Here is a 57,671-nt window from a genome sequence, read left to right as displayed (position 1 = left end):
CGCTGCTGTTTCCGCTACAGGGGCTGAGTGAAACCGTTGCCGAGTCGCACCAGGAGAGGCTGGAGTGCAACTGGCCCGGCAGCGAACGCCCCCAGCGTTGCGTCGTGATAGAGCGACTGCCGGCACGACAACTCTGGCAGCAACTGCTGCACGCCAGCTATGAAAACGCCGAGCCCGGCGTGCTCTTCATCGACCGGATGCAACAAGAGGACAATCTAGCCTGGTGCCAGCAGATTGTCGTTTGCAACCCCTGCGGTGAGATCCCCCTGCCCCATTACGGGGCCTGCAACCTGGGATCGATCAACCTCAGCCGCTGTGTCTTGCATCCCTTCAGCTCCGAGGCAGCGTTTGATTTTGAGGGGATTCAGCGCCTGAGCACCACTGCTGTCCGGCTACTCGACAACGTGATCGATCTGTCAGCCTACCCCCTGCCGCAACAACGTCAGCAGGCCCGCGCCAGCCGCCGCATCGGCCTTGGCATCACCGGCCTGGCTAATGCCCTGATCATGCTCGGGCTCGACTATCGCAGCGAGGCGGCCCGGGCGATGGCCAGCCGCGTTATGCAGACCATCTGTCACAGCGCCTATCTTGCCTCGACCGAACTGGCGGCAGAGCGGGGTGCATTCCCTCTGTTCGAGCGCGACGCCTATCTCGCCTCCCCCTTTATCCGCCGCCTGCCGGCAGAGATCCGCGACGCCATCGCCCGCCAGGGGATCCGCAACAGCCACCTTACGGCCATCGCCCCAGCCGGCAGTATTAGTCTGCTAGCGGGTAACACATCCAGCGGCATCGAACCGATTTTTGCGCTGACCCAAAGGCGTTTGATCCGCGGTGCGGATGGCCGGCAAGCGTGGCACGAATTGCCGGATTATGCGGCTCAGCAATGGCAAAAACAGCAAGGTGGCCAGCCCTTGCCATGTCAGTTTGCCACTGCCGATGAGATCACCCCTAACGCACAGCTGGCGATGCAGGCTGCCCTGCAGCCCTATGTGGATCAAGCGATTTCAAAAACGATCAATCTGCCGGAGAGGCTCAATTTCGATGATTTTGCCTCGATCTATGAAGAGGCATGGCGATCGGGGCTAAAGGGCTGCACCTGTTATCGTCCAAACCGCCTGCGAGGGCAGATCCTGAAGCCACAACACACTACCCTGCCCCGCTGCTGCAATGAAGGCGGCACAGCTGCCAGCTAGTCTCTCTCTCCCCCATCCCACCTCTGGTCTTTCCAACAGGATACGGCTGCGTGGTGGCCGATCGCTGTTATAATCGCCGCCCAAACTGGCTAACAGGAGAGGCCCGTGCCCAAGGCAAGCGAATTAAAAAAAGGTGCCATTGTAGAGATCAACGGTGCACCCCATGCGGTGCGTCAGGTGGAGGCGAAGAGCCCTTCTTCCCGTGGTGCCTCAACCCTCTATAAGATCCGCTTCACCAACCTGCAGACAGGACAGAAGCTGGATGAGTCATTGAGAGGGGACAATTTCTTCAAGGAGGCGGACTGCATCCGCAAACCGGTGCAGTTCTCCTACAAGGATGGTGAGACCTTCATCTTCATGGATCTGGAGGACTACAGTCAGCACGGTCTCAATCCCGAAGAGCTGGAGGGACAGGCTGGCTATCTCTACGAGGGTCTGGAGGATATCACCGCGCTGCTGGTGGATGGCAAGCTGCTTGGTATCGAGCTGCCCCAGTCGGTGACCCTGGAGATCGTCGACACCGCTCCCGGCATCAAGGGCGCCACCGCCACCGGCCGTACCAAACCGGCGACCCTCTCCACCGGGCTGGAGGTCCAGGTGCCCGAGTACCTAGAGCCAGGCGAGCGGATCAAGGTCAACACCACCGCCGGAAAGTTCATCTCCCGAGCTTGATTGGAAGTAACACGATCCGCCGCGGAATGACTTCAACGCGGCGAGAGCCGATAGACCCGTTCCAACAGATGTTGCAGCCCCTTCTGGCGGAACCTCGGACTCTCATCGATAGTGTCGATCATATATAGAGTTTCAACAGCAAACCGCTCCCCGTAGAGTGCTTCCACCTCCTCTGGATGCACCGCGAACGGCGGCCCGTCCATGAGGGACTGGTCATACTCCAGAGCCACCAACAGGGTCTCCATGCCTTGAGGCATCAACGCGTTGAGATGGGCAGCATAGACCGACCGCATCTCCGCCGGCAACGCGACTAGCGAGGCCCGGTCGAAGACCGCCACACACCCCTCCAGCATCGCCGCCGACAGCGCAAAAAAGTCACCGCAGAGGATGGTGATGCCATCGCACTCCCATCGTTCAAAGGGAGCCTGTTGCGAGACTTCCGGGGTCAGCCCGTTCTCCTCAAAAAATGCCGCGACGGCGAGATGGCTGATCTCTACCCCCAATACCGAATGTCCCTGGGCCCGCAACCAGAGCAGATCACGACTCTTGCCGCAGAGCGGCACAAACACCTGCGCCCCCTGCTCTAGTCCAAGCTGCGGCCAGAACGCCTGCAAATGGCTGTTGATCTCGGTCTGGTGAAAACCGATCTGCTGCTGCTCCCAGCGGGCGAGCCAGAATGCTGCATCCATTGATGCCTCCAAAATATGTGGTGTGAGTGGGTCAGCCCTCGCGAGTCCCCTGTTGCAGGACCACCCCGTCAGGAATATGCAGCGTCGAAGTGGGAAAGGCCGCTTCCGCCCCCTGGGATTCGATGATATCCAGTACCTTGAGCAGCACATCCTCTTTTACCTCATGGAAATGGACCCAATCGGTGGTTTTGGTAAAGGTGTAGATAAAAAAGTCGAGGGATGAGGGGGCAAATTCGTTGAAGTTGACGATCAGGGTCTGGTCGCTGGCGATCTCCGGATGGGCGCGCAGCATCGCCTTTATCTCCTGGATAATCACTCGCATCTTGCCCGCATCGGCGTAGCGGATACCGACAGTCTCATAGATCCGCCGGTAGCTCATGCGGGAGGGGTTTTCCACTGCGATCGAGGCGAACACTGAGTTGGGCACGTAGAGCGGGCGCTTGTCGAAGGTGCGGATCTGGGTCAGACGCCAACCGATCTTCTCCACTGTGCCCTCGATTTTCCGATCGGGGGAGCGGATCCAGTCACCGCGGCTGAAGGGGCGATCCAGATAGATCATCATACCGCCGAAGAAATTGGCGAGCAGATCCTTGGCGGCGAAACCCACCGCGATGCCGCCGATGCCGCCGAAGGCGAGCACCCCGGAGACGGAGAAACCGAGAGTCTGCAGCATGACCAGTGCGGCGGTGATCCATACCGAAGCGCGCAGCAGGCGCACAACCGCCTCTATCACCGTGTGGTCCACCTCCCTGCCCTCAGCTTCGCGGTGCTCTACATAGCGCAGCTCCACCTGCTGCAGAAAGTTCACCAAAAACCAGGCTAGGCAGAAGATTACACCGATGTTGCGCAGGGGCTCGGCAAGCTCGAACAGAGCGGCACCGGTCTCCTCCCGCACCACATAGGCGGCGAAGGTGATGCCGAGGGTCCAGATCAACATTCCCAGCGGCTTGCGCATGGCATGCAGCAGGGCGTCATCCCAGGGGTTACGGGTCCGCTCCAGGGTTCTGGCCATGCGGTTCAACAGACGGCGTTGAACCAGGTCTAGCACCAAGGCAGCGAAGATCACCAGAAAGACCTGGACCACCCAGCCCTTCTGGCTGCTCCAAGCGGCGATTTCCGTCAACGATTCCATCAGTTTACCTCGGTAGCGGTTTCAACGATGCCTGAGATTGTTATGATCGAATCATCCCAGTCAACCGTTTCGTTCACATAGGATCCAGCGAAAAATGTTCATTGAGTTGATATCGATCCATGCAATGACTGCTGCTTGCCAGTAGCATCCAGCATATCGGACTGGGAACCTTCTTGAGAACCGGAAGTTGAGCCACTCGATCAACAACCGTCACTTTCTACTGCGCCGTCTGCACTCGCTGTTTGGCGTGGCGCCGCTCGGTTTTTTCCTGATGTTCCATCTGTGGGAGAACTCCCAGTCGCGCTTCGGCGCGGAACACTACAACGAGAAAGTAGTGGGGTTCCTGCAGGGGATGAACTACCTGCCGTTTATCGAGATCGGACTGATCACCCTGCCCCTGCTGTTTCACTCTCTCTACGGCCTGTTGATCACCAGCGAGATGCGACCCCAGCCACAGCGTTATCCGCTGCTGCACAACCGGCTCTATCTGCTGCAGCGCATCTCCGGCATCGGCATCCTGCTGTTTCTGCTGCTGCATCTGGGCGGCACCCGCTTTCAGACCCTTGCGAACCCGAGCCTGAGCGCCGATCTGTTCGGGCATCTGCAGACGCTGCTGCTACAGCCTTGGATTTTATGGCTCTATATTATCGGCCTGCTGCTTTCGGTGTTTCATCTGGCCAACGGCCTCTGGGGGTTCTGCATTACCTGGGGTATCACCACCTCACCAGCGGCCCAACGGCGCGCCTTTATCCTCTTCATGGGAGTTGGCCTGCTGCTTGCCGCTATCGGCCTGCACGGCATCTGGGGGTTTATCCATCCGGCGGTTAGCCTATGAGAGCGCAGCGCAGGGTGATCGTCGTGGGCGGTGGCCTGGGTGGACTCTGGGCGGCCCTGACCTTGGCGGAGCACGGCGTGCAGGTCGATCTCTTCTCCCTGTTCGAGGTAAAGCGCTCCCACTCCGCCTGTGCCCAGGGGGGGATCAACGCGGTGCTCGACAGCAAGGGCGAACATGATTCAATCGAGCAACACATCCTCGACACCATCAAGGGCGGTGCCTATCTGGCCAATCAGCCGCCTATCAAGAGCCTCTGCGAGGCGGCCCCCGGCCTGATCCGCACCTTCGAGCGCATGGGGGTGACCTTCTCCCGTACCCCGGAGGGGCTGATGGATCTGCGCCTGTTTGGCGGAGTGAAGAAACGCCGCACCTGCTTCGCCGGCGCCAGCACCGGTCAGCAGCTACTCTACGGGGTCGACGAGCAGGTACGCGCTCAGGAAGTAGCCGGCCGCATCCGCAAGCATGAGTGGTGGGAGTTTCTCTCCCTGGTGAAAGACCCTGATGACAACTGCCGCGGCATCGTCGCCATGGACCTACGCAGCCTGGATGTGGTCAGCTTCCGTGCCGATGCGGTGATCCTTGCCACCGGCGGGCTGGGGCTGATCTATGGCCGCTCCACCAACTCCACCAACTCCACCGGGGCGGCAGCGAGCCGTGTCTATCAGCAGGGGGCGCACTTCGCCAACGGCGAGTTCATCCAGTTCCACCCCACTACCATGCTGGGCGAGGACAAGACCCGTCTGATGAGTGAGGCGGCCCGCGGCGAAGGAGGACGGATTTGGGTACCCAAAGATCTGCACGATAAGCGCATGCCAAACGACATCCCCGAGTCAGCCCGCTGGTATTTTCTGGAGGAGTGGTACCCAAGCTACGGCAACACCGTGCCGCGGGATGTGGCCTCCCGGGCGATCTGGAAGCTGGTGCGAGAACTAGGCTACGGCATCGGCGGTGAGGACGCAGTCTATCTCGACCTGACCCATCTTGACCCCGACTTCATCGAGACCCGGCTCGGCGCAATTCTCGACATCTACCGCAAGTTCCAGGGAGTCGATCCGGTCAAAGAGCCGATGAAGATCTTCCCCGGTATTCACTACTCGATGGGCGGTCTCTGGATCGATTTCGAAACAGATGCAACCAGCGGCGGCATACGCTGGGACAGCCCGCGCAACCACGCCACCAACATCCCCGGCCTCTACGCCTGTGGCGAGTGCGACTACGGCTACCATGGTGCCAACCGACTCGGCGCCAACTCGCTGCTCTCCGCCTCCTACAGTGGCCAGGTGGCTGGTGAGGCGGTAGCCAGCTATCTGCAGGGAATTGAATCGGGATGCGATACCGTCGATGAGGCCCACTACAGCGCAGAGCAACAGCGGCAGACTGAGATCAACCAGCAACTGATGCGGGCCAACGGCCCAGAAAACCCCTACGCCCTACACCGGGAGCTAGGCATGATCATGGCCACCCATGTCAACGTGGTGCGCGACAATCCCGGCCTCGACCAGGCAGCCGAGGCGCTACAGAAACTTGAGGCGCGTTTCTGGAAGCTCTGTCTCGGTGAGCGCAGCGGCTGGGCCAACCAGAGCCTGGTCTACGCTCGCCAGGTGCACGACATGATCGTACTCGGGCGGGTCATCACTGCCGGCGCCCGGGCTCGTGACGAGTCCCGCGGCTCCCACTACAAGCCGGCCTTCAACCTTGAGATTCCGCAGGGCAAGTTCCCCGGCGACCCGGAGTTTGAAGCCTATCGCAAGGCCTGGAAAGAGAACAACGACAACTGGCTCAAGACCACCATTGCCGAGCACAACAGTGCGGGGCCGCGCATCAGCTATGAGGCGGTGGATCTCAGCATCATCGCCCCAGAAGAGCCGAGGGACTATCGATGAAAGCCCCCATTCGGTTGCAGATCGAACGTCGCGACAACCCACAGTCGGCGCCCTACTGGCAGGGATTTGAGATCCCCTGGCGGCCGGGGCACAACCTGGTCTCAGTGCTGATGGTGATCCGCGAAAACCCGGTCACCACCGATGGCCAACTGGTGGAGCCGGTAGTCTGGGAGCACAACTGCATGGAGGAGGTGTGCGGTGCCTGCAGCATGCTGATCAACGGCACGCCGCGCCAGGCCTGTTCCGCCTTGGTGGATGAGCTGGAACAGCCGATCCGGCTACAGCCATTGAGCAAGTTTCCTGTGGTGCGGGATCTGTTGGTGGATCGCAGCCGCATCTTCGACAGCCTCAAACAGGTCAAGGCCTGGGTGCCCCTGGATGGCCCCTACGACATCCACGAACGGGCACCGCGCATCTCGCCCCAGCAGTGGCTCAACAGCTACGCCTACAGTCGCTGCATGAGCTGCGGCTGCTGCCTGGAGGCCTGCCCCCAGTATGGCGAACAGAGTGCCTTCCTCGGCCCTGCCGCACTGGTTCAAGTCCAGCACAAAAACCGACACCCCACCGGGCGCTACAGCAAGACCGAACGGCTGCATGTAATCATGGGAGACGGGGGCCTGAGCGACTGTGGCAACGCCCAGGTCTGTCTCTCAGTTTGCCCCAAGCGGATACCTATCACCACCGCCATCGGCGAGCTGGGACGGGATCTCTCAAGGCAATTGCTGATCGACCTGTTGGGGAAAGGCTGAGCTGCGCCATCCCGATCCCTTAGGCTGCCAGCCTGAAAAATCAGCCCCTCCGCCGCCGGGGTTGCACTGCCGGTAGCAATAGCAGCAGCAACCCAAACAGCGGGCCGATGCTGCCACCACCACCGCTCTCGCCACCACTGCTAGTCGATTGCGTACTGGTGCCTTCCTCAGCCACTGCCAGCCCCACCGGGTCGCGGATCACACCTACGGCTGGATCCCGGTCCCAGCCATCGTTGTCAGTTAGCTCGAGGGTGAGGGTGTGTGCGGCGTGGTCGATGGTGGCGTATGGGTAGTCCTGCCACTGATTATTGGTGTCGAGCTTTCGCACCACCGCATCAGCGGGCAGGTCGACCTCTTCAGGAAAGCTGAACACCACCCTGGCGCTGCCATTGGGGGCCTCGACGCTGAAGTCGAAGATGCCCAGCGGGAAGCGATGCCGGTTATCTTCGACGCCCTGTTCCTCATTGAGGATCGGCAGGCCAGTTTCCCCACTGCTGTGCGCGATCAGGCGCTGCCCGTCACTCGATGCGATTGTGATCGCCTGCCCCTGCAACGCTGGCAGGCCCAGCCTCTCAGCCGTCGGTGCGGGGATCCGAAAAGCGAGGCTGGTCGAATCCTGGGAGGCCTCCAAGCCTACCTCCAAAGCATCGATGATGCCGTCGCCGTCTCGGTCACTGGGATGTTCAGGATCGCCCAACTCCTGGGCATCTGGCACCCCATCCGCGTCGGAATCAGCATTCTCAGCGGCAGGATCGAGCCCCTGCTGCTGCGCCTGCTCATCACTCAGGCCATCACCGTTGGCATCCGCTATCTCTGCCGAATTGACGGTAATCTTTAGATCCAGCGTGTTGCTAGCGCCAGCAGTGTCGCTCACCCTGACCTGCAGGGTCTCGCTGCCGACCTGACTGGCAGTGAAGCTCATCTGATTGGCATCGAGTTCGACCTTACCAAGACGACTCTCGGTGATGGTGAAGCTGTGTTCATCATCCAGATCAGCATCCCGCACTACAAAGCGGATCCGGCGGCTCTCACCCTGTTTCAGTACCAGGCCGTTGATGCCTCGTTGCAGCAGCGGCCTGTCATTCACGGCCTTGATGCTGATTTTGACCGTAGCCACAGCACTCTCCAGCCTGCCATCGCTGACCTTGAAGCTGAAGCTGTCGCGGCCATTCAGATTAGCCTTCGGCGTGTAGCTGAACTCACCGCTGCTGCTATCGAGTCGCAGACTGCCCTTGGTGGGGTGACTCATCAGCCTGTAGCTGAGTGCATCCCCATCGGCATCGCTGGCTACCAAGGTGCCCTGAATCGCACCATCTTCATCTATTTCAAGCGATGCGGCTGAGGCAAGCGGGGCATCGTTGACCGAGTTGATATGAATCTCAACCTGGGCGATCTCGGAATCGAGCTGCCCATCATTAACCTTGAAGCTGAAACTATCATCACCATTGGCATGCGCTGCCGGGGTATAGCTGAACTTGCCGGTGGCGCCATTGAGGCTCAGCACCCCTTTGGCAGGCTCAGCGACAAGAGTGTAGAGGAGCCTGTCTCCATCGGCGTCGCTGGCCTGCAGTCTGCCACTGGCCACACCATCCTCAACGAGATTCAACCTGGCGCCGCTCACTGTCGGGCGGTCGTTGATCGATCGGATATCGATACGGACAGTCGCGGGGCTGGAGTCCAGCATGCCGTCATTCACCTTGAAGCTAAAGCTGTCCGAAGCATGCAGGTTAGGCGACGGTGTGAAGGTGAATGCACCGCTCTGCTCATCCAGCGCAAGGTTGCCCGTGCTGGGTGGCGTCAGGATGATAAAGCGCAGTGGATCTCCATCGGGATCACTGGCAATCAGCGTGCCCACTAGCGGTCTGTCCTCATCGGTAGTCAGGCTGGCGCTAGTGGCACTCGGCATATCGTTTTCGATACCGATCAGGATCCGGAAGGTGATGCTGTCGACTGCCCCATTGGGGTCGATCACGCGCACCTGAAGCTCATCCGTGCCATTCACATCCGGATCAGGCGTATAGCGCACCAGGCCACTCGCATCGATAGTAGCGCTTCCCTGCCCCGGCGGGGTCTGAATCGACCAGCTCAGCGCGTCACCATCCACGTCGCTGGCGCTCAAAGCCAAGCTCAGCGGAGTATCTTCAGCGGTTGCAATGGTGGTCTGTTCACCCAGAGTGATCTGCGGCGCATCGTTCACCGGGCTGATGGTGATGGCAATCTCGGCAGGCTCAGACTCCACCTCGCCATCGCTCACCACAAACGCGAAGCTGTCACTGCCATGGGCATCAGCTGTCGGGGTGTAGGTGAAGGCGCCGGTTTCGGCAACCAAAGTCACACTACCCAGGGTGGGCTGGCGGCTGATGCGGTAGCTCAGGGCCTCGCTGTCGATGTCCGTCCCGCTCAGGGTGCCACTGGCCGGCTGGTCTTCATCGGTGGTGAGGCTCGCGCCGCTGACAGTGGGCGCATCGTTGACCGCGGTAATGGTGACATCGATGGTGATGCGGTCGCTCAAGCTGCCGTCACTCACCTCGACCACGAACTGGGCGGTCCCACTGGCATCAGCGGCGGGGGTATAGCTCACCAGACCATCAGCATCGACACTGGCGTTGCCCTGCTCAGGCGGGATTGGGAGCGACCAGCTCAGCGCATCACCGTCCACATCAGTGGCACTCAGATTCAGGCTTGCTGGGGTATCCTCACTGGCGGGCATATTGAGCTGCTCACCCTGAACGATCTGCGGCGCATCGTTTACCGGGTTGATGGTGATGGCAATCTCGGCAGGCTCAGACTCCACCTCGCCATCGCTCACCACAAACGCAAAGCTGTCACTGCCATGAGCATCAGCTGTCGGGGTGTAGGTGAAGGCCCCGGTTTCGGCAACCAAAGTCACACTACCCAGGGTGGGCTGGCGGCTAATGCGGTAGCTCAGGGCCTCGCTGTCGATGTCCGTCCCGCTCAGGGTGCCACTGGCCGGCTGGTCTTCGTCGGTGGTGAGGCTCGCGCCGCTGACAGTGGGCGCATCGTTGACCGCGGTAATGGTGACATCGATGGTGATGCGGTCGCTCAAGCTGCCGTCACTCACCTCGACCACGAACTGGGCGGTCCCACTGGCATCAGCGGCGGGGGTATAGCTCACCAGACCATCAGCATCGACACTGGCGTTGCCCTGCTCAGGCGGGATTGGGAGCGACCAGCTCAGCGCATCACCGTCCACATCAGTGGCGCTCAGATTCAGGCTTGCTGGGGTATCCTCACTGGCGGGCATATTGAGCTGCTCACCCTGAACGATCTGCGGCGCATCGTTTACCGGGTTGATGGTGATGGCAATCTCGGCAGGCTCAGACTCCACCTCGCCATCGCTCACCACAAACGCAAAGCTGTCACTGCCATGAGCATCAGCTGTCGGGGTGTAGGTGAAGGCCCCGGTTTCGGCAACCAAAGTCACACTACCCAGGGTGGGCTGGCGGCTAATGCGGTAGCTCAGGGCCTCGCTGTCGATGTCCGTCCCGCTCAGGGTGCCACTGGCCGGCTGGTCTTCGTCGGTGGTGAGGCTCGCGCCGCTGACAGTGGGCGCATCGTTGACCGCGGTAATGGTGACATCGATGGTGATGCGGTCGCTCAAGCTGCCGTCACTCACCTCGACCACGAACTGGGCGGTCCCACTGGCATCAGCGGCGGGGGTATAGCTCACCAGACCATCAGCATCGACACTGGCGTTGCCCTGCTCAGGCGGGATTGGGAGCGACCAGCTCAGCGCATCACCGTCCACATCAGTGGCGCTCAGGTTCAGGCTTGCTGGGGTATCCTCGCTGGCGGGCATATCGAGCTGCTCGCCCTGAACGATCTGCGGCGCATCGTTTACCGGGTTGATGGTGATGGCAATCTCGGCAGGCTCAGATTCCACCTCGCCATTGCTCACCACAAACGCAAAGCTGTCACTGCCATGAGCATCGGCTGTCGGGGTGTAGGTGAAGGCCCCGGTTTCGGCAACCAAAGTCACACTACCCAGGGTGGGCTGTCGGCTGATACGGTAGCTCAGTGCCTCGCTGTCGATATCCGTCCCGCTCAGGGTGCCACTGGCCGGCTGGTCTTCATCGGTGGTGAGGCTAGCGCCGCTGACAGTGGGTGCATCATTGACCGCGGTAATGGTGACATCGATGGTGATGCGGTCGCTCAAGCTGCCGTCACTCACCTCGACCACGAACTGGGCGGTCCCACTGGCATCAGCGGCGGGGGTATAGCTCACCAGACCATCAGCATCGACACTGGCGTTGCCCTGCTCAGGCGGGATTGGGAGCGACCAGCTCAGCGCATCACCGTCCACATCAGTGGCGCTCAGATTCAGGCTTGCTGGGGTATCCTCACTGGCGGGCATATTGAGCTGCTCACCCTGAACGATCTGCGGCGCATCGTTTACCGAGGTGATGGTGAGGCTGACAGTGGCGATGCCGGACTCCTTCTCGCCGTCGTCGGCCTTGAAGGTGAAGCTGTCGCTGCCGTGCTCATTGAGCGCCGGGGTGTAGATGAAGGCGCCAGTGCTGGGATTCAGCTCCAGGGTTCCCATGCTCGGTGCAGTGAGCAGATGGTAGTTGAGCTGCTCATTGTCGACATCTTCCACATCGAGGCTGGCGCTGACAGGCTGGTCCTCATCGGTAGTCACGCTGCTGTTGCGCGCCACCGGGGGATCGTTGAACGGGATGATGGTGAGCGCGGCGCTGGCGCTGACGCCCCCTGAAGCTGCCGTCAGGGTGAACTCACCGACCGTTTCAGCTTGAAAGTAGCCGCTTTGGTTGAGCGTGCCGCCTCCGGTCAATGACCAGCTATAGGTCTCCATGATCGGGTCACCATACTGATCTGTGCCTTGGGCATCGAACTGACGGGTGCCCCCCACCTCAACCAGCAGTGTGGTCGGGGTTAGGCTCAGAGTGGCCAGTGCCGGCGCATCACCAGTGGTGACCGCCAACATGGCTTCCGTGCTCTCATTGCCCCAAGCGTCGTAGGCGATAACCCAGTAGTCGTAGAGCGTAGCCGGGCTGAGTACCTGGTCCAGATAGCTGGTCTCCTGAATATCCGCAATCTCTATCGCGTCGCGAAAGATACGGTAGCCGGCCACCCCGGTGTTGTCCGTGGAGGCATCCCAGCTCAGCTGGATGCGATCCGACTTGATCGGGGTCGCACTGAGATTCGTCGGTTCACTGGGCGGATCGACATCCTCCTCCGCCGCCACCTCGATGGTAAGGGTTGCACTGTCAGTGGCGCCCTGGTCATCGGTAACGGTGAGGGTCGCGTTGTAGAGGCCGGGGCTCTCGAAGATGTGGAGCGGATCTGCATCACTGGAGCTGTTGCCATCACCGAAGTTCCACAGATAGCTCTCGATGGTGCCATCGGTGTCGATGGAGCCGCTGCTGCTGAAGCCCACATCCATCGGGATGGCACCAAGCGTGCGGCTGGCTGAGATTTGCGCCTGCGGGCGTCGGTTGGCGTAGACCAGCATCAGGTCGTCGAAGCGCAGCGCGCTGGTCTGGTTCAGGTCGGATTTCCTGTCGCTGTAGGCACCGACGATCAGGCTGTGCTCGCCCATCGCCAGGTTACCTAGGTTGATCTCAACGCTGTGCCACTGATCGGTCTGCGCATTGTCACCCGCCTGCTGTTGGGCGAGAAAATCATCACTGCCCAGACCGACCAGTTCGCCGTCGAGGTTCAGCATCAGCTGAACCAGCTCATTCCCCGCATAGAAGGTGCTCTGACTCAGCTTGTAGCGGAATGAGAGGATCAGCTCGGTGGGTACATCCACTGGTGCCGCCGGCAGGCTGCCAGATGCCGGCAGCATAGACTGGCTGGCTGGTGCCTCGGAAGCTGTCGTCCTGATAGACGAAGCCGTCGTTACCGCTATCGAAGCGCGCCTCCAACAGGGTCGATTCCGGGTCACTGAGCTTGATCGAGAGATCGCGTCTGGCACTGTTACCATTGGCATCCACCACCTCGATGGTAAAGAGGTAGAGGCCATCGTCGATGGGCAGGCCGCTGATGACACCATCGGCCAGCAGCAAACCGGGCGGCAGCGCACCATCCACCAGATGCCAGCTGTAGGGCTTGGCGCCACCATAGGCGCTCAGGCTAGCACTGTAGTTCTCCAGCACGTTGCCGTCTGGCAGGCTGCTGCTGGTGAGCAGGACCGCGGCGGGGATGATCGGCAGCCGCTCGACGATGCGTCGCTGAATCTCGCGGATGTCACCCATCACCGCGCCATCCGGCGCCATGATCAGATCCTCGATCTCAGCAATCTCCTCATGCGTATAGGGATTGCTGATAATCGAGCTTTCGTAGCTACTGTCTTTGAAGGCTTCATGGATGTAGGGATCATCGATGCTGAACGGGATAAACGGCCCATAGTTGCTCGGGCCGGCGGTGATCCAGATCAGGCGATGGTTCGGCACTGTCATGCTGCCCCAGATCGAGGTCGGATTGTGCATGTGCCAGATGTGAGCGAGATCGCGCACCTCAAACAGATTCGGATCACCTCGACTCCAGTTATCCATGTTGTTGACTTCGCTCCAGAAGCCGATCTCCTTAAAACCCACCAGGTAGAAGGGGTCATCCGGACCCAACTCATTGATACCGTTGCTGCGAATGTAGGCGGTGCGCATCCCGCCATTACGGGAAGGCCCGGTCTGCAATACCGTGTTGGGGATCGCCTCCGGTGCGATCAGCTCCGCCATTTCCTCGAAGTCGGAACCCAGGGCAGCGGCATGCTCACGCACCTCACGGTCGTCCGGGCCGCCGGTGCCACCGGCATTTTGGGTGTTCCAGGTGAGGCCTGCATCGTTCAGGCAGGAGTGGAATTGCCTCGGCCCGTCATCGGGAGGCCCGATACAGATGAAGCCGTGTTCGTAAGTGTAGGGTCCAAACTGGCTGCCACGCGCCGGGCTGCCCGGCGGCATGTAGACAATGGTGTTGGGCTGTCCTCCCTGGGCGGCCTTGACGATGACCGGGGTGGAACTGTCGGTATAGGTCACTCCAGGTCCCAGAGGGCCTGTCATCGCCGCCATGGTGGTTGCATGACTCTCAATAGAAATACTCAAGAGAACCGCTGCGAAAAGAATCGGGGCAAAAATCTGCCGCTGAAAAGTGCTCCATGCCATGCTCGATCACCCGGTTAATCGTTGATTTTTTCTTCCTTTTTTCTGCGAATTAAAATTACTTTTTCCGACAAACTGATCAACTAGGATGATTTGGCGCCGTGATAAGGCTCACGCTTAGCAGATAAATGGCATATTTGTTGCTGAAATCTTCCGGCGTCCTCTGGCATACTGTATGCCCGTTTAGAAAAACACAGACCTTTTTTCGCCCCACCTGCCACGTCTCCATCTGCGCAGCGAGCTGCTGAAGAGGCCCCTGAGCACTACACAGCAGGGTCGGGCCGGTTGCCCTCCCAGGGGACGACGCGTCCCACACTCCTGCAGCCCAGCAAAAGAGCCTGTTGCAAAACGTCTTCTATGGTGTGAGCGATACCATTTCGACTATCATCAGTGACAGAAAACGCTCCCAGAGAACGGCCGGGGCGGAAGTCGAACAGGTGAGACCAGTCAGTGACGCATCTTGGCTCAGGAGCCACCATCGATAACAGCAAACCACTCTACCTCTGTCTGATTAGTGTGCATGGCTTGATCCGGGGCGAGGATCTGGAACTGGGCCGTGATGCCGATACCGGCGGTCAGACCAAATATGTGGTTGAACTGGCCAAGGCGCTGGCCAATCAACCTGCTGTCGGCAGGGTCGACCTGCTCACACGCCTGGTCGACGATCCAGACGTGCACCAGGATTATGCGCAACCACTGGAGGATCTGGGCAACGGCGCACGCATCGTTCGCATCGAGGCAGGGCCTCGGGGTTATCTCCCAAAAGAGGCGCTGTGGGAACATCTCGACAGCTTCATCGACAACACCACCAGGCTGTTCGATGAACAACAGCAGCTGCCCGACCTGCTGCACAGCCACTATGCGGATGCAGGCTATATCGGCTGTCGCCTCTCACACATCCTCGGCCTGCCGCTGATCCACACCGGCCACTCACTGGGCCGGGTCAAGCGCCGCCGCCTGCTCGCCAGCGGCATCAGCGCCACCGAGGTGGAGGAGCGCTACCGGATGTCGCGGCGCATCGAAGCGGAGGAGATGACCCTGGCCTCCGCCGAGCGGGTCATCACTAGCACCCATCAGGAGATCGAAGAGCAGTACGAGCTCTACGACCACTACCAACCCGAACAGATGGTGGTGATCCCCCCTGGCACCGACCTGACCCGTTTTCACCCCCCCCAGGGTGGTGAGTGGCAGACCCATATCGCCGACGAACTGGGGCGCTTTCTCCGCGAGCCTGAACGCCCCATCATCCTCGCCCTATCACGCCCCGACCCACGCAAAAACATCGCCGCACTACTCACCGCCTACGGCCAAGACCCAGAGCTACAGGCGATGGCCAATCTGGTGGTGGTGCTCGGCAATCGGGATGATATCGCCGAGCTGGACAACGGCGCCCAAGAGGTGCTGGGGGAGCTGCTGCAACTGATCGATCGCTACGACCTGTATGGCAAGGTTGCCTACCCCAAACACCACACAGCGGATGACGTGCCGCTGATCTACCGGTTGGCAGCGCTCTCCAACGGCGTGTTCGTCAATCCGGCACTGACCGAGCCCTTCGGTCTGACCCTGATCGAGGCGGCGGCCAGCGGTCTGCCGATCGTCGCCACTGAGGATGGCGGCCCCCGCGACATCACCGCCAACTGTCAGAATGGCCTGCTGATTGACCCCCTCGACCCGGAAGATATCGCCCTCGCCCTGAAGAGCGTGCTGCTCGACTGGGAGCAGTGGCAGCAGCGTTCGGTTCTCGGCCTGCAGGGGGTGCGTGAACACTACGTCTGGAATGCCCATGCGCAGCGCTATCTGGAGATGGTACTGCCGGTCGTGGCGAAGACTGCCCCACCGCTGGTGCGCACTGCACGCGGTCGGCGTCCCATGCTTTATCACGACCGGGCGATCTTTACCGACCTCGATCAAAATCTGCTGGGTGATAAGGGATCACTGGCGGAGCTGGTCAGCCTGCTACGAAAAAATCGTAAGTGCGTCTCCTTCGGCATCGCCACCGGCCGCCGCCTCGACTCGGCCCTGAAGGTGATGAAAAAGTACCACATCCCGGAGCCAGACGTGCTGATCACCAGCGGCGGCAGCGCCATCCACTATGCGCCGAAACTGACCGAGGACACGGCTTGGACCCGCCACATCGAAAAACAGTGGACCCCGCAACTGGTACGCCGGGTGTTAAACGCGCTGCCCGGTCTGCAGCCGCAGCCGCGAGTCGAACAGAGCCACTTCAAGATCAGCTACTACATCGATCCGGAGAAGGCGCCCTGTCTCGACGAGATCAACCAGCTGCTGCACCAGGAGGAGCTCTCGGTCAACGTGGTGCTCTCGTTCGGCCAGTTCCTCGATGTGTTGCCGATCCGCGCCTCCAAGGGGCTGGCGCTACGCTTCATGGCGACGCACTGGGGCATCCCGCTGGAACGCATCCTGGTGGCCGGCGGCTCCGGCGCCGACGAGGATATGATGCGTGGCAATACCCTGGCGGTGGTGGTGGGCAACCGCCACCATGAGGAGCTGTCGCAGCTGGAAGACGCCGAACGCATCTATTTCGCCCATGCCCCCTACGCCGCGGGCATCCTCGAAGCGCTGCAGCACTACGACTTCTTCCGCAGCTGTCAGCTGGCGGAGCCCGAGGGGAGCACCAGATGACGACTCCGCTGCTGCTTTGTACCGACCTCGACCGCACTCTGCTGCCCAACGGGGTCGAGCCTGAATCACCGGATGCACGCTGGCGCTTCACCCATTTGGTCGAGCAGCCAGAAGTGATCCTGGTGTTTGTCAGCGGACGCGATCGTCGTCTGGTGCAGGAAGCGATCAAGAACTATCTGCTGCCACGTCCCGACTTTGTCATCAGCAATGTCGGCAGCACGATCTACGACCTTCGACAGGGAGCTTGGCAGCTCTGGTCCCACTGGCAGGAGGAGATCGCTCCCGACTGGAACGGTCTCGATCACCAGGCACTACGCCTGCTGCTGAGTGATCTCGACAACCTGCGGTTGCAAGAGCACAGCAAACAGAACCGCTACAAGCTCAGCTACTATCTACCACTGCACCTGGAGCAGCAGTCGTTGGTGAAAAAGATAGAGGCACGCTTTCAGCAGTATGGTGTCGCCGCCAACCTGATTCTCAGCGTCGATGAGCCGGCTGGCGTTGGCCTGCTCGATATCCTTCCGCGCCGAGCCAGCAAGCTGCATGCAGTAGAGTTCCTGCAAGATTATCTCGGCATCCCGCGCCATCAGACCCTGTTTGCCGGTGATAGCGGTAACGATCTGCCGGTGCTGGCGAGCCCGATCCCCTCGGTGCTGGTCGCCAACGCCATGCCCTCAGTGGTAGAGGATGCGATCGCCGCCAGTCGCATCAACGGTACCCTCCCTGCACTCTACCTGGCCAGCGGCGGGCTTTTCGGCATGAATGGCAACTATAGCGCCGGCATTCTGGAGGGCGTCGCCCACTTCCACCCCGAGTTGCAGCCACTGATCGAGGGGGTTGAGAGTCATCTCTAGATCCGGCTCCAGTCAGATAGGGCCGTGCAAGCAGGCGCGATGTTTGATTGCCGAGTTATCAGACAAACCACCCAATAAGCTGAGGCAGAAATGGAATCACACCCGATCATCTTTGGCGAAGTGCTGTTCGACTGCTTTGAAGATGGCAGCCGTGTGTTGGGCGGTGCCCCCTTCAATGTCGCCTGGCATCTGCAGGCATTGGGCGCAGCCCCCCTCTTCATCAGCCGCGTGGGGGACGACTCGCTGGGGCGGCGGATCCGCGACACCATGCAGCAGTGGGGGTTGAGCAGCGCCGCGCTGCAGCTCGACTCTGCCCACCCCACCGGCAGCGTCGAGGTGACCATCCAGGATGGCGAGCCACACTTCGAGATTGTCGCCGAGCGCGCCTATGACTTCATTCAGGCCAATGCGCTACCACCGCTCGAGGCCACCCTGATCTACCATGGCAGTCTGGCGCTACGCCAGCCCCACTCGGCCAGCGCCCTCGCCAGTCTGAAACAGAGCCATCCAGCCCCGATCTTCCTGGACGTCAACCTGCGCCCCCCTTGGTGGAATGCGGAATCGATCAACCAGATGCTGGATGACGCTACCTGGGCCAAGCTCAATGATGACGAGGTGAATACCCTGCTGCCGGGCAGCAAGAACCTGCAGAACAAAGCGGAGCACCTGCTGCAGTGCCATCAACTCGAGCTGATCATCGTCACCCGCGGTAGCCAGGGCGCGTTTGCACTGAACAGCCAGCAGCACCACGCCGAGATCGTTCCCACCAGCGACACCAGGGTGGTCGACACAGTGGGTGCCGGTGACGCCTTCGCCAGCATCTGCATCCTGGGGCTGCTCAGGGACTGGGATCTTGCCAGCATGCTGAGCCGCGCCCAGGTGTTTGCCTCGCTGATCGTCGGCATGCGTGGCGCAACCGTGCGGGATACCGCCCTCTACCAGAGACTGAAACAGCAGTGGGGACTCTGATACCCTGCCCCACCCCAACATAAAAGAAGCCAAGCATGTACGAACAGGTCGCCCACTCCCTACTGAACGAGATCCTCGACCGCCTCAAGCCGGAGATCCGGCGCCAGGATCTGCGCCACTTCTACACTCGTCTCGGCGCCAACTTCTACGCCATCCACAGCCTGTTCCACTTGCTCTACGGCAAGCGTAGCGACTTCACCGAACAGATGATCAATCTGGTGGAAGTAATGGCCAACCAATACATCACCCGCAGCAAGCAGCTGGAACAGAGCGATATAGCACGGGAGAAGGAGCACAACTGGTTTCTCAGCCAGCAATGGGTTGGCATGGCGCTCTATGCCGACGGCTTCGCCGACGACCTGCGGGGGGTCCGCTCACGGCTCCCCTATCTGCAGGAGCTGGGGATCAACATGGTTCACCTGATGCCGGTGCTGAAGTGCCCCGAGAGCGCCAGCGATGGCGGCTATGCGGTGAGTGATTTCCGCCAGCTCGACAGCCGCGTCGGCAACCTCGACGACCTGCGCGAGCTGGCCGAGTCCATGCACAAACGGGAGATGCTGCTGGTGTTCGACGTGGTGGTCAACCACACCTCCGACGAACACGCTTGGGCGCAGATGGCCCGCAGCGGCAAGCAAAAATATCAGGACTACTACTACATCTTCGGCAACCGCGACGTGCCCGACATGTTTGAGGAGACCATGCCTGAGATCTTCCCCGAGACCTCGCCCGGCAACTTCACCTGGGACGAGACGATGGGCAAGTGGGTGATGAGCGTGTTTCACGACTACCAGTGGGATCTGAACTACAGCAATCCGGCGGTGTTCATCGAGATGATCGACATCATCCTATTCTGGGCCAACCAGGGGGCCGACATCGTACGCCTCGATGCAGTGGCCTTCCTCTGGAAGAAGATTGGCACCAGCTGCCAGAATGAGCGCGAGGCCCACCTGATCCTGCAGTTGATGAAGGACTGCTGCCAAGTCACCGCCCCCGGCGTATTGTTTATCGCCGAGGCGATCGTCGCGCCGGTAGAGATCATCAAATATTTCGGCGAGGATGCGGTGATCGCCAAGGAGTGTGAGATCGCCTACAACGCCACCTTCATGGCGCTACTCTGGGATGCGGTCGCCACCCGCAATGCCAAGCTGCTCAACCAGGGCATCCGCAACCTGCCAGACAAACTCGACCGCGCCACCTGGCTCAACTATATCCGCTGCCACGACGACATCGGCCTCGGCTTCGATGACCGGGACATCCGCCTTGCCGGTTACGAACCCCTCGCCCACCGACGCTTTCTGGTGGACTACTTCACCGGCACCTACGACGACTCTGAGGCCAAGGGACAACCCTTCGGCGTCAATGAGAAGACCGGTGACGCCCGTATCTCCGGCTCGCTGGCCTCGCTGGTGGGGCTGGAGTGGGCACTGGAACAGGACGATCCGGAGGCAATCGAGCGCGCTGTCAAACTGATCCTACTACTGCACGGCATGATCCTCTCCTTCGGCGGCATCCCACTGCTCTACTACGGCGACGAGATCGGTACTCTCAACGACTGCAGTTTTCTGCAGGATGAGAGCAAGGCCGGCGATAACCGCTGGATGCATCGTCCGCAGCTCGACTGGCAGAAAGCCGAGCTGCGGCTACGCCACGGCACTGTCGAACAGCAAATCTTTGACGGCCTGAAGAAGATAATCGCGGTGCGCAAGAGCATTCCCGCCTTCGCCGACTTCAACAACCGCGAATTGCTAGAACTCGACAACCCACACCTGTTCGCCTTCTGGCGCAGCCACCCCAACCAGAGCGGCGACCGGGTGCTGGTAGTCGCCAACTTCGACGCCTCACCCCAATACATCAACCTGAACGAACTCGGCAACCGCGGCATGTTCTGCTACGGCCAGGTCAAAGACCTCTGCAGCGGCGAGTCACCAGCCCTGTTCAAAGAGCAATTGGTGATACCGCCCTACCGCTTCTACTGGCTGACAGACCAGCAGCCGGAAGTGGAACTGTGAGGACTACGCTGATATTACCTTCAGCTCCACGCATCACAGGCAGCGAATTCCGGGGACAGAATTCTGGCATAGTGGTTTGTGCTGCCGGTGCTGTATGGGGTGTTTTCCCGCGCCGCGTACTATTCGAAAGATAAGGAGGATTAGCGCTACTCTATAAGTAATATGGGAGTATTAATGCATTCAGCAAAGAGCCACCGGTGGATCACGATCACCAGCATCATGATGTAGAGACAATGGGCGACCGTCGTTTGGCAATTGCCATCGCCTTTAATATGCTACTGACGCTGGCACAGGTGATCGGCGGCGTGATCTCAGGCAGCCTGGCGCTGATCGCTGACGCATTGCACAATTTCAGCGACGCCAGCTCACTGTTCATTGCCTGGGTGGCGCGTAAAATTGGTCGGCAACCCGCTGACCATTTCAAGACCTTTGGTTACAAACGGGCCGAGGTTATCGCCGCACTCATCAATCTGGTAACACTGGTGCTGATCGGTTTCTATCTCATCTATGAAGCGATATGGCGTATTTTCGAACCGCAGGTGATCGAAGGCTGGACGGTGGTCATCGTTGCCGGAATTGCACTGGTGGTGGATATAGCCACGGCGATACTCACCTACCATATGTCCAAAACCAGCATGAACATCCGCGCCGCCTTCCTGCATAACGTCTCGGACGCCCTGGCCTCGGTCGGGGTCATCATCGCCGGCGCCCTGATTCTGCTCTATGGCTGGTACTGGAGTGACACGCTGCTGACGCTGCTCATCGCCACCTACGTACTCTATCAGGCCGCCACGATGTTGCCACAAACCCTGCACATCCTCATGCAGGGCACGCCGAAAGATATTGTTATCGATGATGTCATCCATGCCATGCAGCAGGTGGCCGGCGTAAGCAACGTCCATCACGTCCATATCTGGCAGCTTGATGAATACCGCAACGCGCTGGAAGCGCATGTGGTGACCTCAGATGTTAGTCAAATGGAACCAACCAAGGCAGCCCTCAAAGAGGTATTAACGCAGCGGTTCTCCATCTCCCACTCCACACTGGAGTTCGAGATAACCCATTGTGCAGAAGGTCGAGAAGCGTGTTGATCCTCCTGGATCTCCAGTCAGACGAGTTCAAGGGATAGGAATTTGCTTTCTCGACGCAATGCCGATTTAACAGCTCCGCTCCTCTCGCAGGCAACGGCTCATGTGTTAACTCATAGCTCAGAGGGATCCTGGCTACCCCCCGGCCAATCGTCCTCCCACGGCGGAGCCCGCAGAGGTGGTAGTGGGTCCCGTAGAAGTTGCAATTTGACAATGCCTATAGCATGAAACCTTGTCCATATGATTGTATATTCCCTGTATTGCTCATTCCGACCTGCAAATAGTCGGCGCCAGATTATTGGGCTTGTATAACGATTTAACGCTTCCAGCTAACACGAAGCATAATATCGCCCTCCGTATACTGATAATCCAGTTTGCCCTTATAGGCATGATGCAAGGCTTCCCCCGCTCCTCTCGCCAGATGCGCATCAGTAAAGCTATAAATCATTTCACCATCCTCCGTCTCCGTTCCCATGATACGTTTAAGCGGATGTTCGCTTTTTTCCCGTTTTTCTACTTTAAGAATCAGCGCCTGGATTTCATCTTTATGTTGCACATAAAAATCGCCGCTGATTGTAAGAAAACCGGCCGGCACCTTGTCATGAATTCGATGGCATGCCGGACACATCGTTTCATGTGCATCCGCCGGTATCGTACCCCATTGCCAATGTCCTTTATGGTATACCGCACTGCAAACTGGACAGACTGTCGGTTCTTTCAATTTGGTTTTGGAATGATAAGGATCATGTTCCAGTTCTCGTAGCAAACGATGATCACCTTGCCGAATAAAATCCGTTTTTTTACCCGTACTGGTCATAACATGCTCCTTGTATCTATTATTACACATTTGTTAACAGGTTTTATTCAAGTATATGACCGAATCATTTATTAATCTATGCCGTTAGATCATTAACAGAAATATGGATTAAAAAACCTCATAAACTCAGTCTATATTTTAATGAGCATGGAAATAAAGACAGTATTATTAGGAATATAAGGTAAACTTGATTTATCTTCATTCTGGAACAATACAATGAAAAATAGTATTAACTTTGATATCAAGACCCCTGCCCTGGTCGAGCAAGGCAAACGGCGCATCGAATGGGCCTGGCAGGAAATGCCTGTATTACACATACTTACCAAACGTTTCATACATCAACGACCATTGAAAAACATTCGCATCAGTGGCTGTCTGCACATTACCACCGAAACGGCAAATCTAGCCCGAACTCTCAAGGCTGCCGGTGCAGAGATTGTACTCTGTGCCAGCAACCCTCTCAGCACGCAGGATGATGTCGCCGCCGCACTTGTCAAACATTATAAAATTCCTGTATACGCCATTCGCAGTGAAACGACTGAGCAGTATTATCAACATATCAATGTCGCGCTTGATCATCAGCCGGTTATTACCATGGATGATGGCGCGGATCTGGTCAGTGAGATCCACAAATCTAGACCTGAACTGATTCCAGAAATGATCGGTGGAACCGAAGAAACCACCACCGGTGTTATTCGCTTACGGGCCATGGCAACGGAAGGCGCATTGCAGTTCCCGATTATTGCTGTCAACGATGCCATGACCAAACATCTGTTTGATAATCGCTACGGCACCGGCCAAAGCACTCTGGATGGCATAATACGTGCCACTAATGTCTTGCTCGCAGGCAAGACGTTCACTGTTGTTGGTTATGGCTGGTGTGGACGAGGTATCGCCATGCGTGCCAAAGGGCATGGTGCCAAAGTAGTGGTTACTGAAGTTGACCCCTTAAAAGCACTAGAAGCCAGCATGGATGGCTATCAGGTCATGCCACTGATTGAAGCCTCCAAAATATCAGACTTTATTATTACCGCTACTGGCGACAAGCATGTGGTGGATAAACACCATATGCAAGTGATGAAAGATGGTTGCATCCTGGCAAACTCCGGTCATTTTAATGTCGAGATCAATATTCCTGCCCTTGAGTCACTTTCAATGAATCAACATCGTCCCCGCCCTTCAGTTGATGAATACATCCTCACTGATGGCAGAAAACTTCGTCTGCTAGCAGAAGGCCGGCTGGTCAATCTTGCCGCCGCCGAAGGCCATCCTTCTGCAGTCATGGATATGAGTTTTGCCAATCAGGTATTGTGTGCTGTTTACCTGGCTAACCTGAAAAGCAAAGGCAAACCAAAACTGGAAAACACGGTACATAATGTGCCATCTGAACTTGATCGGGAAGTGGCCAGATTAAAACTAGCCGCGATGGCTATTGATATCGATACGCTGACCCCGGAACAACAACATTATCTGTCATCCTGGCAGGAAGGCACATTATAAATTAACCAACAATGTCGGCTATATATGATGGAATGGCTCTGGAAATTATTACCCCTTGGCATTGCAGGCTATGTCGCATTCAGTGCTTTAGTCTATTTCATGCAGCCCGGAATGATTTTCTATCCCAATATACCCGGACGAGGGCTTGTCACCACACCAAAAAGTATCGGCCTAGATTATGAGGATGTAGAACTGATTACCGATGACGGCACCAGGATACATGGCTGGTTCATTCCAAATAGCAAGGCATCTGATACGCAAAAACAGGCAACCCTGTTATTTTTACATGGTAACGCCGGCAATATTTCTCACCGTCTGGATTCCATCAAACTATTTAATAACCTTGGCCTGGACATATTGATTATTGATTACCGTGGCTATGGACAAAGCACAGGCAAACCAACCGAGGCCGGAACCTATCAGGATGCAGAAGCCGCCTGGCATTATTTAACGGCAACTCGTGGTATTAAAGAAAATAAAATTATTCTCTTTGGCCGTTCGCTGGGTGGTTCAATCTCCGCCTGGCTGGCCAGTCAGCATACACCGGCTGCACTGATTGTTGAATCCAGCTTTAGTTCCGCCCATTCCATGGGGCAGCGCATCTATCCTTTTCTACCGGTGCGTTTGCTCAGTCGTTTCCAGTACAACACTAAAGAATATGTCAAAGCAATACACTGTCCTGTGCTGGTGGCGCATAGTCGTGATGATGACATTATTCCCTACGAAGAAGGCCGGGATATTTTTAATTCCGCCCACGAACCCAGATATTTTCTGAAAATGCGTGGCGGCCATAATGACGGATTTATCATTAGTGGCTCAAGTTATGTCGATGCACTGGAATCATTTATTAACACTAGCGTCAATCAACAAAACATGAATACACAATAGTTTATTGTCGGCATCCGTTTCACTTTAGCGGATTGTACCTGTAATTTCATGTGACAATATGATGTTTACCAATCACATGCACCCTACTTGCCTGGGGACCCTCATCACCGGCCTCTTCCGTAAAGCGGACTTCATTGCCGATTTCCAGCACATCATAATCACCGTTAACAATGCTGTTACGGTGAAAATATATTTCACGTCCATCATCAGCCTGGATCATGCCATAGCCTTCATCAGCAACCAGTTTTGATATCGCACCATGAGGTGGAACTTCATGAAGTTTGACCTTTTGTCGCTGTTTCCTGGCAAAGTCCTGTAATTGCCGACGCGCGGCATTAAATGCATCCCGCACCGTTACATAGGCATCTTCATGGGCATGATGTTGATCAGGTGAACGACTAACAACAATTTCATCACCCGGCACAGTTATATCCACCCTGACGTGATACAAATTTCCTTTATGATGATGTCCATGTGGGGATTCAATCATAATCCGGCAACTCATAATCTGATCATAGTATTCTTCCAGCTTGGCAGCTTTTTCACGAATATCCGCTTCCAGCGCATCGGAATGGGGAATATCACGAAATGTAACCTGTAATGGTATTTTCATAACTACTGCCTCCATTAGTCATTTCAAGTACTCTTAAACTCAACGATCTATGCAACCTGATTTATTCAACCTTTTTAATCAGGCCTTCAATAAGCTCCATTGGCAAAGGAAATACAATCGTATTGGAACGCTCACCTGCAATTTCAGTCAGCGTTTGCAAATAACGTAATTGCAAAGCCTGGGATTGTTGCGAAAGGGTCCTTGCTGCTTCCAGTAACTTATCGGCCGCCTGCATTTCACCTTCTGCATGGATAACCTTGGCACGTCGGGTACGCTCGGCTTCAGCTTGTTTGGCAATGGCACGCACCATACTTTCATTCAGATCAACATGTTTAATTTCAACATTGCTGACCTTGATGCCCCAGGCATCAGTTTGCTGGTCCAGAATACTTTGCACATCCGCATTGAGTCGCTCACGTTCCGACAGCATTTCATCCAACTCATGTTGCCCCAATACAGATCGCAAGGTGGTCTGGGCAAGCTGACTGGTCGCCACATAAAAGTCCTCTACCTGGATAATCGCCTTGTCAGGTTCAATCACCCGGAAATAAACCACCGCGTTAACCTTTACTGAGACATTGTCACGTGAAATGACATCCTGACTCGGCACATCCATAACGATAGTACGCAAATCAACCCGAACCATTTGCTGGATAAGCGGAACAACAATAATGAAGCCGGGGCCTTTGACTTTCCAGAAACGACCCAGCAGGAAAATCACACCACGTTCATATTCACGTAGTATCCTGATTGCACTGAACAGAAGCAGTACAACAAAAGAAATTAAAATATAAAAGGTATACGCTGTCATAGTCATGGTTCTGACTCCTCTGTTGTCTTATCCAAAGGTTCAACCTCCAGAGTTAAACCCTTGACTCCGATCACCTTGACCCGCTGGCCTTCGTGTAAGGGGACATTGCTGATAGCATTCCAGTTCTCACTATGAATAGACACAGTGCCCTTGCGCTCAAAGTCAACCACCACAATGGCAGTGCCACCGGTCAATTCTTCCAGTCCACTCACCACCGGTCGCCGCCGCACCTTGACCGCCATGCCAATAATAAAAATAAATATCAGGGCACTGGTTGCCGCAAAGGTTATGATCACTGAAATATCAATACCAAAGCCGGGTGTCTCTGTATCCATCAGGATGATCGAGCCAAACACAAACGAAATAACACCGCCGATACCCAGCACACCGAAACTAGGTTCAAAGGCTTCCCCTATCATTAAGGCAACACCCAGTAATATGAGTGCCATCCCGGCATAGTTGATGGGTAACATCTGGAATGAATACAATGCCAGTAACAGGGAGATGGCGCCGATAGTTCCTGGCACAATGGCACCGGGATTGGACAATTCGAAGATCAGGCCGTAAATCCCGATCAGCATCAGAATATAAGCAATATTCGGATTGGTTATCACGCTCAGCAAACGGCTACGCCAGTCAGGCTCAATTTGCTGAACAACCCGTCCGGTTGTATGCAAGGTGCGTTTCTCACCTTGCACTTTAACTTCTCTACCCTCCACCTGCTTCAGGAGATCAGCCATGCTGGTAGCGATAATATCAATAACGTTCAGTTTCAAGGCATCACTTGCCGGCAGGCTGGCCGCTTCCCGTACTGCTTTTTCCGCCCAGTCCTGATTCCGGCCATGGAGTTCGGCCAACCCACGGATATAGGTCACCGCATCATTAATTGCCTTGTTCTTCATCGCATCATCACTGGCTATGGTTTCTGGTTTATCATCCCTGTCTTTTTCCTTATCCTGATTATTTTCCCTGTTCTTAACCCCCTTCTTATCGGGAGCCGTGGGTTGCGGAAACCCACCTATTTGCACCGGTGTCGCAGCGCCCAGGTTGGTACCCGGCGCCATAGCCGCAATATGGCTAGCATAAAGGATAAAGGTACCCGCACTGGCGGCACGGGCACCCGTTGGTGCAACATAACTGACAACAGGCACAGAAGAATTGGTAATATTTTTAACAATCCCGCGCATGGCTGTATCAAGCCCACCGGGGGTGTCTATACGAATCACCACCAGTTCAGCCTTTTGCTCATTTGCTAATTCAAGTGCCCGTTCAATATAATCATCCGTTGCCGGGCCAATGGCATCTTCGATGGTAAGTTGAATAATATGCCCATCCAGCCTGTCGGCACAAACCGCAGGCCCCATAAAAGCAGCCACTATCAATAGCGGTATGACGAAAAATATTCTTGTCAGTCTCGCCATGCTTACAATTTCCTGTTATTAATCTAAGTACGCATTCTAAATACCAGTCCACCATGAATGTATGTGCTATTAACCAAGTGATCTGGCATTTGGAACTTTAATCTACTTTAAGCATAGCTGTTGTACGACTGCTTTGCGACACAGAAACAGTATTAAGTATAGACAAAGTAAACTGCATGGTTATGAAGCAGCATTTAAAAAATTCGATACTGGTGACTATTGGCTTTATTCTTTCACCTTTGTCCTGGTGGAATGACCTTGTAGTCAATGTACCGCTGGGATATGCGTTTGCCTGGCCGTTTTCACTCATCAATGAGCAACTATTTTTGCCTGCTTTTATCCTGGGTTACTGGTTAACCAACCTGCTTGGTTTTTTGTTGCTACATTGGGGCAGCGAAGGATTGCTTTATCAAAGCCGATCAACCATCAGCATAAGAAGAAGTCTTGTTGTTTCAGTAATATATTCAGTTATTGTGATGCTAATGGTTCTATTCGGCTGGATTGCATCACCAACAGAATATCTGGACTAGAATTGCATTATGCAGCAACTTAATACTACAGCTATCAATACCATTCCGTATGCCAAACAACCGGTGGAAATCGTGGAACGCAAGGGTATGAGCCACCCCGATACCATCTGTGATGCGCTGGCTGAAGAGCTGAGCCGGTCCCTGTGCCAGTTCTATCTCGAACATTTTGGACTGGTGTTACATCATAATGTCGATAAAGCCCTTTTATGGGGCGGCACATCACAACCGCTCTTTGGCGGTGGCAAGATACTGGCTCCAATGGAAATCTTTCTGGCTGGACGAGCGACTTGTGAATACAAAGGCATCAGGGTTCCGGTTAAAGAACTGATGCACGATAGTGCTTCAAACTGGCTTGAATCGAATTTTCACGTCTTTGATCCCGCACAACACATCAAACTGCATTGCTTAATCCGACCCGGTTCAATGGATCTAGTTGAACTTTATCTTCGTCAGAAAGAAACTGGCATTGCGCTGGCCAATGACACCTCATGTGGTGTGGGCTATGCACCATTGAGTGAACTGGAACGTGTTGTTCTGCAGATAGAAAAGAAACTCAACAGTAACGAAATCAAATCATTACATCCAGAAATCGGTGAAGACATCAAGGTCATGGGCACACGCCGGGGTGATACAGTTGAACTGACCATCGCCTGTGCCTTTATAGATCGCTATATTTCAAGCCTGCACGACTATTTCGATAAAAAATTACATCTTGCCTCTCTGGTTGAACATGAAACGAAACTGACCACGCACAAGCAGGTAATGGTTACCATCAATGCTGCCGATGATATTGCCGCAGAAAGCATCTATTTAACGATAACCGGTACTTCCGCCGAATCCGGCGATGATGGTGAAGTGGGCCGTGGCAATCGGGTCAATGGTTTGATCACGCCCTATCGCTCGATGAACATGGAAGCTGCGGCGGGGAAAACCCGGTGACCCACGTTGGCAAACTCTACAATATTGTGGCACAGCAGATCACCGATAGTCTGGTGCAGGAGCTTGATGAAATAGAGGAAGCTTATTGTTATCTGGTCAGCCAGATTGGCAGTCCGATCAATGAACCAAAAATCGTGGATCTTCGCCTGCAACACAGCACAAGTTGGAATTTTCTATCTAAACCCAGACAAGACCTTTACTCTTGTCAGTGGTCCTTACCATCTTAAATTTCTTGATGGTTATTATCCGCTGCATGTCAGTTTTGCTGTCACCTATCCTGGAGATCGACTACGCTTTACTGAAATGAAACCGGTACATCCTCTGGACATGCACCCCATGTTACAGGCGGGAAAAGTAAGTATCGATACCTTTTTTGAAGGTCGTTTGATAATAAAAATGAATTTTCAGGCTATTGAATAATCGTCAATCCTTATGGCTAAGGAGCCTCTGATTAAGTCTGGACGAAGTGGATTATGACTCAGAATATTCAGATTCAATGCACAAATCGCACGTAAAGCTATCGCTCCTCCCCTACATCCCTGTAGGGGGATAGCTGGCCATTGCGAACGACTGCATGAATGCAGGAGGTAAAGCAACGAATGGAGCAGTTGCCGAGATTTCCCAGGCAGAAGCTAGATATTCTGAACACAAGATACGAGTTCATGGCTTGATCAGAGGCTCCCTAAAATACACTTGGCGCGCACCTCTCAACAAAGCCTGATGCGGATCATTGACGAGCAGTATCTGAGAACCCCGTTTTTTGGTTCCAGGCAGATGACCGACTGGCTGCGCCTGAATGGGCATCAGGTCAAGCGCAAGCGGATCCAGCGGCTCATGTGTATCATGGGCCTGGAAGGCACAGTACCAGGGCCACACACGTCGAAGCCCCACCCGAAAAACAAGGTCTATCCGTACCTGCTGAGAGGACTGGTACTCCGCCATTCCAATCTCGTGTGGTCTGCCGACATCACCGTCATCCCGATGCCGGTTGGCTTCATGTATCTGGTGGCAATCATCGACTGGTACAGCCGCTACGCACTTACTTGGCGATTATCCAACACCATCGATACGCCGTTCTGTCTGGAGGCACTCGATCATGCACTGTCACATGCCCATCCGTGTATCTTCAACAGCGACCAAGGGCGCCAGTTCACCAGCGTTGACTTCACCGGCCGGCTGCTGGAAAACCAGATCCTGATCAGCATGGACGGCCGCAGCCGGGCATTGGATAATGTTTTATTGAACGACTCTGGCGCAGCGTCAAGTACGAGGATATCTATCTGCGTGAATATGGCTCTGTACCAGCACTCGAACAGGGGCTGACGGCGTATTTCCGGTTCTACAACCAGGAACGCCCGCACAGCTCGTTGGATGGCCGGACCCCGGCCTAGGTTCATGTATCAGTCCTGCCCAGGCAGGACTGATCATGCTTTTTCAGGCGCCAGATCTTTACTTATTTTCACCCTGATGCTGTCCAACGATTGGGAGCCACTTCAGTCAGGCTGTCGTCATCACCTGTCAGACCTGTACGTTGACGCATCAAATCCGAGAAATCACTTGCGGTTCCCTTGCCCAACACAAACCCTGAATCATTTACCGCCTTCATACTCTTTTTGGCATAGTTTGTACATCAACCCCCTGCTCCGTAGCCAGTTTCACAAAACCATTATGAAATCCTTCTTCTGCAAGCATACCGCCAAAATCAAACAGTACAGCACATATAATTGTATCAGTCACAATAGTTACGAGGTTTAATGAAAAATAAACAATTTTTCGCATTATTCATCTCATGCCCCCCAGTTCCATGACTTTACGATAGATTTATCTGGCAGAGAAAGAAATTCAACCTTCATTTCAGGCAGACTTAGTATTCCGCAAGCATTGTTAAAACAGGTACTACCCGGGTTAATGAGTAATACATCACCAAGTTGTTCCGCATAAACCTGGTGAGAATGGCCAACAATCAGAATATCATATTCAAATCCCGCCAAAGCTTGAGTCCAGATTTCCTTTTGTTCAGAAACCACCCCCCCTTTTTCATCCAGCAACTTGATTCCATGCCTATCATGAGTCGGTGGGCGGGAATGAACCATATACAGGCTTTTACCTTCAATTGTAAATTCTAGCGCAGCCGGTAATTGCGCAATCCATGACTCAGCAGGCGTTCTATCGTCCTGATTTATACCCTGTAAATGCCAGTTATCATGATTACCAATAACCGTTTTACATTCATTACTGATTAATAATTCAGCGGTTCCATCCAGATCATTACCATATCCGGCAATATCCCCCGCACATAAAATCATCTCCACTCCAATCTTTTTCAGAAGCGACAGCGCCTCACCCAAAGGTTCAGGATAGGAATGAACATCACCAATTAAACCGATTTTTGTTGCCATAATTTCTCCGTTACTGATCTGTAGAAAACATAGCCAAAGAAATATATGTTTTATCGATGAAAACATATTTGCATATAATCCATTTCGTGCATATGCTTATGAATATCAGCACATCAATTTAATGCCGAATACAAACCCAACAAAATCACATCAATGTAATAAAACAGATCTGCACCCAGGAAAGCCTCTAAATGACTCTTCCAAACAGGAGGAACAGGCCATGCCAGCAAAGCTCACTAACAGACAGATTGCCGAATTTCACCAACAACTCAGAGACCGTTATTACGAACTGCGGGAAGAAGTTCGACAAGAATTATTAAAATCAGATAATGAACAGTATATTGATCTGGCAACACGTGTTCATGATATAGCCGAAGAGTCGGTTGCCGATTTTCTGGTCGATCTGAATCTAGCCAATATCGACAGACACATTAATGAAATTCGTGAGATCGACGCTAGCCTGATCCGACTCGCTCAAGGCAACTACGGCAAGTGCTCTGACTGTGGCGAAGCCATTTCTGAACAACGCTTAAAAGTCAATCCAACATCCTGTCGTTGCTATAATTGTCAGGAAATACATGATAAGAAGTTCGTCCAACCAGGACATGCAAGTCTTTAATTTGACAGAAAACAGGTTCCATAAAGCAATATAATCATGTAGTACCTGGCGCGTAATACGAAGCAGATTAGGTCGTATATTTTTCCTCTAAATGGAGGGATACCGATCCACATTTTATCATGAATCACTTATTATCCCTTTCTACCTTATCTCTCAGGTTTCGCAAGATCATAACCTTTGCTTGATTTTAATTTAACGTCGTCAGCGTGTATTGGCTTTCAATCAAATCAGCCCGCACTGCCCATCCTGCTCGGGCGTAAGAGCACTTTGCCCTGACTTCATGCTATATATAATTTTTTTATTACCACAATGACATTCTTAGGCGTATATGTTCGCTCTATGTAAATAATAGATGTTTGAAATCAACCAGAAAACAACAAATTATCTGGACATATTGTTTTAACCAGGAGCATCTGCAGTGATGATGTCTATAATCCATATGAGCAAGTCCGGTTTCGGTTTTGCAAATCATGTCAGTGATCAGCAGTGTGCTGATATTTTCTATTAGTTGGCCTATTTATTTCTGGACCAAAACTGTAGAGTGATGCTATCAATGGTAAAAGTACAGCGAATCGTGCTAGATGTCCTCAAACCGCATTCACCCAATGGGCTTGAGTTTTCCACGCAACTGGCAAAAAAATGCCCCGACTGCTGGTTTAACTTTAAAGTGGTCGAAGTGGATGAAAAAACGGAGACCGTAATTCTTGTTGTCGAGTCAGAAAATATCCCCTATGACGATGTGTCTGATGCGATTACATCAATGGGTGGATCCATTCACAGTATCGATGAAGTAGAAGTCATCAGCATGGGTGATTCAGCGGATTCATCAACGCAGACCGATGTTTAAACGATTTCAGCTGCTATTTAGCATTTCACAATCTAATCTTATCGTGCGACGCTACTTTGTAGTGAATGGTTTCGATGGTGCACTCACCATGCTGGGTTTATTGATGGGGTTTCATGTCAGCAATAATGTAATTCTATCCGTGGTTATTACTGCCTGCATGGGTACGGCAATTGCGCTGGCGGTAAGTGGAATCAGTAGCGCCTATATCAGCGAATCAGCGGAGAAGAGACAGGAACTAAGGGAACTTGAAGATGCCATGATTGCGGACTTGCAGCAATCGGCCCATGGTCAGGCAGCCCGTCTCATGCCCTTTATTGTTGCCGTGGTCAACGGCATGTCACCTTTCATTTTTGCATTGATAATTATGACCCCGCTGGGAGTGGCGCATCGGTATCCGTGGCTTATCAGTTACCCTCTTGAAACTGCCGCCACGGTTGCTTTTATATTGATTTTCTTTCTGGGAGTATTCATAGGAAAAATTAGTGGTGGCTTCTGGCTATGGGCTGGCTTGCGAGCCTTGTTGATTGCATTGATTACTAGTTTATTGATCTATATTGTAGGTCTTGTATAAGGAGCCTTCGTTAATTTCGTTTCAAAGGATAGAAATGTGCTTTTGCTACGCTAAGCCAATTTAACAGCGTCGCTCACTGCTCACCCCTGATTCCTTGTCATTGCTCTTCTCCTCGCCGCTCCCGCAGATGCTTCAGGTTTATTATTCCCACCCCAAAACCCCAGCGCCAACCGCCAACCCAGCCGTTTACAGCCATTTATGGCCGAATTCATAGATTCAAAAAAACGGCAACACTTCGCCCCACCCTTCTCAGGCAATAGGCGGTAGCGGCTCATGTGTTAACTCATAGCTCAGAGAGATCTGACAACCGGCTTTCATCAGGCAGTTACAGACCGCCCCGGTACTGCGAGTTGAAATCGACAAGGGGATGGAGGGGGGCAGGCCGTTGGGCATACCGACGGTTGCAGGCCGCATAGCCCAAATGGTCGTCAAACAGCGAATAGAACCGGAACTGGAGAAGCACTTTCACCCAAGCTCTATGGATACAGTCCGGACAGATCCGCCATGGAGGCGCTCGAACGGGCGCGTCAGCGGTGCAGGAAACGGTTCTGGGTCCTGGGTCCTGGGTCCTGGGTCCTGGGTCCTGGGTCCTGGGTCCTGGGTCCTGGGTCCTGGGTCCTGGGTCCTGGGTCCTGGGTCCTGGGTCCTGGGTCCTGGGTCCTGGGTCCTGGGTCCTGGGTCCTGGGTCCTGGGTCCTGGGTCCTGGATATGGACATCAAAGGGCTCTTTAATGACATCGACCACGATCTTCTCATGCGTGCAGTTCGCAAACATGTGAAGAACAAGTGGGAGATACTCTATATTGAACGCTGGCTGAAAGCACCGTATTCTATACATGGGTAGAATGGCACTGTAGTGGCATTCAGTTCGAGCGCTGTGCGAGTAAAAAGGAAGCCACGCGAGGGCTGGATTGTATATTATGGAAGATATGGGTGTACCGAATTACGGCGCGTTCTGTTCTATCTCATTGAAGAGATCGCCCACCGGGCGAAGCGGAAATAGAAACGGCTTAGGCGCAAACACAAGGCGGTGCGCTGGTTTATGAGGTGCGCCAACGTTAACCAAGTCTGTTTGTTCACTGGATCTTTACTTAGATGATATGGCTGGACGATAGGAGTCGCATGAGGCGAGAGTCTCACGTGAAGGCCTTTGGGAAAAATTCCCGTGGCTACTCGACCCTCAAGATCCCTGCTACCCCTCTCTTCCTCCATACCCAGGGTACTTCCTGTCCGATTCCAGCACTTGATGGATTCCTCGATGCTGGGATGCTTGGGCAAGAACAGTTGGATTTCCCATCCTTCACCTAACAATAAGAGTGTTATTAATATGAAAACACATGTTCATAAAAAAATCTCTCGATACTCAGTTAATCTTTTGCCGACAGGGTTACAATATTTTTTTGCGCAACAAATCAATGGCAGTTCGGCTATAGATTTGGTTGTTAATGGCTCCTACCTTGAAGATACAAGCATAGGTCCCTTGGGTATTCCAAAAAATCATGGCCCGAATGCAGCATCGACTCTCCTTAGCTATGTTAGAAGTGGAGTAATCCCTTGGGTAGAACATTTCTGGAATCACGATTTTGATGATTACGGATTAGAGTTCGATGGCATGAAATTCTATTCAGCGCCTCACAGAGCAGATCGCTATTGGGATGAGCATGTAATCAATAAGTGGATATCGGGCGATAAAGAGCAAGCGATGGAGAATCTGGGGCGTGTCGTGCACTTGCTGGCTGATATGGGAGTACCCGCTCATGTGCATAATGACCCCCACATGGGTCTGCTTGATTATTTTGATGATGATGACTTTGAGGACTATGTGGGGGAAACATTCAAGAAAGGCCACCTCCCTGAACAATGGAATATCAACTTAAACCGAGACAAGATTGCCTTTAATTCAAGCTGGGACCTCCTTGATTACTTTAAGAATTTTGCGGAGACCACTCAACTTTACGATAGTGATGATGTCGATGGTTTTGGCACGGGACAGCCATTTCGGTGGTACAGTTTTCTTGAGAGCACGGATCCACATAGGGATGAACTTTTTGATCTGACTGATTATGCCTGCAACGCAATTGCAATGAATCTATTGCCAATCAACTACTCATTTACCGCAGGCCTCTATCTCAAGTTCCTATACGATATTAAGTTTGATCCCGATAAAGATATCCCACCAGTTAAAACAGAGCCAGTCCCTCACTACTTGGTTGACTTAAAACTTTATAAAATCACCGTGCATAATGATAAAGACAATTGGGGCAGCGGCGAGATATTTATTAAAACTAAATATGGCTCTAGTCTTGAAACATATGGCCAGTATAATGTGGATAGTGGTGATTCAAAAAATATAAACATCCAATTGCCAAACCGGATATTTAAAGCTGGGGACACGCTGACTGGTGCTTTTGAAATCTATGATGATGACACAACGACCACTGAAAGTATGGGCGCGGTTACGCTTCATGAGCCAGAGACATTTTGGCTTAGTGGGATTGGAGAAGAGTTCACGTTTTCTAGGAAATCAGATAACGGCGCCTGTACACTCCATTTTAAAATAAAATTATTTGAGATCCCTGAAGAAGAGAACAGAAGATATTCAGAAATAGAGAACAGTCTTTTTGAAGTTAGTGCCTATTTAAAAAAGATCAAGATCCATGATGATGAAGATTGGGCGGCTGATGGAGAGATTAACATTGAGGTAGACTTTGAAAATCATAAAAAACAGTTTGGCACCTATTCATTAGGTGATGGAGATAGCAAGACTATTAACGAGCTTATTACTAGCAAAATACTGCCTGGGACAGAAGATATAAACCTGAAAATTACAGTGTTTGATGAAGATGTTACTGAAAATGAAAGCTTAGGTAAAATTGATCTCGACATTGCCAGTACAGAATGGATCGACTTTAATGGCTCTAAAACTATTACCAAAAAATCCACAAATGGCGACTGCACTGTTACAGTAGAGATTAATGTCAATAAAATTGAATTTTCCTATGAGAAAGAAAACTTTCAAGAATTTATAGAACAAACACAATTGGATTCAGACTCACTAAAAAAAGCGATGTTTCCAATTGAGGTTATCGAAGAGATATTTCCACCATTGGTATTTAGTGGTAAGCGCTACACCAAACTCCACCACAAACACTGCCACCACGTAAAACGGATTAAAAAAGGCAACAAACAGAAAGTTTACATGTTCATGGAAGAACTGCCCAGGCGAACTGAGCAATTACGTGAAGATATCAGAGCGAACAACTCACTCCCCCACCTGAATCTGCTAAGGAAATTTGAAAATCATAGGATATGTAAAACTTGTGAAAAACTACAACAAAAAGAGAAAAAATATTAAGTATGACTCACGCAGGGTCATTCTCTACGGGATAGCGGGGCTATTGGAGCATCAGATACAGGCCCACTATATAAAAAAACTGGCGCCCTACCCGTATAATGAGATCGGAATGTTCATCTCATTTGTTGATGCCATTGACATTACCGGCAAGACGACTACTGCCGATGCTTTGCTCACCCAGCGTACTCTGGTCAGTTAACTGCCCAAACAGCGTTCTGATCACTGTCTGTTCATCTTTAGAAGCAACCAGCCGTCACTGCTGACCGGTATCCGTCTAGGGAAACTAAGGTTTATGCCATGAATATCTTCAAAACGAAACCTGTGGATAAGGATTCCGGCCAGTAGGTTAGCGTGCTGGATTCTTGACCAGTGCAGGTGTTACTGCTGTTTGAACACTTCCCCAAAAACTGGATGATCGTTGCTCAATCAACGATGTGATGCTTGCCAATGATGTATACGGTAGAGGCCTGAGGACCTTCATCCCCGGCCTCTTCCACATACCTCACATCATTGCCAATCGCCAGGGAATCAAAATCTGCATCCACAACGCTGTTGCGATGAAAATAGATCTCTTTTCCATCTGATGACTCGATCTTGCCAAAATCTTCCAGCGGTACCAGTTTGGATATCCTGCCATGTAGCGGAGGCTCGTGTCTTTTGACCTTATTGCGCTGTTTTCTGGCATAGTCCTGAAGTTGTCGTCGAGCGGCATCGAAGGCATCACGAATTGCCACATAAGCATCTTCGTGAGCATGATGTTCCTTGGGCGCGCGACTGGCTACCAATTCACCATCCGGCACGGTTAAATCCACCCTGACGTAATACAGCTTGCCTTTATGATGGTGCCCATGTGGCACTTCCAGCACAACACGACATGCCATGATGTGATCATAAAACTGGTCTAACTTGGCGGCCTTTTCTCGAATATATGCTTCCACCGCATCAGAATGAGGAATATCACGGAAGGTGATTTGCAATGGCTGTTTCATGATGACGTCTACCCCCACATTTGACTGCCCATATTTAGTTTCATGATAACGATTTCCGTCAACTCAAGGTCGGTATTATCCACGTTACCTGATAAGCCGAATAATAGTTGAGCACATATCAATTACCGTCCGAGCATTACTTCCTCGCAGGGCAAGATTATGAAAACTATTGAGAAAAACAAACACTTGCAAGACAATCCAATATATCGTAATTTTTCGCGAAAATTCTGGCTCAATAAGATAGTGCATTACACTTGGTCTTTTCCATTAAGGCTCATAGGCAATATAATTAACTCGTTAAAAACGCAGCATATTGCGTGTGTTTGTCCTGCCCTTCCGATAGATACCCAATCGTGCTGACCATATTTCAAAATCCTGCTTACCTTCCTGTAGTACTTCGTGTACCCCTGTTACCAAAGCGCCACCAGGTTTTAACCTGTCCCACATCCGGTCCCTGATTATTGTCTGGAGTTCAGGATCAAAATAGGTAAAGACCAGATTGCGACATAAAATTAAATCAAATGGGCCATCGGGTAAGGCTTCACGGATATCCTCGCATTGAAAATCCACGCTTCGCTTATAGACAGGATCCAGACAGTACACCCCGGCAGTATCGAGGAATGCGGTTTCCCGCCAGGCCGCAGGAAGATTCTTCACGCTGCTAAAAGTATAGCAGGCCTGCTCCGCCCGTTTGAGTAATACGGAATCAGTATCGGTTGCCAGGATATGCATGCGCAGCCGTGGGAATCGCAATTGAAGGGATAAATCCCATACCAGCATCAACGTGTAGGGTTCTTCACCCGAGGCGCAACCGGCGCTCCAGATGTGAAGCACGTCTTCATCGCAGGAAAGTGCCTGCCCTGCAAGAACCGGGAGAACTTCCAGCTCAAGCAAGCTGAAAACCATCTTGTCCCGATAGAAGCGGGAAATAGTTACTCGACATAATTCGTCAAGTTTCTGCCACTCCTCGGGATGTTTCCGCAAATACTCCTGATAAGTAGAGATGCTTTCAAACTGCAACTGATTGATCCGCCGCTGAACACGTTTGCACACACGGCTGCGTATTTTGCGAAACCCTGCCCAGCGCATATGCAGACGGGGGAGTGCCCACTGCAGAAATTCCACGCACTCACTATCTTTCATACTATAAACAGTAGTGCCGGTACGACATACCAGCAAGTAATGAGCAACGCAGGTTGTTTTTTTATATCCTGCTTGCAATTGCTGTTACATCATTGCACGCTGGAATTAAGTAACGTGTGTTCGTAACTCGGGGGGCGACGAGGCTATCCGAATGCCAAGGACAATGCGCTGTGAACTGATCTCATGGTCAGAGGTACAACGACTATGCCAACGACTGGCGACTTTAATCAGGGAATCTGGCTACCGGCCAGATATTGTAATCGCTATCGGACGCGGCGGTTATGTGCCAGCCAGGCTGGTGTGCGATTACCTGGATATCATGGCGCTAACCAGTATCAAGGTTGAACACTACCTGTCTGGTTCTGACAAACAGAAACAAGCCATTATCCGCTATCCGCTTCATACCGACATCAAGCGCCAGCGTGTCTTGCTCGTTGATGATGTCAATGACAGTGGCGATACCCTGCAAGTTGCCACCAAGCATTTACAAACATTCCAACCCGATGAATTTCGTACTGCCGTAATGCATCATAAAATCACTACTACCTCTGCTGTGGATTACTACGCCAGAAAGGTTATTAAATGGCGCTGGTTGATCTATCCATGGGCGATGATCGAAGACATTGGCGAATTTCTACGACGCCTGTCGCCACCACCTCGGACGCTGATGGAGGCCCAGAAGCGCCTTGCAGAGCAGTTCGGCATTGAAATATCGCAACAACGCCTTAAAGTTATTTATGAGATGGTGACGTCAGAACCGAATGGCAATTGCTCAAGCTGAATGTCACGCATTAGTCGCCTTATTCGTCATTCCGGCCTCCTCTTCGATCACGGCGATAAAATGCATCTCTCCCTCCGGACAGCTACTTTCCCAGAACACTCTCCTGACGCGCCCTGCCCTGCAGCAGGCGAACTCGCAGACGGCGTGCGGCAGCGCGATCCAGCGAGTCAGCCAGCAACACCAGCGACCGGCGGCGTGGCACTCCCACACAGCGAAAGTGCAGCACTACCAACCAGGGTTTGACGAAACTGGAAGGGAGCAGTTCTGCCTCGGTCGAACTGCCATCACGCAGCTGCAGGCGCCACTTTCCATCCGATATCCACCTAGCCTCGCGGATCGAGGCAGCGCCTCTGTGAAAGATGTGGCGCCTGGTCTCGATCACAAATGAGAGCGCCAGCATCCCCAACATCAGCAGCTTCAGCCAGAGTGTAACTTCGATCAGCAGCAACACAGCCCAGGTTGCGACCAGATGCGCTGTCACCACCCAAACACCCAGGGTGAGAGAGAGTCTGGGACTAATTTGGATCGCTTCAGTGGTTCTCTGCATCCTGCTGGCTTCCCTGCCGAAGAAAACTGATGATCGACACAAGCTCTTCGGGAATCCCATCCCCTCCCTGGAGCAACCAGGCCTGCAGCGACTGATCGGGGTGGCGCAACAGCCGGTCAAAGCCATCGAGTTGCGCTTGATCCAGTTGCCGGTAATGCTGATCCAGAAACCCCATCAGCAGCAGGTCGAGTTCCAGCATGCCGCGCCGACACTGCCAACGCAGACGATTGAACTCTGCACTATCGTCCATCGCTCCCCTCTTCCCCGTTATGTGGCGGCAACTCCCGGCCAAATCGGTTAAAAAACGCCTGCCTCAGGCATTCGGCAGCGCGACTATCCGCCGCCTGCAACTGCATTCTCAATGCCTGCTGCCAAACAGACTCATCAGGGGATGCTGGATAGTGGATGCTCAAACAATCAGAGATATCTGCCTGCTGTATGCTCATCCCTGCGTCTGACTGCGTGTCGCGGAACAGATCCTCAAACGGATCCTCTTCCTCTGCTTGTTCCGGCAGCATAGACGGTCTGGGCGAAGACGGTGCTGAGGATTTAAACCGCTTTCGCTCAGCAGGCTCCCACCCGCTCATCACAGCTGATTCTGTCTCTGCGGGAACAAGATCTAGCGCCTCCTGCAGTGGTGCTTGATCGAGAGACTTCAGGATCAGCCCAAGACTGAGCATCACCACCGCCGCGGTGGCTAGCCCACCCATGAGCAACGGGCGTCTGTGTCTGGCCACCACTCGATGCGCATGTGCACGAATCATTCGGTCGAGCTGTTCTGGCGGCTCCTCCCGACTGCCTGCACGATAGAGCTGCGAGATCCGTGCATCGTGCCACTCTTCATTATGCGTACTCATCGCACCCCTCCAGGCCGGCGCGTAACCGACGCAGAGCGTAGCGCAGCCGACTCTTCACTGTCTCCCGACCGGTTCCAGTGACTATGGCGATCTGCTGCAGGCTTAGCCCCGCCTCCTCTTTCAGCAGAAAGGCGCTGCGCTGCGTCTCACTCAGCCCTCCCAACAACGTGAACAGGCGCTCCACGCATTGGCGGATCAACAGCCAGCCGTCAGGCCAGCGCTGATCGAGCGTTACCACTTCATCTGTCGACTCAAACGACTCAGCGGGCCGCCGGCTGCGCCAATGATCGACCAAGCGATTGTGGGCGATGCGATAGAACCAGGGACTAAACCCCTGCTCGCTGCGCCACTGATTACGGGCATCGATCACCCGCAGCCAGATATCCTGATAGAGCTCTTCACTGCTGGATGCATCTCCGCCCTGTCGTTGCAGATAGCGAAACAGTGGTCTGCGATAGCGAGCATAGAGCGCGTCGAAGGCTGCTGTATCTCCGGCGCAGTAGCGCTGCATCAGGTTTTCATCGCTGGGATCCTGCATCATTCCGTCTAATTCTTGCCATTAAGGAACCTGATATAGGGCGGCCCGCGGCCGCCGCATGTAATAGCCTGTCTTTACGAATGATGTCGGGCACGGCCCAACCTATGCGTAGACATGCGGGCAATGCCTGCTCATTGTACGACGGCTGTCTGTTCAAAGTTGGCCTGCGGTTTCATAGGTGACAAATCCCGCGCCAGACCGAGCAAACGGACAAATTCTACACGCTCTCCATCCGGGTCATTACCACGGGCACCCCGCGCCAGTTCAATCATTTCATCGTACCCCATATCCTTGAGGTATTTCCCGCCACGTAACGACTGACCGAAGGCGGCAACAGCGGCAGCGAAGCGGAAGTCGTCACTGCTGCTGGAGAGATCCTGGACGATCTGGCTGGCCAGGATTGGTGTCTCGATCAGCTCGCTCTCTGTCTCGCCTGGATGTTTGAAACGCAACTTCAGGAAGGCCAGCTCATCACTCTTACCGACGCTGCTTACCTGCCCCTGTGCATAGCGGAGCGGTTCAATCCGCTGCCCAGTGCTCCCGCTCAGGCTGATCTCATACAGCGCGCTGATCGAGTGGCCGGCACCGATCTCCCCAGCATCGACCTTATCATTATTGAAATCCTCCCGGGCCAGCAGACGGTTTTCATAGTCCAGAGAACAACTGAGCAAGGCAATCCCCGATCCGTCCAGCTCTAGGAGGCAGTCGGATTATGGGGGGTCGTAGCGAGGGAGAGGGAGAGGGAGAGGGAGAGGGAGAGGGAGAGGAAGAGGAAGAGGAAGAGGAAGAGCAGTAGATTCATCCATAATCCGACTGCCTCCTAGAACGACATCCGGCGCGACAAATTCTCACGATCTACCGTATTTTTGCGTCCAGACCGATCGTGCGCAGGCTCATTGATGCTCTCAGCCCATGTCGTGAAAGACCCGCTCCCGTGCCGCGGTACTCACCGCCACCACCGCCGGGTGTTTGAGCCGCCGTTCCGGTGAGATGGCGTAGAAGCGCTCACGCACCACGTCGGTGCGGCCGAGCGGCACTACGTGATACTGCCGCTCCACTTCGTGCTCAATTGCTTGCGGGACACAGAACACCCCGACTCCAGCCTGACCGAAGGCCTTGAGTAGGGCACTGTCGTCGAATTCGCCGACTACCACCGGCTGTATGCCGAGTTCATCCATCCACTGGGTGAGGGCACCGCGCACGGCGCTGGCTCGGGACGGTAGCAGTATCGGGGCGCTGTCCAGAGAGCAGGGAAAACCGGGGCCGTAACGGCTGGCGAGTTCCCTGGCCGCGAAAAAAGTCATACCGGATTCGCCCAGCAGGTGGTTGAAGGCACGCACGTTCATGGTCGGCCCCAGCGGACTGTCGGCCAGCACCAGATCCAGCTTGTGTACGGCCAGATCTGCCAACAGTTGCTCCAACTTGCCCTCCTGGCAGACGATGCGCACCGGTTCGGGAAGCTGGTAGGCCGGTGCTAGCAGCTCGTAGGCAATCAGCTTGGGCACTACGTCAACGATACCGACGGTGAACTGCACCGGTCGGCCGGTCGGTTGGCCACGCAGCACTTCGCCCAACTCTGCCCCCAGGGCGAATATCTCCTCTGCGTAACTCTGCACCAGTCGGCCGGTCTCGGTGAGTACCAAGTTGCGACCGCTGCGCGAGAATAGTAGCGTACCCACAGCTTCTTCGAGCTGGCGTAACTGGCCGCTGATGGTCTGCGGTGTCAAGTTCAGCAGTTCGCTGGCCCGAACCACGCCGCCTTCGCGGGCGACGATCCAGAAGTAGTGCAAATGTTTGTAGTTCAGGTGTTTCACGGCATCGATAAAACAGTTCGTTAAATTCGAAGTATAAGTCAGAAACAAACGAATATTATTGATTATTGTTACCTCCTAGACTGCTCTCCAGCCGCGCGAACCGCGATCAATATTTAACTGCCGGGGAGTGTTCTATATGCACATCGAAATCCAATCACGGGATCAGCCCCTCGACACCGCGCTGCGCGCGCACATCGAACGTCGGCTCGGCTTTGCACTCGGCCGATTCTCGAATCGGATCAACCGGGTCGAGGTGACCCTGAGTAATCTCAATGGTCCGCGTGGCGGTGTTGATCAGCACTGTCAGATCCGCGTGGCGGCCGGGCGGCTGCCGACTCTGGTGGTGGAGGAGACCGCGGCCGAGCTGGGGGCGGCCATCGACCGTGCCGTCGATCGCTGTGGACGCAACCTGGCGCGCCAGGTCAGCCGTGAACGCAATTTTTCCCGTGATGCATGGCCGGTTGGCGATGCGTCATCCATCTGAACTGCTGTTTGAACCCAATTCTTAAACCCCTCAGGAGAGATCGCTATGAGTCGATTCGCTACCGCTGTCGCCCGACCGCAAGGCGCGGTCCTGGCGACCAACAAGGTCATCCGCAACACCTACATGCTACTGTCGATGACCCTGGTGTTCAGTGCCGCCACCGCCGGCGTTTCGGTGCTGTTCAATCTGCCCCATCCGGGATTCATCATCACCTTGGTCGGCTACTTCGGCCTGCTGTTCCTGACCAGCAAGTTCCGCGACAGCGCCCTGGGGCTGGTCTGCGTCTTTGCCCTGACTGGTTTCATGGGGATCACTCTCGGGCCAATCATCAACACCTATCTCGGGTTACCCAACGGTCCTGAACTGGTCATGACCGCACTCGGTTCGACCGGCGCCATCTTTCTCGGCCTGTCCGGGTATGCGTTGACCAGCCGCAAAGATTTCAGCTTCATGGGCGACTTTCTGATGGCCGGCATCCTGGTTGCCTTTCTGGCTGGTCTCGGTGCCATGCTGTTTGAGCTGCCGGGGCTGTCGCTCGCCGTCTCGGCGCTGTTCGTGCTGCTGATGTCCGGGCTGATCCTGTGGGAGACCAGCAACATCATCCACGGCGGTGAGACCAACTACATCATGGCGACCGTCACCCTCTATGTCTCCATCTACAACCTGTTCACCAGCCTGCTGCATCTGCTAGGGGCGTTCGGCGGTGACGAATAGACCAGCTGCCGAAGCACGGAGGAGCACCATGCAACGTCCCAAGCTTCCGTTGCTGCCCCGTCGCGGGCGCGTCTTCCAGGCCCCCTGGGAGCGCGCCTTCGATCGGGTCATCACCCCCTTCGAGGCGTTTATCCACCGCCAGACCACCAGCGGACTGCTGCTCATGGGGGCCGCGCTGTTGGCCCTGGTGGCGGCCAACAGTCCCTGGGCGGGAAGCTATCAGCACCTTATCCATACGGTCATAGGTGTCGACGTGGGTGGCTGGCGGTTGGAGAAATCGTTGCAGCACTGGATCAACGATGGGTTGATGGTGCTGTTCTTTTTCGTCGTCGGCCTGGAACTGAAACGGGAGGTGCTGGTCGGCGAACTGGCCGAATTGCGCCAGGCGGTGTTGCCCATATTTGCCGCCATCGGTGGCATGCTGGTGCCGGCATTGATCTACTTCGCCCTCAACCCCGAGGGTGACGCCGCCCGCGGATGGGGCATCCCCATGGCCACCGATATCGCTTTCGCCATCGGTGTGCTGGTGCTGCTCGGCCGCCGGATACCCAAGGCGTTGATCACCTTCCTGGTGGCGCTGGCCATCGCCGACGATCTGGGCGCCGTGGTGGTGATCGCGCTCTTCTACACCGACACGCTGGTCTGGGAGGCCCTGATCGCCGCGGCCGCGCTCTTGGCGCTCCTGGTGGTCCTCAACCGTGCCGGTGTGCGCCGCACCAGCCCCTACCTGTTGGTCGGGGTGCTACTCTGGCTGGCGCTGCTCAAGTCCGGTGTCCACGCCACACTCGCCGGGGTATTCACGGCGCTGACCATCCCGGCATTCCCGAAATACGATCCAGTCCGGTTCAGCGACTCGGTACGGGAGTTGATCGGTCGTTTTGACGCCAGCTACCGACCGGGTGAGAACATCATGACCAACGTACAGATGCGGGCCATAGTCCAGGCGCTGGAGAACGGTGTGCGCCGGGTGGAGACGCCGCTACAGCGCCTTGAGCACGAACTGCACCTGCCGGTAGCGCTGCTGGTGATCCCGCTGTTTGCGCTGGCCAATGCCGGCATCCCCCTGGATCTGGCCGGCATGACCACCACCCTGACCCATCCGGTCACCCTCGGCGTGATGTTGGGGCTGGTGTTGGGCAAATTCCTGGGCATCGCCGGGATGAGCTGGCTGGCGATCCGGCTTGGTGTCGGCAGCCTGCCGGCCGGGACCCGCTTCAGCCAGATCGTCGGTGTGGGGCTGTTGGGCGGGATCGGGTTCACGATGTCCCTGTTCATCGCCGAGCTAGGTTTTGTCGGTCAACCGCAAGCATTGCTGATGGCTAAGACCGGCATCTTGGCCGCATCGGTGGTCGCCGGTGTGGCAGGCTGCGCCTGGCTGTGGTGGGTGAGTCATCGGGTTGCCACGCTGCAGGGCGAGCCGGCGAGTGACGCGACGGTGGCCGGTGTGCGCACCGGCCATGCCAACAGGTAGAGATATCCAGCAACAAAAAACAGCATCAGGGCGGCCACGAGCAATGTCTGGTAGTCGGTCTCCCTGGGGGCGACCCGCTCCAGCTTCTGCCCCTGGACGATCGGTTGGGCCGGCTGCGGGGCCGGTGCGGCCGGTTGCGGTTCGCTGGTCGCCGCTGTAGCGAAGCCGTAGCCAAGCTGCCCAGCTCTCCACATAGTTGGCAAAATCTTCGTTCTCGGTGACCACGTCAAAGCGGGCGGCGAGTTCGCGGTAGGTCTCGATGAGCTTCTCGATCGCCACCTCGTCGGCCGCCCAGTAGCCCTCTTGCGGATGGCTTCGAGCATGCGTTCGGTAATCTGCGCCAGAGCGTGGACGTTGCTAGCCTCGAACCTCTCGCGCATATGGAGCTGGTATTTGTCCTCCACGTAGATCTCGTAGAAAGCCTGCCACTGGTCGTTACGTACGGCATTAAGGTCGACCACCTGCGAACATAAAGCGCGTCGAAGGCTGCTGTATCTCCGGCGCAGTAGCGCTGCATCAGGTTTTCATCGCTGGGATCCTGCATCATTCCGTCTAATTCTTGCCATTAAGGAACCTGATATAGGGCGGCCCGCGACCGCCGCATGTAATAGCCTGTCTTTACGAATGATGTCGGGCACGGCCCAACCTATGCGTAGACATGCGGGCAATGCCTGCTCATTGTACGACGGCTGTCTGTTCAAAGTTGGCCTGCGGTTTCATAGGTGACAAATCCCGCGCCAGACCGAGCAAACGGACAAATTCTACACGCTCTCCATCCGGGTCATTACCACGGGCACCCCGCGCCAGTTCAATCATTTCATCGTACCCCATATCCTTGAGGTATTTCCCGCCACGTAACGACTGACCGAAGGCGGCAACAGCGGCAGCGAAGCGGAAGTCGTCACTGCTGCTGGAGAGATCCTGGACGATCTGGCTGGCCAGGATTGGTGTCTCGATCAGCTCGCTCTCTGTCTCGCCTGGATGTTTGAAACGCAACTTCAGGAAGGCCAGCTCATCACTCTTACCGACGCTGCTTACCTGCCCCTGTGCATAGCGGAGCGGTTCAATCCGCTGCCCAGTGCTCCCGCTCAGGCTGATCTCATACAGCGCGCTGATCGAGTGGCCGGCACCGATCTCCCCAGCATCGACCTTATCATTATTGAAATCCTCCCGGGCCAGCAGACGGTTTTCATAGCCCACGAGGCGATATTCGGTGACATATTCCGGGTTGAATTCAATCTGAATCTTCACATCCTTGGCCACCGTCTGCAGGGTGGCACCCAGCTCTCTCACCAACACCTTGCGCGCCTCCATCAGGCTGTCGATGTAGGCGTAGTTACCATCGCCCTGATCGGCGAGTTGCTCCATCAGATGGTCGTTGTAGTTGCCACCGCCAAAGCCGAGGGTGGTGAGGGCGATGCCTGCCTGGCGCTGCTGCTTGATCAGGTCGATCAACGCCTGATGGTTGACCGTGCCGACGTTGAAGTCACCGTCGGTGGCCAGGATGACCCGGTTGATGCCGCCCTCAATAAACGCCTCACGGGCCTTCGCGTAGGCGAGCCGGATCCCCGCACCACCGTTGGTTGAGCCGCCCGCACTGAGTTGCTGTAGGGCCTGTTCGATGGTCGCCCTCTTGTTGCCTGGGGTAGGCTCTAACACCACCCCAGAGGCCCCGGCATAGACCACCAGACTGACCCGGTCATCCGCATCCAGACTGCGACTGAGCAGACGCAGCGAGCGCTTCAGCAGCGGCAGTTTGTCGGGCGAGTGCATGGAACCAGAGACATCCACCAGAAACACCAGATTGGCGGGGGGCATTTCGGACTGCCTGGGCTGCCAAGCTTTGATGCCGATACGCAGAAGCTTTGTCTCCGGGTTCCAGGGGTTGGCAGCAACCTCGGTGGTAATACCAAACGGGGTGTCACGCTGTTCCGCTGCCATATCCTCATAATTGAAGTAGTTGATCATCTCCTCCACCCGCACCGCGTCCATCGGTGGCAGGCGCCCCTCGTTGAGGATGCGCCGCAAATTGGCATAGGAGGCGCTGTCCACGTCGATGCTGAAGGTAGAGACCGGGAACTCCGCCGCCCGTTTCAGGGGGTTGTCTTTGAAGTGGGCATAGTTTTCCCGATCAAGCGGTTCCGAGGGCGGACGGACGCTGGCATTGATGCCTGCGACCGGCTGGGCCATCAGCTTCATCTCATAGCGCCTCTTTGCCGGATCGGGCAGAAGCTGCTGAGGTTGATCCGCCATCACTTCCTCCATCTCGACCAGCGAGGGATGAACGGCAGTACTTTGGGGGCGTGAGGCCCGTTCTGAATTATGGATAGTGCAGGCCGCCAGCAATGAGAGGCTGAACACGGCAACGATGGGTTTGAGTTTCATGGCTTTCTCCTTACCTGTTTTGATTAGATCCATCCGTTAATACGGATCAGCTGGGGAGATGGGGTTAAATCGACCTCATTGATCCCTCAGCACTATCTCATAGGTGAAAAACAGCCAGAGGAACCCTGAAATCCCGGCAAGAAAAGAGGCAAAAATCATCCCGGTTTTGGCCATCAAAAAATCCTAAGCATGGAGGGTAAAGCAGTGAGCGCCGCAATCGCACACAGCATGAGCAGTACACCACTGGTGGTCTGGCGATGAATAAATGCATCGAGGGGTGTTAACACAGGGTCAAAGGCCTTTTCCCATGGAGCGACATACTCTTTTTCGATCAGTTTTTTCATCAAAAAACATCAGATGTGGATAACACTGGAAGTCCATCAGACTTGGTTTTGCACCTCAACGTGATCAGCAAATCCGGCACCTGCTTCCGTGTAGATGTTAAACACAGCGGTTGCACCGGACTGGCGTAATTCCTCCTCATCATCCGGATACCTTGCCGTCGCGGCAATACGTCCGGGGAAAGAGATCTCCCGCAGCTGTTCCAGGGCATCCAGGTTGGCTGCCAGATTTGGCAGCGCCAGCATGACGAGTTCGATACTGTGGTCTTGCTCTATCTTGTCCCAGAAGTCCGCATCGCTCGGGTCACCATGCAGAACATTGCGTCCCACCGACTGGTGTCTTTTGGTCAACTCGGCATCAAAGTCGATGCCAACTACAGTCTCACCATGCAGTGCACGCATCTTGTCGTAAGCACCGCTGCCAACTCTGCCCATGCCAAAGATAGCGATGGTTGCACCGAGCGTATCCAACAGCATGTCATCCGGAAGCCTCTCTTTGCGTTGAAACCTCATCCAGAAACTTCTGAATTGACCGTAAATTTTGTTATCTATGCTGTTTAATGGCGCTGCTAAAACATAGGAGAGGGAGAGTGCGATAGCGATAACGACCAACCACTCGCTATCCAGCCAACCATTGGTTACGCCAATCGCGGCAACGATCAAGCCGAATTCACTGTAGTTGGTCAGGCTCAGTGTCGCTAACAAGGAAGTCCGTGCCCGCAGTTTGAAACGGGTCATCAGAGCAAAAAAGAGCGCTGATTTAGCGAAGACAAAGGGTACAAGCAAGCCACCGATAATCAACGCCTCCAGCGAGAGCTGGCCTGACATGCCGATAGCGAGGAAGAAGCCCAGCAGGAACAGGTCCTTGAAACCCAGCATCGACTTGGCCATTTCCTTTGACTTGGGGTGGGTAGAGATCAACACCCCCATGACGAGCGCCCCCAGATCGTCCTTCACTCCAACCAGCTCAAAGAGTTCGGCTCCGCCCAGGGCCAGAACCAGGCCGTACAGAATCAACAGTTCACCATGGCCGGTTTTTTGCAGCAGATGGTGTAACAGTGGTCGTAACGGAATAAGTAGAAACAGCAGTAGCGCCCAGAGTGAAGGGAACTTCCCTGCCGATGCTGCCAGAAAGATGACCGCAGCCAGGTCCTGCATAACCAGGATGCCGATAGCGATCCGTCCATGCAGGGACTTAATCTCCCCTTTCTCTTCCAGCGACTTGACCACAAAAACGGTGCTGGAGAAGCTCAATGCAAAGGCAAGCATCAGCGAAAGCTTGAGATCCAGGCCGGAGAAGAGTGGCGCACTCATCAAGGCCAGACTAAATATAACCGCGCCAAAGAGGGCAATGATGATTGAGATATGCAGCACCGTCACTAACCAGACCTGCGGCCTTATCAATACCTTCAGGTTCAGCTTCAGGCCAACGGTGAACAGCAGCAGAGTGATGCCCAGATCAGCAAGCTTTTCCAGCATCTCTCCGCTTGCGATACCCAGATAATTGAGCACGAAACCGGTTGCCAGGAAACCCACCAACGGCGGCAGACCAATCAGTCTTGCCAGGAAGCCTAGAAAAAAAGCCAGGGATATCCAGGCAACATCTCCCAGCGCGATAGCGACCCATTCAAAATCCATGGATTATCCCAGAAAGAACAGTTGGACAGGTTTATCCCAAGGGCACTTGCTGCAGAGCGCAGAGGGCGGTGTTGCTACAGCTAAACCGATCGCTTCAGCATCAGTTCCCGGATCAGGCCAATCGCGCGGGTCGGATTGAGTCTTTTGGGACAGACATCGACACAATTCATGATGGTGTGGCAGCGAAACAACTTGTAGGGGCCTTCGAGCCCATCGAGCCGATCGACCTCCGCTTGGTCGCGGCTGTCGGCAAGAAAGCGCCAGGACTGTAGCAGTGCTGCCGGGCCGAGGAATTTATCGGGATTCCACCAGAACGAGGGGCAGGCGGTGGAGCAGCAACCGCAGAGGATGCATTCGTAGAGCCCGTCGAGCCGCTCGCGCTCTGCAGGCGACTGCAGCACCTCCACTTCCGGTATCGGCTCGTTGCGGATCAGGTAGGGCTTGACCATGCGGTACTGCTTGTAGAAGGCCGCCATATCCACCACTAGGTCACGGATCACCGGCATGCCCGGGAAGGGGCGCACCTCCACTGGCTCCTTCAGCCCGGTCAGCGGGGTGATGCAAGCCAGACCGTTGCGGCCGTTGATGTTCATGCCGTCGGAACCGCACACCCCTTCGCCGCAGGAGTGGCGGAAGGTCAGAGACTCATCCTCTGCCTTGAGCCGCAGCAGTGCATCGCGCAGCATCATGCCCGGAGCGACCTCCTCCAGCTGGTACTCCTGCATGTAGGGGGCCTGATCCTGCTCCGGGTTGTAGCGGTAGATTCTGAATCGCATGCTCGAAAGCCCCTCTTCAGTAGACACGCGGCTTCGGCGGAAAGCTCTCCACCGATAGGGGTTTGGTTCGGACCGGCTTGAACTCAAGCTGGTCATCCTGCAGGAAGTAGAGGCTGTGCTTCAGCCAGTTGGTATCGTCCCGCTCCGGGTAGTCAACCCGGGAGTGGGCGCCGCGGCTCTCCTGGCGCGCCTCGGCCGCCATCATGGTGGCCATCGCGATATCCATCAGATTCTCCAGCTCCAGCGCCTCCACCCGGGCGGTGTTAAAAACCTTGCTGCTGTCGTGCAGTCGCACCTCGGCCATACGCCTGCGCAGCTGTTGCAGCGCCTCGATCCCTTCGTGCATCACCTGTTCGGTCCTGAACACACCGCAGTGGCTCTCCATCACCCGTTTGAGATCGCTGCTGAGCTGGTCGACACGCTCACCATCACCCGCCTGGTCCCAGCGTTGCAGCCGTGCCATCGCTGCTTCCAGACTGCTCTCGCTCATCGGGCGGTGGAAACGGTTCTGTTTCAGATAGTCGATGATGCGGTTGCCGGCGGCGCGGCCAAACACCAGGATATCGAGCAGCGAGTTGCCGCCCAGCCGGTTGGCGCCGTGAATCGAGACACAGGCGCACTCTCCCGCGGCATAGAGCCCGGGGATCGCCTCCTCCGGCCCCTCCCCTACCGGCACCACCACCTCGCCGAAGCGGTTGCTGGGGATGCCGCCCATCACATAGTGGGCGGTGGGAAACACCGGGATCGGTTCAGAGGCGGGGTCAATGTGCAGGAAGGTACGGCAGGTGTCGCGAATGCCCGGCAGCCGCTTCGCCACCACTGCCTCTCCCAGATGGTCGACTTTGAGCAGCACATGATCCTTGTCCGGCCCGCAGCCGCGTCCCTCGCGGATCTCAGTGGCGATGGAGCGGCTGACCACGTCACGACTCGCCAGGTCCCTGGCGCTGGGAGCATAGCGCTCCATGAAACGCTCACCCTCGGCGTTGATCAGATAACCGCCCTCGCCGCGCGCGCCCTCGGTGATCAACATTCCCTTGCCGGCAATGCCGGTGGGATGGAACTGGAAAAACTCCATATCCTGCAGCGGGATGCCGGCACGCAACGCCATCGCCATGCCGTCGCCGGTGTTGATGTGGGCGTTGGTGTTGGTGCGGAACAGCTGACCGCAGCCGCCAGTGGCGATCAAGGTGGTCTTGGCCTCGATCAGCAGCGGCTCGCCACTGGCGATGTCGAGCACCAGCGCACCGAGGATCACCCCCTCATCGTCGCGGATCAGATCGATGGCGAAGTACTCATCGAAAAAGTGGGTCTTGGCGCGAATATTCTGTTGGTAGAGGCTATGCAGGATGGCGTGGCCGGTACGATCAGCGGCGGCACAGGTGCGCGAGGCTTGAGCCCCACCGAAGTTCTGACTCTGGCCACCGAAGGCGCGCTGGTAAATGCGGCCGTTATCAAGCCGCGAAAAGGGCACGCCAAAGTGCTCCAGCTCATAGACGATATTGGAGGCGGCGCGGCACATATATTCGATGGCATCCTGGTCGCCCAAGTAGTCGCTGCCCTTCACCGTGTCGTACATGTGCCAGTGCCAGTTGTCCGCCGAGACATTGGCCAGGGCGGCATTGACTCCACCCTGGGCGGCAACGGTATGGGAGCGGGTCGGAAAGACCTTCGAGACCACCGCCACCCGCGCCTCGGCCTCCGCCAGCTGCAGCGCGGCGCGCAAGCCTGCGCCGCCAGCCCCCAGGATCAACGAATCAAAGTGTCGGCGCTGCAGTGACATGGCATCTCCTTAGGTTAAGCGGTGACCACAAGCAGTATGCGCAATACCCAGAAGCCCCAGGCGATCAGCATCACCGCAACACCAGTGAGCATCGCCAGCCTAAGCAGGTAGGGGTGGACATAGTCAAGCACCACATCGCGGACCCCGACCCAGGCGTGCACCAGCAGCGCCAGCGCGAACAACAGGATCGAGCTATTGACCCAGGGACTGGCAAGAAACACATGCCACTCGGCATAGGATTGGGGCGGCATGACGATAAAGTAGAGAAGCAAAAGCGGTGTGTAGAGCCCCAGATAAACCGCACTAATCCGCTGAAACAGCCAGGCTTGCAGCCCCGGCATCTGACGACTCATAGTAATACCCCCAGCAACAGTGCAGCGAACAGCCCGCTAATCAGCACCAGCCGGGCCCAGGCCCGCGCCTGCTGCCGCGCCACGCCGATCTCCATATCGATCAGCAGGAAGCGAATCCCCGCCAGCAGATGGTGCAGCAGGATCCACAAAAGCAAATAAAGCAGGAGTTGCGAGAACGGGTGGCGAAACAGTTCAAGCGCCTGGGCAAAGCCCTCCTCACCACTCGCCGAGAGACTCAGCAGTTTTACCAGCAAGGGAATGGAGAGAAACATCAGCACCCCGGTCAGCCGATGCAAGATCGACACCACGGCGGTGATCGGCATATGAATCTGCAGGAGATTGAGAAAAACCGGTCGTTTGTTGTTATCGACCATTCGCTCTGTTTTTTTGGATCTAGCCAAGGATTGGACCAAGTATAGTCAACAGACCAAAAATGGGTGGCAAACCCATAGCCTATCTCGCCCGCACTGAAGCCAACGCTGTCATGTTCAACAGCCCTCGCACGGTGATCGATGGGGTGACGATGTGGGCCGAGCCCGCCGCCCCGACCAACACCGGACCGATGGTGATGCCATCACCCAGCACCTTGAGCATGTTGAAGGCGATATTGGCAGCATCCTGATTCGGCATCACCAGCAGATTGGCCGCCCCTGCCAACCCGGAGTCAGGGAAACGCAGAGTGCGCAGGGTGGCATCCAGCGCCAGATCCGCATGCATCTCGCCATCGATCTCCAGCTCCGGCAGATTTGTGCGGACGATCTTCAACGCCTGCTGCATCTTGCGTGAGGAGCGCGAATCGTGACTGCCGAAGTTGGAGTGGGAGAGCAGTGCAGCCTTGGGTTCAACACCAAACCAACGCACCTCGTCGGCGCAGAGTCGCACGATCTCGGCAATATCCTCCGCCTCAGGTTCCTCCTGCACATAGCTATCTGTGATAAACAAGGTGGCGGAGTCGAGCACCAACACGCTCATGGAGGTGAGTTTTTTCACCCCATCGGCGGGGCCGATAATGTCCTGAATCTTCTCCAGATGGTGACGATAGCGCCCCACCAGACCGCAGATCAGCGCATCTGCATCTCCCTCCAGCAGCAACATCGCGGCAAGCACGCTGGAGTTGGTCCGCAACAGCTGGCGCGCCTCGGTGGGCGAACAGCCCTTGCGCGCCATAATCTGGAACAGCCGCTTGCAGTAATCTGGGTAGCGGGGGTGATCTTGCGGGTCGACCAGCTGCAGATCCCGGCCGATCTCGAGCGCCAACCCCAGCTCACGAATACGCCGTTCCACCACCGCACGACGGCCGATCAGAATCGGCCGGGCGATGCCCTGCTCCACCACCTGGGGGATCAGCTGCAGCACTTTCGGCTCTTCGCCTTCGGCATAGACCACCCGCCTCGGCTCACTGCGGGCCGCATCGAACACCGGCTTCATGGTCATGCCAGTGCGGAACACCTGCTGCTGCAACCCCTCCCGATAGGCCTGCAGATCAGCGATCGGGCGCTGTGCCACACCGCTCTCCATCGCCGCCTCGGCCACCGCCGGGGCGATATGCTCTATCAGCCGTGGATCGAAGGGTTTAGGAATCAGGTAGTCCGGACCAAACTGCAGCTGCTGACCGCCATAGGCCGACTGCACCACATCCGAGGCCTGTACCTGGGCCAGTCCGGCGATCGCCCGCACACAGGCCAACTTCATCACGGTATTGATCTCGCTGGCACCGCAGTCGAGGGTGCCGCGAAACAGGAAGGGAAAGCAGAGGACATTGTTAACCTGATTCGGATAGTCGGAACGGCCGGTGGCAATCAGCGCATCGGGGCGCACCGCCCTGGCCTCATCGGGCATGATCTCCGGCACCGGATTGGCCAGCGCCAAGATGATCGGCCGCTCCGCCATCTGCTGCAAAAACTGCGGCTTCAGTACCCCACCGGCAGAAAGGCCGAGAAAGATATCGGCTCCCGGCATCACCTCTTTCAGGGTACGCGCGCCAGTGTCAATGGCGTAACGAGCCTTGTAGGGGTCCATCTCCTCCTGCCGTCCCTGATAAACCACCCCGGCGATGTCAGTCACCACGATGTTGGCCTTATTCATCCCCAGGCCCACCAGCAGATCGAGGCAGGCCAGCGCTGCCGCGCCGGCGCCTGAGGCCACCAACCGCACCTGCCCGATATCCTTGCCCACCAGCTGCAGGGCATTGAGGATCGCCGCGCTAACCACGATCGCGGTGCCATGCTGGTCGTCGTGGAAGACCGGGATCTTCATGCGCTGCTTCAACCCCTCCTCAATGATGAAGCAGTCAGGGGCCTTGATATCCTCCAGGTTGATGCCGCCGAAGGTCGGTTCCAGGCCGGCGACGATCTCGATGAAACGCGCGGGATCGGTCTCATCTACCTCAATATCAAACACATCGATATCAGCAAACTTCTTGAACAGCACCGCCTTGCCTTCCATCACTGGCTTCGAGGCGAGCCCGCCGATGGCGCCCAGCCCCAGCACTGCGGTGCCATTGGTGACCACCGCCACCAGATTGCCGCGGGCGGTGTAGTCGGCGGCCTTTGCAGGGTCGGCGGCGATCTCCCGGCAGGGCTCGGCTACCCCCGGCGAGTAGGCCAGCGAAAGGTCCAGCTGGTTGGCAAGTGGCTTGGTCGCCTTGATCTCGAGCTTTCCAGGGCGGGGGTAACAGTGGTAACGCAGCGCACTGTTGAGGCTGTCCTCTGACATGGGGTGGTCCTTGCTGTTTTCTGAAGCCGTTGGGGCATGGGGCGGATTGCGATTATCTGTCCCACAGGATAGCAGTCAGATCATAGAAAAAAGTGCAACTTTTCCCACCTCTATTGCGGGGAAATTGAGTACCCCAAGCCCCCATTTCCTCAGTAACGGATGGTTTATCTGGCGTCCACCTTCAGGTGTCATTGGGGCCTCAAAAAGATTGCAGCGCCACAGCCAATAGTGCGTTGAATCACCCAGAATTACCGCTGGCAACGCATCACTCTGGTTGTCACCTATTCAGATTAAAAAGGGAAAACACCATGTCAGACAAGGCCACCCTCACCCTTGACGGGGAGCAGTATGATCTGCCTCTGGTGATAGGTTCAGAAGATGAACCGGCCATCGATATCAGCAGCCTGCGCGCCCGCACCGGATACATCACCCTCGACCCAGGCTACGCCAACACCGGCAGTTGCCAGAGTTCGATCACCTATATCGATGGCGAGAAGGGCATTCTGCGCTACCGGGGCATCCCCATCGAGCAGTTTGCCAACGGCCCGAACTTTATTGAGGTGGTCTGGCTACTGATCTGCGGCCATCTGCCGACCACCGAGGAATACACTGACTTTGCCCGAGATCTTACCCTCCACGCCAACCTCGACGAGGGCATGAAGAGCCACTTCGATAGCTTCCCCCGCACGGCCCCGCCGATGGCGGTGCTCTCCTCCATGATCAACACCCTCTCCTGCTTCCACCCTGAGCTTCTGGAGCTAGAGGACACCGAGCAGTTCCGCATGGCGGCGGCTCGGTTGATCAGCAAGATCCGAACCATTGCCGCCTACGCCTATCGCCATTCAACCGGCCAGCCTTACATCTACCCCGATCCACACCAGCGCTATGTGCATAATTTTCTGCACATGATGTTTTCCCAGCCCTACGACCAGTATGTCTGCGACGATCTGGTGCGTGACGCACTCAATCTGATCCTGATCCTGCATGCCGATCACGAACAGAACTGCTCTACCTCAACAGTGCGTATGGTCGCCTCCAGCGGTGCCAACCTGTTCACCTCCTGCTCTGCCGGCGTCGGCGCACTCTGGGGCCCACTGCACGGCGGTGCCAACGTGGCGGTCATGAACATGCTGGAGGAGATCCACAAAGGCAACATGACCCCGGAGGCGTATGTAAATCTC

The 57,671-nt window shown here is 55.4% G+C and carries 51 protein-coding genes and 2 pseudogenes (2 of these 53 running past the window's edge); 26 read left to right on the top strand and 27 right to left on the bottom strand.

Features of this window, described 5'->3' with window-relative positions; all coding sequences use genetic code 11:
* A protein-coding gene (locus tag L0Y14_RS07725; RefSeq protein WP_006474459.1) for an adenosylcobalamin-dependent ribonucleoside-diphosphate reductase crosses the window boundary here: on the top strand, positions 1 to 1,193 show its 3' portion. The gene continues 613 nt to the left of window position 1, outside the view; 1,193 of the gene's 1,806 nt are visible here — the last part of the coding sequence; its start codon lies off the left edge, out of view; it ends in the stop codon at positions 1,191 to 1,193.
* Positions 1,194 to 1,298: 105 nt separating this feature from the next.
* On the top strand, positions 1,299 to 1,865 hold the full coding sequence (efpL, locus tag L0Y14_RS07720; protein ID WP_005965230.1) for an elongation factor P-like protein EfpL: 567 nt from the start codon (positions 1,299 to 1,301) through the stop codon (positions 1,863 to 1,865).
* A gap of 32 nt (positions 1,866 to 1,897) precedes the next feature.
* Here the strand turns inward: efpL and L0Y14_RS07715 are convergent, their stop codons facing one another.
* Positions 1,898 to 2,554 (bottom strand): thiopurine S-methyltransferase, encoded by a 657-nt coding sequence (locus tag L0Y14_RS07715; RefSeq protein ID WP_006474461.1) that lies wholly within the window; start codon positions 2,552 to 2,554, stop codon positions 1,898 to 1,900.
* Between the two features lie 31 nt (positions 2,555 to 2,585).
* Complete coding sequence (locus tag L0Y14_RS07710; RefSeq protein WP_005965234.1) at positions 2,586 to 3,686, bottom strand: mechanosensitive ion channel family protein; 1,101 nt, start codon at positions 3,684 to 3,686, stop codon at positions 2,586 to 2,588.
* Between the two features lie 187 nt (positions 3,687 to 3,873).
* Here L0Y14_RS07710 and L0Y14_RS07705 point away from each other — a divergent pair, with 187 nt between their 5' ends.
* The 3 genes from L0Y14_RS07705 to sdhB are packed head-to-tail and all read left to right on the top strand — an operon-like array spanning position 3,874 to position 7,153.
* Entirely contained in the window at positions 3,874 to 4,521 is a 648-nt protein-coding gene (locus tag L0Y14_RS07705; protein WP_005965237.1) for a succinate dehydrogenase/fumarate reductase transmembrane subunit, read from the top strand.
* On the top strand, positions 4,518 to 6,404 hold the full coding sequence (gene sdhA, locus L0Y14_RS07700) for a succinate dehydrogenase (quinone) flavoprotein subunit (protein WP_040819323.1): 1,887 nt from the start codon (positions 4,518 to 4,520) through the stop codon (positions 6,402 to 6,404). The genes L0Y14_RS07705 and sdhA (L0Y14_RS07700) overlap by 4 nt, the downstream gene beginning before the upstream one ends.
* Positions 6,401 to 7,153 carry a succinate dehydrogenase iron-sulfur subunit gene (gene sdhB / locus L0Y14_RS07695; RefSeq protein ID WP_005965241.1) on the top strand — a complete coding sequence of 251 codons (753 nt, stop codon included), beginning with the start codon at positions 6,401 to 6,403 and terminating at the stop codon, positions 7,151 to 7,153. Before sdhA (L0Y14_RS07700) ends, sdhB begins: the two co-directional genes overlap by 4 nt.
* A 40-nt stretch (positions 7,154 to 7,193) precedes the next feature.
* Here sdhB and L0Y14_RS07690 read toward each other — a convergent pair whose 3' ends face one another.
* Both L0Y14_RS07690 and L0Y14_RS07685 read right to left on the bottom strand, forming a co-directional pair.
* Complete coding sequence (locus L0Y14_RS07690) at positions 7,194 to 12,983, bottom strand: tandem-95 repeat protein (protein ID WP_251859295.1); 5,790 nt, start codon at positions 12,981 to 12,983, stop codon at positions 7,194 to 7,196.
* Positions 12,874 to 14,235: an Ig domain-containing protein gene (locus tag L0Y14_RS07685; protein ID WP_240991738.1), complete on the bottom strand. Its 1,362-nt coding sequence runs from the start codon at positions 14,233 to 14,235 to the stop codon at positions 12,874 to 12,876. The genes L0Y14_RS07690 and L0Y14_RS07685 overlap by 110 nt, the downstream gene beginning before the upstream one ends.
* 507 nt (positions 14,236 to 14,742) lie before the next feature.
* Between L0Y14_RS07685 and L0Y14_RS07680 the strand changes: the two genes are divergently transcribed.
* The 5 genes from L0Y14_RS07680 (at position 14,743) to L0Y14_RS07660 (ending at position 21,858) form a co-directional block, all read left to right on the top strand.
* Positions 14,743 to 16,935, top strand: coding sequence for an HAD-IIB family hydrolase (locus tag L0Y14_RS07680; protein ID WP_005964865.1), 2,193 nt, complete (start codon positions 14,743 to 14,745; stop codon positions 16,933 to 16,935).
* Entirely contained in the window at positions 16,932 to 17,789 is an 858-nt protein-coding gene (locus tag L0Y14_RS07675) for an HAD-IIB family hydrolase (protein ID WP_006475669.1), read from the top strand. Before L0Y14_RS07680 ends, L0Y14_RS07675 begins: the two co-directional genes overlap by 4 nt.
* Before the next feature lie 90 nt (positions 17,790 to 17,879).
* Positions 17,880 to 18,758 carry a carbohydrate kinase family protein gene (locus tag L0Y14_RS07670; RefSeq protein WP_006475668.1) on the top strand — a complete coding sequence of 293 codons (879 nt, stop codon included), beginning with the start codon at positions 17,880 to 17,882 and terminating at the stop codon, positions 18,756 to 18,758.
* Between the two features lie 35 nt (positions 18,759 to 18,793).
* Positions 18,794 to 20,767: an alpha-amylase family glycosyl hydrolase gene (locus L0Y14_RS07665; RefSeq protein ID WP_005964850.1), complete on the top strand. Its 1,974-nt coding sequence runs from the start codon at positions 18,794 to 18,796 to the stop codon at positions 20,765 to 20,767.
* A gap of 197 nt (positions 20,768 to 20,964) precedes the next feature.
* Positions 20,965 to 21,858 carry a cation diffusion facilitator family transporter gene (locus tag L0Y14_RS07660; RefSeq protein ID WP_005964848.1) on the top strand — a complete coding sequence of 298 codons (894 nt, stop codon included), beginning with the start codon at positions 20,965 to 20,967 and terminating at the stop codon, positions 21,856 to 21,858.
* Positions 21,859 to 22,171: 313 nt separating this feature from the next.
* Here L0Y14_RS07660 and L0Y14_RS07655 read toward each other — a convergent pair whose 3' ends face one another.
* Positions 22,172 to 22,672 carry a BCAM0308 family protein gene (locus L0Y14_RS07655; protein WP_081417750.1) on the bottom strand — a complete coding sequence of 167 codons (501 nt, stop codon included), beginning with the start codon at positions 22,670 to 22,672 and terminating at the stop codon, positions 22,172 to 22,174.
* A 216-nt stretch (positions 22,673 to 22,888) separates the two neighbouring features.
* Here L0Y14_RS07655 and ahcY point away from each other — a divergent pair, with 216 nt between their 5' ends.
* Positions 22,889 to 24,172, top strand: a complete 1,284-nt coding sequence (gene ahcY / locus L0Y14_RS07650; RefSeq protein WP_005964845.1) for an adenosylhomocysteinase — start codon at positions 22,889 to 22,891, stop codon at positions 24,170 to 24,172.
* Between the two features lie 27 nt (positions 24,173 to 24,199).
* The gene (locus tag L0Y14_RS07645) at positions 24,200 to 25,060 is read left to right on the top strand and encodes an alpha/beta hydrolase (RefSeq protein ID WP_039960386.1); all 861 of its coding nucleotides are present in this window, start codon (positions 24,200 to 24,202) and stop codon (positions 25,058 to 25,060) included.
* A gap of 46 nt (positions 25,061 to 25,106) precedes the next feature.
* Here the strand turns inward: L0Y14_RS07645 and L0Y14_RS07640 are convergent, their stop codons facing one another.
* From L0Y14_RS07640 to L0Y14_RS07630, 3 genes are all read right to left on the bottom strand, one after another.
* Positions 25,107 to 25,673, bottom strand: a complete 567-nt coding sequence (locus L0Y14_RS07640; RefSeq protein ID WP_081417752.1) for an HPF/RaiA family ribosome-associated protein — start codon at positions 25,671 to 25,673, stop codon at positions 25,107 to 25,109.
* 61 nt (positions 25,674 to 25,734) lie between these two features.
* The gene (locus L0Y14_RS07635) at positions 25,735 to 26,490 is read right to left on the bottom strand and encodes a slipin family protein (protein ID WP_005964840.1); all 756 of its coding nucleotides are present in this window, start codon (positions 26,488 to 26,490) and stop codon (positions 25,735 to 25,737) included.
* The gene (locus tag L0Y14_RS07630; RefSeq protein WP_006475665.1) at positions 26,487 to 27,905 is read right to left on the bottom strand and encodes an NfeD family protein; all 1,419 of its coding nucleotides are present in this window, start codon (positions 27,903 to 27,905) and stop codon (positions 26,487 to 26,489) included. The genes L0Y14_RS07635 and L0Y14_RS07630 overlap by 4 nt, the downstream gene beginning before the upstream one ends.
* Before the next feature lie 176 nt (positions 27,906 to 28,081).
* On the opposite strand from L0Y14_RS07630, the gene L0Y14_RS07625 reads away from it, so the two are divergent.
* From L0Y14_RS07625 to L0Y14_RS07605, 4 genes and pseudogenes are all read left to right on the top strand, one after another.
* Positions 28,082 to 28,435 (top strand): DUF7980 family protein, encoded by a 354-nt coding sequence (locus L0Y14_RS07625; RefSeq protein ID WP_138921925.1) that lies wholly within the window; start codon positions 28,082 to 28,084, stop codon positions 28,433 to 28,435.
* A 9-nt stretch (positions 28,436 to 28,444) separates the two neighbouring features.
* Positions 28,445 to 29,601, top strand: a pseudogene (locus tag L0Y14_RS07620) (methionine adenosyltransferase).
* Positions 29,495 to 29,794 (top strand): hypothetical protein, encoded by a 300-nt coding sequence (locus L0Y14_RS07610; protein WP_240991739.1) that lies wholly within the window; start codon positions 29,495 to 29,497, stop codon positions 29,792 to 29,794. Before L0Y14_RS07620 ends, L0Y14_RS07610 begins: the two are co-directional and overlap by 107 nt.
* 297 nt (positions 29,795 to 30,091) lie before the next feature.
* Positions 30,092 to 30,759: pseudogene (locus L0Y14_RS07605) on the top strand (IS3 family transposase); the annotation flags it as partial.
* 217 nt (positions 30,760 to 30,976) lie between these two features.
* Here L0Y14_RS07605 and L0Y14_RS07600 read toward each other — a convergent pair.
* Together L0Y14_RS07600 and L0Y14_RS07595 are read right to left on the bottom strand one after the other, a co-directional pair.
* Positions 30,977 to 31,153, bottom strand: a complete 177-nt coding sequence (locus L0Y14_RS07600; RefSeq protein WP_240991737.1) for a hypothetical protein — start codon at positions 31,151 to 31,153, stop codon at positions 30,977 to 30,979.
* An 8-nt stretch (positions 31,154 to 31,161) separates the two neighbouring features.
* Positions 31,162 to 31,773, bottom strand: coding sequence for a metallophosphoesterase family protein (locus L0Y14_RS07595; RefSeq protein WP_240991736.1), 612 nt, complete (start codon positions 31,771 to 31,773; stop codon positions 31,162 to 31,164).
* A 220-nt stretch (positions 31,774 to 31,993) separates the two neighbouring features.
* Here L0Y14_RS07595 and L0Y14_RS07590 point away from each other — a divergent pair, with 220 nt between their 5' ends.
* From L0Y14_RS07590 to L0Y14_RS07560, 5 genes are all read left to right on the top strand, one after another.
* On the top strand, positions 31,994 to 32,392 hold the full coding sequence (locus L0Y14_RS07590) for a TraR/DksA family transcriptional regulator (protein WP_240991735.1): 399 nt from the start codon (positions 31,994 to 31,996) through the stop codon (positions 32,390 to 32,392).
* Between the two features lie 553 nt (positions 32,393 to 32,945).
* Positions 32,946 to 33,239, top strand: coding sequence for a DUF211 domain-containing protein (locus L0Y14_RS07585; protein ID WP_039960622.1), 294 nt, complete (start codon positions 32,946 to 32,948; stop codon positions 33,237 to 33,239).
* Positions 33,232 to 33,810: a VIT1/CCC1 transporter family protein gene (locus tag L0Y14_RS07580; protein WP_039960623.1), complete on the top strand. Its 579-nt coding sequence runs from the start codon at positions 33,232 to 33,234 to the stop codon at positions 33,808 to 33,810. Before L0Y14_RS07585 ends, L0Y14_RS07580 begins: the two co-directional genes overlap by 8 nt.
* 1,326 nt (positions 33,811 to 35,136) lie before the next feature.
* On the top strand, positions 35,137 to 37,164 hold the full coding sequence (locus L0Y14_RS07565; RefSeq protein WP_139042165.1) for a phospholipase C/P1 nuclease family protein: 2,028 nt from the start codon (positions 35,137 to 35,139) through the stop codon (positions 37,162 to 37,164).
* Positions 37,130 to 37,363, top strand: a complete 234-nt coding sequence (locus tag L0Y14_RS07560) for a hypothetical protein (protein WP_138921923.1) — start codon at positions 37,130 to 37,132, stop codon at positions 37,361 to 37,363. The genes L0Y14_RS07565 and L0Y14_RS07560 overlap by 35 nt, the downstream gene beginning before the upstream one ends.
* A 223-nt stretch (positions 37,364 to 37,586) precedes the next feature.
* On the opposite strand, the gene L0Y14_RS07555 is transcribed toward L0Y14_RS07560, so the two are convergent.
* Together L0Y14_RS07555 and L0Y14_RS07550 are read right to left on the bottom strand one after the other, a co-directional pair.
* Entirely contained in the window at positions 37,587 to 38,153 is a 567-nt protein-coding gene (locus L0Y14_RS07555; protein ID WP_039960625.1) for an HPF/RaiA family ribosome-associated protein, read from the bottom strand.
* 297 nt (positions 38,154 to 38,450) lie between these two features.
* Positions 38,451 to 39,278, bottom strand: coding sequence for a CheR family methyltransferase (locus L0Y14_RS07550; RefSeq protein WP_240991734.1), 828 nt, complete (start codon positions 39,276 to 39,278; stop codon positions 38,451 to 38,453).
* A gap of 169 nt (positions 39,279 to 39,447) precedes the next feature.
* Here L0Y14_RS07550 and L0Y14_RS07545 point away from each other — a divergent pair, with 169 nt between their 5' ends.
* Positions 39,448 to 40,077: a phosphoribosyltransferase gene (locus L0Y14_RS07545; protein WP_005966135.1), complete on the top strand. Its 630-nt coding sequence runs from the start codon at positions 39,448 to 39,450 to the stop codon at positions 40,075 to 40,077.
* 82 nt (positions 40,078 to 40,159) lie between these two features.
* Here L0Y14_RS07545 and L0Y14_RS07540 read toward each other — a convergent pair whose 3' ends face one another.
* From L0Y14_RS07540 to nhaR, 6 genes are all read right to left on the bottom strand, one after another.
* Positions 40,160 to 40,624 (bottom strand): protein YgfX, encoded by a 465-nt coding sequence (locus tag L0Y14_RS07540; RefSeq protein WP_050799414.1) that lies wholly within the window; start codon positions 40,622 to 40,624, stop codon positions 40,160 to 40,162.
* A complete protein-coding gene (locus L0Y14_RS07535) occupies positions 40,608 to 40,874 on the bottom strand; it encodes an FAD assembly factor SdhE (RefSeq protein WP_006475653.1) in 267 nt (88 codons plus the stop codon). The genes L0Y14_RS07540 and L0Y14_RS07535 overlap by 17 nt, the downstream gene beginning before the upstream one ends.
* Positions 40,864 to 41,481 carry a hypothetical protein gene (locus L0Y14_RS07530; protein ID WP_005966141.1) on the bottom strand — a complete coding sequence of 206 codons (618 nt, stop codon included), beginning with the start codon at positions 41,479 to 41,481 and terminating at the stop codon, positions 40,864 to 40,866. The genes L0Y14_RS07535 and L0Y14_RS07530 overlap by 11 nt, the downstream gene beginning before the upstream one ends.
* Entirely contained in the window at positions 41,468 to 42,022 is a 555-nt protein-coding gene (locus L0Y14_RS07525; protein ID WP_006475651.1) for a sigma-70 family RNA polymerase sigma factor, read from the bottom strand. Before L0Y14_RS07525 ends, L0Y14_RS07530 begins: the two co-directional genes overlap by 14 nt.
* A 128-nt stretch (positions 42,023 to 42,150) precedes the next feature.
* On the bottom strand, positions 42,151 to 42,690 hold the full coding sequence (locus L0Y14_RS07520) for a YfbK domain-containing protein (protein ID WP_251859294.1): 540 nt from the start codon (positions 42,688 to 42,690) through the stop codon (positions 42,151 to 42,153).
* A 234-nt stretch (positions 42,691 to 42,924) separates the two neighbouring features.
* On the bottom strand, positions 42,925 to 43,833 hold the full coding sequence (gene nhaR / locus L0Y14_RS07515; protein WP_083825209.1) for a transcriptional activator NhaR: 909 nt from the start codon (positions 43,831 to 43,833) through the stop codon (positions 42,925 to 42,927).
* Positions 43,834 to 43,969: 136 nt separating this feature from the next.
* Between nhaR and L0Y14_RS07510 the strand changes: the two genes are divergently transcribed.
* From L0Y14_RS07510 to nhaA, 3 genes are read left to right on the top strand one after another with little or no spacing between them, the layout of a single operon-like run.
* Positions 43,970 to 44,317 (top strand): HPF/RaiA family ribosome-associated protein, encoded by a 348-nt coding sequence (locus L0Y14_RS07510; RefSeq protein ID WP_006475865.1) that lies wholly within the window; start codon positions 43,970 to 43,972, stop codon positions 44,315 to 44,317.
* Positions 44,318 to 44,362: 45 nt separating this feature from the next.
* Positions 44,363 to 45,031 carry a Bax inhibitor-1/YccA family protein gene (locus tag L0Y14_RS07505; RefSeq protein ID WP_006475864.1) on the top strand — a complete coding sequence of 223 codons (669 nt, stop codon included), beginning with the start codon at positions 44,363 to 44,365 and terminating at the stop codon, positions 45,029 to 45,031.
* Positions 45,032 to 45,059: 28 nt separating this feature from the next.
* Positions 45,060 to 46,502 (top strand): Na+/H+ antiporter NhaA, encoded by a 1,443-nt coding sequence (gene nhaA / locus L0Y14_RS07500; protein WP_006475863.1) that lies wholly within the window; start codon positions 45,060 to 45,062, stop codon positions 46,500 to 46,502.
* On the opposite strand, the gene L0Y14_RS16655 is transcribed toward nhaA, so the two are convergent.
* The 9 genes from L0Y14_RS16655 to L0Y14_RS07460 all read right to left on the bottom strand — a co-directional run bounded on the left by L0Y14_RS16655 (position 46,421) and on the right by L0Y14_RS07460 (position 56,490).
* Positions 46,421 to 46,906 carry a hypothetical protein gene (locus tag L0Y14_RS16655; protein ID WP_420887020.1) on the bottom strand — a complete coding sequence of 162 codons (486 nt, stop codon included), beginning with the start codon at positions 46,904 to 46,906 and terminating at the stop codon, positions 46,421 to 46,423. The two genes, nhaA and L0Y14_RS16655, sit on opposite strands and share 82 nt — an antisense overlap.
* 271 nt (positions 46,907 to 47,177) lie before the next feature.
* Positions 47,178 to 48,887, bottom strand: coding sequence for a vWA domain-containing protein (locus L0Y14_RS07495; RefSeq protein WP_251859293.1), 1,710 nt, complete (start codon positions 48,885 to 48,887; stop codon positions 47,178 to 47,180).
* A 173-nt stretch (positions 48,888 to 49,060) separates the two neighbouring features.
* Complete coding sequence (locus L0Y14_RS07490) at positions 49,061 to 49,231, bottom strand: hypothetical protein (protein ID WP_010088833.1); 171 nt, start codon at positions 49,229 to 49,231, stop codon at positions 49,061 to 49,063.
* 36 nt (positions 49,232 to 49,267) lie between these two features.
* Positions 49,268 to 50,866, bottom strand: coding sequence for a cation:proton antiporter family protein (locus L0Y14_RS07485; RefSeq protein WP_005960751.1), 1,599 nt, complete (start codon positions 50,864 to 50,866; stop codon positions 49,268 to 49,270).
* 80 nt (positions 50,867 to 50,946) lie between these two features.
* Positions 50,947 to 51,642, bottom strand: coding sequence for a succinate dehydrogenase iron-sulfur subunit (locus L0Y14_RS07480; RefSeq protein WP_006475858.1), 696 nt, complete (start codon positions 51,640 to 51,642; stop codon positions 50,947 to 50,949).
* Positions 51,643 to 51,658: 16 nt separating this feature from the next.
* The gene (sdhA, locus tag L0Y14_RS07475; protein WP_005960749.1) at positions 51,659 to 53,422 is read right to left on the bottom strand and encodes a succinate dehydrogenase flavoprotein subunit; all 1,764 of its coding nucleotides are present in this window, start codon (positions 53,420 to 53,422) and stop codon (positions 51,659 to 51,661) included.
* Between the two features lie 14 nt (positions 53,423 to 53,436).
* Positions 53,437 to 53,775 carry a succinate dehydrogenase, hydrophobic membrane anchor protein gene (gene sdhD / locus L0Y14_RS07470; RefSeq protein WP_040819917.1) on the bottom strand — a complete coding sequence of 113 codons (339 nt, stop codon included), beginning with the start codon at positions 53,773 to 53,775 and terminating at the stop codon, positions 53,437 to 53,439.
* Positions 53,772 to 54,149: a succinate dehydrogenase, cytochrome b556 subunit gene (gene sdhC, locus L0Y14_RS07465; protein WP_006475479.1), complete on the bottom strand. Its 378-nt coding sequence runs from the start codon at positions 54,147 to 54,149 to the stop codon at positions 53,772 to 53,774. The genes sdhD and sdhC overlap by 4 nt, the downstream gene beginning before the upstream one ends.
* A gap of 79 nt (positions 54,150 to 54,228) precedes the next feature.
* Complete coding sequence (locus L0Y14_RS07460; RefSeq protein ID WP_006475477.1) at positions 54,229 to 56,490, bottom strand: NADP-dependent malic enzyme; 2,262 nt, start codon at positions 56,488 to 56,490, stop codon at positions 54,229 to 54,231.
* Positions 56,491 to 56,798: 308 nt separating this feature from the next.
* On the opposite strand from L0Y14_RS07460, the gene L0Y14_RS07455 reads away from it, so the two are divergent.
* A protein-coding gene (locus L0Y14_RS07455) for a citrate synthase (protein WP_006475476.1) crosses the window boundary here: on the top strand, positions 56,799 to 57,671 show its 5' portion. The gene runs 420 nt beyond the window's last position; the window shows 873 of its 1,293 coding nt (coding positions 1-873); its start codon is at positions 56,799 to 56,801; its stop codon lies beyond the right edge, outside the window.

It is taken from the genome of Candidatus Endoriftia persephonae (assembly GCF_023733635.1).
GTDB lineage: Bacteria > Pseudomonadota > Gammaproteobacteria > Chromatiales > Chromatiaceae > Endoriftia > Endoriftia persephonae.
This window is presented reverse-complemented; position numbering and strand designations above follow the sequence as displayed.

Coding starts and splice junctions, on each gene's coding strand:
- L0Y14_RS07715 (WP_006474461.1), bottom strand. CDS start 2,554: ATGGATGCAGCATTCTGGCTCGCCCGCTGGGAGCAGCAGCAGATCGGT.
- L0Y14_RS07710 (WP_005965234.1), bottom strand. CDS start 3,686: ATGGAATCGTTGACGGAAATCGCCGCTTGGAGCAGCCAGAAGGGCTGG.
- sdhA (WP_040819323.1), top strand. CDS start 4,518: ATGAGAGCGCAGCGCAGGGTGATCGTCGTGGGCGGTGGCCTGGGTGGA.
- sdhB (WP_005965241.1), top strand. CDS start 6,401: ATGAAAGCCCCCATTCGGTTGCAGATCGAACGTCGCGACAACCCACAG.
- L0Y14_RS07690 (WP_251859295.1), bottom strand. CDS start 12,983: ATGCTGCCGGCATCTGGCAGCCTGCCGGCGGCACCAGTGGATGTACCC.
- L0Y14_RS07675 (WP_006475669.1), top strand. CDS start 16,932: ATGACGACTCCGCTGCTGCTTTGTACCGACCTCGACCGCACTCTGCTG.
- L0Y14_RS07670 (WP_006475668.1), top strand. CDS start 17,880: ATGGAATCACACCCGATCATCTTTGGCGAAGTGCTGTTCGACTGCTTT.
- L0Y14_RS07665 (WP_005964850.1), top strand. CDS start 18,794: ATGTACGAACAGGTCGCCCACTCCCTACTGAACGAGATCCTCGACCGC.
- L0Y14_RS07655 (WP_081417750.1), bottom strand. CDS start 22,672: ATGACCAGTACGGGTAAAAAAACGGATTTTATTCGGCAAGGTGATCAT.
- ahcY (WP_005964845.1), top strand. CDS start 22,889: ATGAAAAATAGTATTAACTTTGATATCAAGACCCCTGCCCTGGTCGAG.
- L0Y14_RS07645 (WP_039960386.1), top strand. CDS start 24,200: ATGGAATGGCTCTGGAAATTATTACCCCTTGGCATTGCAGGCTATGTC.
- L0Y14_RS07640 (WP_081417752.1), bottom strand. CDS start 25,673: ATGAAAATACCATTACAGGTTACATTTCGTGATATTCCCCATTCCGAT.
- L0Y14_RS07635 (WP_005964840.1), bottom strand. CDS start 26,490: ATGACTATGACAGCGTATACCTTTTATATTTTAATTTCTTTTGTTGTA.
- L0Y14_RS07630 (WP_006475665.1), bottom strand. CDS start 27,905: ATGGCGAGACTGACAAGAATATTTTTCGTCATACCGCTATTGATAGTG.
- L0Y14_RS07625 (WP_138921925.1), top strand. CDS start 28,082: ATGGTTATGAAGCAGCATTTAAAAAATTCGATACTGGTGACTATTGGC.
- L0Y14_RS07610 (WP_240991739.1), top strand. CDS start 29,495: ATGAACCAAAAATCGTGGATCTTCGCCTGCAACACAGCACAAGTTGGA.
- L0Y14_RS07600 (WP_240991737.1), bottom strand. CDS start 31,153: ATGCGAAAAATTGTTTATTTTTCATTAAACCTCGTAACTATTGTGACT.
- L0Y14_RS07595 (WP_240991736.1), bottom strand. CDS start 31,773: ATGGCAACAAAAATCGGTTTAATTGGTGATGTTCATTCCTATCCTGAA.
- L0Y14_RS07590 (WP_240991735.1), top strand. CDS start 31,994: ATGCCAGCAAAGCTCACTAACAGACAGATTGCCGAATTTCACCAACAA.
- L0Y14_RS07585 (WP_039960622.1), top strand. CDS start 32,946: ATGGTAAAAGTACAGCGAATCGTGCTAGATGTCCTCAAACCGCATTCA.
- L0Y14_RS07580 (WP_039960623.1), top strand. CDS start 33,232: ATGTTTAAACGATTTCAGCTGCTATTTAGCATTTCACAATCTAATCTT.
- L0Y14_RS07565 (WP_139042165.1), top strand. CDS start 35,137: ATGAAAACACATGTTCATAAAAAAATCTCTCGATACTCAGTTAATCTT.
- L0Y14_RS07555 (WP_039960625.1), bottom strand. CDS start 38,153: ATGAAACAGCCATTGCAAATCACCTTCCGTGATATTCCTCATTCTGAT.
- L0Y14_RS07545 (WP_005966135.1), top strand. CDS start 39,448: ATGCCAAGGACAATGCGCTGTGAACTGATCTCATGGTCAGAGGTACAA.
- L0Y14_RS07540 (WP_050799414.1), bottom strand. CDS start 40,624: ATGCAGAGAACCACTGAAGCGATCCAAATTAGTCCCAGACTCTCTCTC.
- L0Y14_RS07535 (WP_006475653.1), bottom strand. CDS start 40,874: ATGGACGATAGTGCAGAGTTCAATCGTCTGCGTTGGCAGTGTCGGCGC.
- L0Y14_RS07530 (WP_005966141.1), bottom strand. CDS start 41,481: ATGAGTACGCATAATGAAGAGTGGCACGATGCACGGATCTCGCAGCTC.
- L0Y14_RS07525 (WP_006475651.1), bottom strand. CDS start 42,022: ATGATGCAGGATCCCAGCGATGAAAACCTGATGCAGCGCTACTGCGCC.
- L0Y14_RS07510 (WP_006475865.1), top strand. CDS start 43,970: ATGCACATCGAAATCCAATCACGGGATCAGCCCCTCGACACCGCGCTG.
- L0Y14_RS07505 (WP_006475864.1), top strand. CDS start 44,363: ATGAGTCGATTCGCTACCGCTGTCGCCCGACCGCAAGGCGCGGTCCTG.
- nhaA (WP_006475863.1), top strand. CDS start 45,060: ATGCAACGTCCCAAGCTTCCGTTGCTGCCCCGTCGCGGGCGCGTCTTC.
- L0Y14_RS07495 (WP_251859293.1), bottom strand. CDS start 48,887: ATGAAACTCAAACCCATCGTTGCCGTGTTCAGCCTCTCATTGCTGGCG.
- L0Y14_RS07490 (WP_010088833.1), bottom strand. CDS start 49,231: ATGAAAAAACTGATCGAAAAAGAGTATGTCGCTCCATGGGAAAAGGCC.
- L0Y14_RS07485 (WP_005960751.1), bottom strand. CDS start 50,866: ATGGATTTTGAATGGGTCGCTATCGCGCTGGGAGATGTTGCCTGGATA.
- L0Y14_RS07480 (WP_006475858.1), bottom strand. CDS start 51,642: ATGCGATTCAGAATCTACCGCTACAACCCGGAGCAGGATCAGGCCCCC.
- sdhA (WP_005960749.1), bottom strand. CDS start 53,422: ATGTCACTGCAGCGCCGACACTTTGATTCGTTGATCCTGGGGGCTGGC.
- sdhD (WP_040819917.1), bottom strand. CDS start 53,775: ATGAGTCGTCAGATGCCGGGGCTGCAAGCCTGGCTGTTTCAGCGGATT.
- sdhC (WP_006475479.1), bottom strand. CDS start 54,149: ATGGTCGATAACAACAAACGACCGGTTTTTCTCAATCTCCTGCAGATT.
- L0Y14_RS07460 (WP_006475477.1), bottom strand. CDS start 56,490: ATGTCAGAGGACAGCCTCAACAGTGCGCTGCGTTACCACTGTTACCCC.